The following is a 57,277-nucleotide window of genomic DNA, read 5'->3' on the forward strand; positions in this document are numbered from 1 at the left end:
GCTACGGGCGCAGCGACGTGGAGGTGCGGCCAGAAACGATCAGCAGGATAGGCTCGCGGACCTGGCCGGGCAATGTGCGTGAATTGCGCAACGCCGCCGATCGGCTGGTTCTTGGTCTCGATCTCCAGCCGGAGGACACAGCGGAGCAAAATCAGAAACTCGCAGACAGGGTTGCCGCCTACGAGCGTGGCCTCATTGCCAGTGCGCTTGCCACCCACGGCGGCAGTCTCCGTCCGGTCTATGAGATGCTCGGCGTTTCGCGAAAGACGCTCTACGAGAAGATGCAGAAATACGGGCTTGAAAAAGGCAGGAGCGACGATGAGGACGAAGCGTGAATGGGTGGAAATCCACCCACGATCCCGTTCGTTTGTCCCCTTTCCCACCCGTCTCGTGTGGTATCATGCAGGAAAATGCAAGGAGCTATGCCTCTGCCGGTTGTCCGGCGCACTAGGCGTTCCACAGTGACAGTTCGTGACCGGAGCGGGGGGAGCCGTTCCGGCGGGTTACTGGGAGGATGAAATGAAAATATTGAATGCCTTGCTGGGCGTGACGGCCATCGCTGCCGCTTCGCTCGTTTCCGCATCCGCAATCGCTCAAACCTACCCGGAACGGACGATCACGATGGTCGTCCCGTTTGCCGCTGGCGGCCCGACGGATACTGTGGCCCGTCTGGTTGCCGAGTCGATGTCGAAGGACCTCGGCCAGCAGATCGTCGTTGAAAATGTCGGCGGCGCTGGCGGTACCCTTGGTGCAGGCCGCGTCGCTCAGGCTGATGCAGATGGCTACACGCTGCTCTTGCACCACATCGGCATGGCGACCAGCGCCACGCTCTATCGCAAGCTTGCCTATGACACCCTGAATTCCTTTGAGTATGTGGGCCTTGTGACCGACGTGCCGATGACGATCGTTGCGCGCAAGGATTTTGAGCCGGCCGACCTCAAGGGCCTTGTCGAATACGTCAAGGCCAACAAGGATAGCGTCACCGTTGCGAATGCCGGCATCGGCGCGGCTTCGCACCTGTGTGGCATGATGCTGATGAGCGCAATCCAAACGCCATTGACCACCGTTCCATACAAGGGCACCGGCCCCGCCATGACTGACCTGCTCGGCGGCCAGGTCGACATCATGTGCGACCAGACCACCAACACGACCAAGCAGATCCAGGGCGGCACGATCAAGGCTTACGCTGTCACTTCGCCTGCACGCCTGAAGGTGCTTCCCGATGTACCGACGGCAGTCGAAGCGGGTCTTGCCGACTTCCAGGTCGGCATCTGGCATGGGATCTATGCGCCCAAGGGTACACCGATTGCGGTAACCGAGCGGCTGTCGAAATCGCTGCAGGTTGCCCTCAAGGACCCGAACGTTGTGGCCCGCTTCGCCGAACTCGGCACCGACCCATCGCCGGAGGCGGATGCAACGCCGGCCGCCCTCAAGGCTAAACTCGAAGCAGAGATTACCCGCTGGAAGCCGGTGATCGAGGCGGCGGGTCAATACGCCGACTAGCTATGTCGATTGCCGCCCGGAATGGGTTTCGGGCGGCGCGATCGCTGCGGCAGTCGGCCGTGCTTTTCGCGTCGGGACAGCCGGCGAGCCGCGCCACGACCATCGCCAAGGGGGACATATGAAATCGCTGACGTTCGACAGCACCAACGCGCTTTGCGGCACGCTTTTCATCGGGTTGGGCTGCTTCTTCATCTATCAATGTCTTAATCTTGAACTCGGCACCGCCCTGCGAATGGGGCCGGGCTACTTTCCGCTGCTGCTTGCTGTCGTCCTGACGCTTCTTGGCCTGATCGTGCTGATCCAGGCAACACGGGTGCACGGCGAACCATTGGGCCCGATGGCGCTGCGCGGAATGGCTTTCATCCTGCCGGCACCGATCGTCTTTGGATTGACGGTGCGCGGGATGGGCTTCGTACCGTCGCTGTTTCTGGTGTCGCTGGTGGCGGCCTTCGCATCTTCGCGGATGAAGGTGCCGCTGGCGTTGGTGCTTGCGGTCGCGATAACCCTCTTCTCGGTCATTGTCTTCAGCTATGCGCTTGGCTTGCCGTTCGAGCGGTTCGGCCCTTGGGTTCGGTTCTAGGAGGCGGCGATGGATCTTGTCAGCAATCTCGCCTTGGGTTTCAGCACCGCGGCCTCACCAGAAAACCTTCTTTTCTGCCTCATCGGTGTGCTGCTGGGTACGTTGATCGGTGTCTTGCCAGGGATCGGGGCGACTGCGACGATCGCCATGCTGTTGCCGATCACCTTCCAGCTGGAGCCTGTCTCCTCGCTGATCATGCTGGCGGGCATCTACTACGGGGCACAGTATGGCGGCTCGACCACGGCGATCCTCATCAACATGCCCGGCGAGTCCTCCTCGGCGGTGACGGCGATTGACGGCTATCAGATGGCCCGTCGCGGCCGGGCAGGAGCGGCACTGTCGATTGCGGCGCTCGGCTCTTTCTTTGCCGGCACCGTCTCGACCTTCCTCGTCGCGATCTTCGCAATCCCCCTCACCGCACTTGCCCTGAAATTCGGTGCCGCCGAATACTTCTCACTGATGATCGTCGGCCTGGTGTCCTCGGTTGCCCTCGCCCACGGCTCGATTGTCAAAGCTCTCGCCATGGTCGCGCTAGGCCTGCTGCTTGGACTGGTCGGTACGGATATCTATACGGGAACGCCCCGCTTTACCCTCGGCATTCGCGAATATGCCGACGGACTGAATTTCGTTGCCGTTGCCGTTGGCGTGTTCGGTGTTGCGGAAATCCTGCGCAACCTGGAGGGAGAGAAGACCCGCACGGTGCTGATGGCCAAGGTTAGCGGCCTCTGGCCGACGCGCGAGGACTTCAGGCGGATGATCGCCCCGGTTCTGCGTGGCACGGCGATTGGCTCAGCACTCGGGATCCTGCCGGGTGGCGGCGCCATCCTTGCCGCCTTTGCCTCCTACACAGTGGAGAAGCGCATCTCCGACCGCCCGCAGGAGTTCGGTCACGGCGCCATCGCCGGTGTGGCCGGGCCGGAATCGGCCAACAACGCCGGTGCTCAGACCTCATTCATTCCGTTGCTGACGCTGGGCATTCCGGCAAATCCGGTGATGGCGCTGATGGTCGGCGCCATGATCATCCAGGGGATCGTGCCGGGTCCGAATGTGGCCACCGAGCAGCCGGCGCTGTTTTGGGGGATCATCGCATCCATGTGGATCGGCAACCTGATGCTGGTTGTGCTCAACCTGCCCCTGATCGGCCTTTGGGTTAAATTGCTGACAATTCCCTATTACGTACTTTTCCCGATTATCATGGCCTTCTGCTCGATCGGGGTCTACAGCGTTAACAGCAATGTCTACGACCTCTACGCGGTCGCCTTTTTCGGGTTAGCCGGCTACCTGTTGGTCAAATTGCGCTGCGAGCCGGCACCGTTGCTCCTGGGGTTCGTGCTGGGACCATTGCTGGAGGAAAATCTCCGGCGTGCGATGATCCTGTCGCGCGGCGATCCGATGACGTTTGTCACACGTCCAATCAGCGCCATTTTGCTTCTGATCGCCCTTGCCGTCCTGCTGGTGGTGTTCCTGCCTTCGGTGAAGGCGAAGCGTGAGGAGGTTTTCCAGGAAGAAGACTGAACCAACGAAATAGCATCGCGCCGACAAACAGACCGCAACGAGGAGGAATAAGGATGACGAAACTGAACCTGACCCGACGCAGCACGCTTGCTGCGGGCCTTGCTGTGGCCGCGGCGTTGGTCGCCGCATCACCATCGCGAGCGGCAGATTTTCCTGATCGGCAGGTGACGATGGTCGTCCCGTTTGCAGCCGGCGGATCGACTGACGTCGTTGCCCGCATCCTCGCGCAGAAGATGTCCGAGGATCTGGGCCAGCAGGTGATCGTGCAGAACGTCGCAGGCGCAGGCGGAAATCTCGGCGCAGGCAATGTTGCGCGCGCCGATGCTGACGGCTACACGATTCTGATGGGGACCGTCGCGACCCACGCGCTCAATCCGTTGATCCTGAAGTCAACCCCATACGATCCTGAAAGGGATTTTGCGCCGATCTCGCTGTTGGTCGTCGTTCCGAACGTTCTCGTCGTCAATCCCGAATTGCCGGCCAAAACGATCGCCGAACTGGTGGCGCTCCTCAAGGCCAATCCAGGCACATATAGTTATGCCTCCTCCGGCAATGGTACGCCGCTGCATCTATCCGGTGAGCTTTTCAAGGCAATGGCGGGAGTGGAAATGGAGCACATCCCGTACAAGGGGTCAGGCCCGGCGCTGAACGATGTCCTCGGCAATCAGGTTCCGATCATGTTTGACAACCTGCCGTCCTCGTCTGGCCACATCAAGAGCGGCACGCTGCGTGCACTTGCGGTCACCACCAAGGAACGCGCGCCATCCTTCCCCGATGTGCCGACCGTTGCCGAGACTGTTCCCGGCTACGAAACCTATACCTGGAACGCATTGTTCGCTCCCGCCGGCACCCCCGCGGATGTCGTAGCCCGTCTGAACTCGGCAGCCAACAAGGCGCTCGCCGATCCTGAAGTGGGCAAGCGAATGACCGAGTTCAGTGCCGTTATCGTGGGTTCCACACCGGAAGAGCTCGCTGCCCACGTCAAGGCGGAGATTGCCAAGTGGACACCTGTCGTGCGTGACGCCAAGATCGAGCTCGAATAGCCATCGCGAATCTTTTACGCCGTCTGCACAACGCGAACTGAATGTCGTGCGTTGGAAATCCGTCGCTTGTTGCTCGAAGGGTCGGAACTCCGAAAAGATCGTCGGTTGGCTGGTACTCTGCTCAGCGAATACCATTCTTCAGGCGTGCGTCAGCTTTGCGACCCAAAAGCAAACGCCACACCTGAGGGTTGGGACGGCGCCTTTGCCGACCGCCTGGAACATTTTATGGGGCTCAATACCGGCTAAACGTCGGCGGTTCGCGCAGGCAAGCACAATCGGTCAAAGTGCCTGAAGGCGCCGCTAGGAATTCCTTTCTGTTGCCGGAGTGGCGCGCTTGTTAACCTGAAAAATGAACTTGGAACACTCATGACAACCGTTACCAGTATATCGTCTACGATGACGGCCTCGTTCCTTGGTTCGCTGGTTGAAGTCGTAGAGGCTTTCACGATTATCCTGGCGGTTGGCGTGACGCAGGGTTGGCGGCCGGCTTTCCTCGGCACCGGCTTGGCGCTGGCGGTCCTGGCGATCCTTGTGCTCACGCTTGGACCACTTCTTGGGATGATTCCGATCGGGCTCATGCAGTTTGTGATCGGGACGTTGCTCATTCTGTTCGGAATGCGATGGCTACGGAAGGCGATCCTCAGGGCATCGGGCTTTATTGCTTTGCATGATGAGGAGAAAGCCTTCGCCCAAGAGACGAACAAACTTCGCATGCAGACCTCCGATCGCCGCGCAAATCTACTGGCTGCCATCACCGCCTTTAAGGCGGTTCTCCTCGAGGGGGTCGAGGTCGTGTTTATTGTCATTGCGACTGGCGCGGGCCGAGGAATGATCGGCTATGCAAGTGTTGGCGCCGTGGCGGCTTGTCTATTGGTTCTTGTCGTCGGTTTCGCTGTGCACAAACCCCTGTCGACTGTCCCGGAAAACAGCCTCAAGTTTGCTGTGGGAGTGCTCCTGAGTGCATTCGGAATTTTTTGGGCGGGCGAGGGGATCGGCGCGGAATGGCCGGGAGACGATCTGGCGCTGCTGCCAATCCTTTTGGTGCTCATCCTGGCCTCTTTCGCGTTGGTAAGAACGCTCCAACGCTATCATGCCTCTCACGTCAGGCAGGTCGTCAGATGAAAATCCTGAGGATGGCCATAAAAGAAATCGTCGGCATGTTCATCGATGACGGTGCCCTGGCGCTTCTGACGATCGCGCTGATCGCGTGCATCGGGTTAATGGTGAAGATCGAGGTGATCGGAGGACTGACAGGCGCCTGCCTGCTTTTCCTGGGATGCGTGTTTATTCTTGCTGAAAGTGTTGCTCGGGCGGCTCGACGCAAGGTGAAGGGGATGGTCCACACCCAAAGCCTCGATAGAAACCATGCGCCTGAGAGTGCGCGTCTACCTTGATTTTTAAGGAGACCCCGCTACGCGCCGCCTCTCCACTGTCAATCGTTGGTATCGGGATGCGTTGCTGCCTTCAGATCGGCAAGGCCACGATTGGCGTCCTTGTTGCCCGTCGCAGCCGCAGCCGTGAATATCCGCTCAGCGTCGCCGTACATACTCATACTCAAATAGGCATATCCGCGCAGCACCATCAGGTCGATCGGCTCCTGCCGGAGTTGTGCACGCTGATCGAGGTATATCAGGGTCTCGCGATAGCGCTTGGCGCCGAAGGCGGCGACGGCTCTGTCGGCCAAGATCGCGACCTGCAGTTCGGCCGCACGCTGTTGTGTCTGCGGCGCCTTCGTGGCCGCGACGGCGGCGTTGTTGGACAGACCGGCGCGTAAATACGCGAGGCTTTGGCCATAGGCTGCGTCTTCGCGTGTCTTGCGGTTCGGACTGGCCAGCGCCGCCTCGAACGCCTTTGCTGCCTCCATGGGGCGATTGATGTCCATCAGGCACCAGCCACGCGACAGCGCCGTTTCCGGATCGAGCAACTGCGCATTCACCGTGGTCGTGCATCCGCGCAGTTGCCGCGCGCCGCGGCGAACCGTTACCGTTTGCAGCGCGGGTTGGCGCGCGACCGGTGGGCTCGTGCCCTCAATTCGCTCGGTCGGGACCCTAACGATCTCCGGTGGCGAAACGGTTTCACCCTGCGGCACTGTCTCGCTGGGCGCTGGAAGCGGAGCTTGCGTGGCTGGCCGCTTGTTTGTTTCGCCCAGCTGCGCGATGCGCTCGGACTTGCCCGCCCACAGGCGCTGGATCTCAGCCACGCCCGCCCGATCCCGTAGCTGTTGGCGCGTGATGGCCAATCCGTAAGCAGACGGTTCGTCGTCCGGTTTCCAACGCAAGGCCGTCTCGAACCAGCGCGCCGCCGTCTGCGGTTGGTTGAGCGTACGGGCAAACCAGCCGAATTGCTGCGCCGTCGGGACGTATTTCTGCGCAATGACCTCTGCGGCGATACGCGAGAGCACCGCTTCGCTGAGGTTAGCCGGCGGCTGCAGGGCCATCAGGTTGGCTGTCGCTGCGAGATAGGTCGCGGTCGCGTCCTTGGAGGAGGCGCGCCACTTGTAGACCACTTCCTCCGCCTCCTGGGGCCTTTTCTCGGCGATTAACGCCAGCGCCAGGCCTTGGGAGGCAAGAGCCGTGTCGTCCTTCTCATGTGCTGCCCGGAACCATTTTTCCGCGTCCGCATAATTCTCCCGGCGAAGCTGGTACCAACCAAGCAGAAGGCTGTCGGCTGCAAGCCCTTCAGTTTCGGCGAGTCGTTGGACAATCTGGAGATAAGCCGGGGCCACGGCGAGATCGGGGTCGTCGTTACCAGCGGCGACAAAGCGGCGCGCCAAGTCGTTTCGAATGCTGTCGAATTCGCGGCCGCCGTTGCCGTCAGGACGTTCGAGCGCCAGGAGATCCTGCATTGTCGCGTAGGACAACAAAGCGGACGCTTTCTGGATGGTCGCCAGACGTTCCTGCGGATTGGTGCAGTTCTTCAGAATATAGACGTAGTCATCCCGGGCGCGGGGTGCGCGATCCGTCCTTGCAAACGCTTCTGCTACTCTCCAGAGCACGTCGATGTCGCTGCATGTCAGAAGGCTCGGCGTATTGGCGCCGATCTGAATGACGGTTGCGTATTGCTTCAGGTCGGAGGCATTGACGAGGCGCGCGCGGGCCTCGGCGACATCCAAGCGGTCAAGCAAATCCGGCGGCGGCTGCCATGCCGAGTCGGAGGCTTGCCGATCGGCAATGGCCTTGCGGAGTTCCGCATAGCGCCCCTCCGAGTACAGTTGCCACATTTGCTCCAACTGCGGGTCGCCTCCCTGGGGAACGGCCAGAGGATCGGCTGGCGGCACCCAGTTCGGGTAAAGCGCCTGCAGCCGCGCGATCTCCGCCTGCAGTCGCGCCTTGTCGCCGCGGCTGGCAAAATAGCGCAATGCGCTCTCGTCGACTTTTGGCTGCGCGGGCTTTGCTGGCGGGGCGGCGGTTGGCTGCTGCTGCGGTGCCTGGGCAACAACCAATAGGCCTCCGGTCACGCCGCTCTCTTGAGATGCCGGCGGCGGAACCGTGGTTGCTGCCTGCAACCGATCAGTAATGGCCTGGACGTCAATTTGCGGTTTTGAGCTGATCTCCGGCCCCTTGACGCGACCCATAAGCATGAATTGCGGTGCAGGCGCCTGCTCCGGTGCGAAGCCCAGCATCTCCTGTAGCGCTGCGCGATCCTTCAGGGCGGCCACCAGACCGGCCACCGCCACCGCAACAACAATTGCAACGGATGAGGATTTCACAGACACTCCGGATGCTTCTCCCCGATAAATGCCAACCCAAGTAGATGAAGGGTCGATGGATAGTAGAGCGATGGCTCAAATCGCTGCGACGACTCAGGCAGCTTCGTACCGTTTGTCACACAGGCCACGACATCGTTAACAATTCGATAACCGGGGTCCGGCAGCAGCGTTTTCGGCTTGCCGGACGCGAGGTCGATCGTCGCCGGCACGCCGTCCTCGGCGGTCATTCCCTCGCGTAATCTTGCCAGCAGAGCCTTGTCCGAAACTCCCGCGCGAACGAGGTAGAGCGGGATTCGCAGGCTATTGTATCCAAATTCAGCGTCGAAGCCGGCGGCGGGCTCCGGCATACGATTGAGGCTCACCCAGTCAGCGGGCAGCTTACGTGGGCCGAACTGCATAGCACGCAGCAGCGCCAGACCGTCGTCGGATAGTTTCTGCCAGGCGCTTGACGGCGCGAGCAGCGCCATCACCGGGATTGCTTCATAGACCCAGTAGGAGGGATTGATTATCGGGCCATCCTTGCGATCGGGAGAATCGAAACCGCTGGCGCCCGGCAGCAGCAGAGTGCGTCCACCCGAATTGATCACCAGGTGCGACAGTAGCGCCTGCGCCATCTTCGCTGCCGCCTCGATATATTCGCCCTTCTTCCAAGCTGACCCCGCAAGGGCCAAGGCATAGGCAATCAGGAGATCGCCATCCGACGCATTGTTGGTATCGGTGATGTGAGGCGTGACCGTGGGATCCCATTTCCAGGCGGCAAGGCCATCGTCGCGCAACAAGAGTTCGGTGCGGGTGAAATACCATATTTGCTCGAAGTCGGCGGGGCTGTTGGCAAGGTAAGCCAGGAGCAGACCATAGCCTTGACCTTCGCTGTGGCTGATATTGCCGTTTGCGTCATCGACAATGCGGCCGCTCGCATCGAGAAACTTCGCCTTGTACGCGCCCCATGCTTCCGGGGTGATCCCCGGACCTTGCGCCTGCGCGGACTGGCAGAAAGCGGCAACCGCAAAGCTTGCGGCACAGATCAGTTTTAGAAGTCTCTTCATTCGCGCCTACCCAGCCTGGAAAGCATGCCAGCCGTTGTCACTCCGATCAGCAGCGAAAGGACGACCAGGAGGAACGCGTAAGACAGGATGTTGGTCGACAACCAGTTTGCGGCAATCAGGCGGTAGTTTGAAATTGACCACGGCTGAGAGGTCACGAAGTCGAAGCGGCCAACCGGGACGCTGACGATCTTACCGGTCTTGCTGGAATAGGTGGTGATATGACCGGCGACCTGCGGCCAGTTGACTTGTGCGGTGAGTGCCTCGGCGCCTTCGCGCAGATCGGTGGCGGAGGGAGCCGTGACAACGGTCCAGGTCGATCCCCCTGCTGCGCTCTTGCCCTGAGCGATCAGGAAGCTCTCGGCGTTAGAAGGCGTGAAGACTTCTTCCGACCCTGGCACGAACTGCAGTGAGCTCAGCGAAATGTCGAAGTTGCGGCGTAGCCACTCCTGAAACGATGTGATTTGGCCGCGCCACACGCCGCCACTGACTTTCGAGCGCCAATCGTCGAAGCTCACCGAAGGTTCTGTCTGATTTGACTGCGTCGCTGCTGGAGGTTGCCAGGATGCCTGGCTGGTCGTCGCAATGTTCAGTTGCGTCAGCACGGCTGCCGGCATCTGCGAAATGGAGCCGATGAAAATTGCGTCCCGTTCGCCGATGGCACCCGGCGTCGCGGCCGGCTCCATGTCGAGCGGGCGGCCAGCAGCGACGGCCATTCGGCCGAGCAGCGTCGCGGTCGCAGACAAGGTGTCGCTATCAATCATGTCGATGAAAAGCGGCGTTGGCTGTGTCGCTCGATTATAAGGATATGCGGTACCGGACAGACCGGCAAGGTTCGGCCGCTGCCCGATCCGGGCAAAGTCCGGTATGTGAATCTCGCTGGTGTCGAAGAGTGCAAAACGCGGTGCTGCTCCAGCAGTCGTGCCAGGCACGCACACCTCGTCCTCCTTCGTCATCAGGATGGCTTCAAGCGACAACGTATTCAAGCCCGGCTTGAAATGCCGCATTGTCACGCGAATTGGCAGGTGCCGGAAGATGCCTCCACCTGTCGACGAGATCGGCACAGTCGAAGCAATGTTGCCATTGACATAGATGTCGATATGGCTGCCGGGCAGGATGTTTTGTGTGTAGGCTGCGTCCAGCAGGACGGTGGCATCGCCATAAGCGTTCGCATAGAAATCGGACGGCACGCCGATATTGAAATTGGTCCGGAAGCGGCGTCCGGAAAACTCCGCCGTCTTCACGCCGAGCTGCGAAAAGGTGAGGTTCGTGTCGGAGAGAACCAGCGGCGCATCCGGAGCACTCCAGCGCTGCGTTGCCAGCGTGTCGCGAACAGCCGTCGCGGGGCGGTCGGTAGGCGAAACGATCGTGTCGATCGCGGACGAAATTGCGGGCCAGGATGGGCCGCTGATCAAGAGAATCGGGGCCCCCGACTTCGGGTCCGTCACGAAAGAGGCCGACGGCGCCGTCTGGGCGGCCGGCGGCGGAGTGATGACTGGCTGGAGTTCGGCCGGCGTTCCCACGACAACGGTCATGCGCCCGGCTCCAGGCTGAGGAAGCGAGCTCGGGCTGAAGGAAAATGTCTGGTTCGGCATGCCGCTCAGAACCGCAAGTCCCTGCGCTAGGCGTAGCAGCGGCTTTGTTGTGCCTGGCTGCTGGAGCGCCGGCACGACGAGATTGAACTGCGTCCTGCCGGTTTCATCGACACCGATGGCGCGAATGGCATCCGTGCTGGAAAACTTGGCTGCCTCTTGCCCGCTGAAGCTTAGATAGGTCTTTGCGGGGTCGATGTCCGACCAAAGCTCATAGGTGGATTGAACAGTACAGTCAGTGCGGTGGCGCTGGGTTGCTTCAAATGTGAGGAGATTCGCGCCCGGTTGCAGCAGCCCTACGGGCACGTCGAAGGAAACGTTCGATGGTGCGTCCGAGGAGCCAATCTGCTGTTGTCCGACGATCCGATTGTTCAGAAGAACCGTCAGTTCAGACGCCTCCGGAGCAACGACGACAGCATTCTGATAGGAGAAATTGAACTTCGCCGGTGCTGCGGCCTGCTCCGGTGTGATGTAGACCGACCACGATTTGCGATCATACTCGCCATCCAACCCAAACTTGGTGAATGGAATAACAAATCTCCGGAGCGCATCGGCGGTTCGCTGGCGAACGGGTGGCGGCGCTTCTGCGGGCGCCGGGCCGACGGGTGCAGCAGATTGGGGGCGAGGTGGTTCCGCCTGCGCGGGCGACGCTGCCGGTGACGGCGCCGGAGATGGTGAGGCAGGTGCCATCGAGAACGGAGGAGTCGCGGGCGTCGCCGAGGGTGCCGGGCTCGTCGGTGCAACGGAGGTCTGTGGGACCGTCGCCGGTGCAGGCGCCGCCGGCAATGTCAATCTCGGCACCATTGGCGTGCTGCCTTGCTCGCGCTCGCCCGACATGTCGAAGGGCGCCGTCTGCGCATAGGCAATTGTTGAGGCGGCGAGAACGAACGCAGAGATCGATGCGATCTTCTTCATCAGCTGCCTGCCTTCGCGGCCTGATGTTGCCGCTCGCGCTCGGGCCTCATACTGCGGAAAAGATACACGAGGCCTCGGCTCGTCTGGTAGAGTGAAAGGCCGAGAAACCAGATCGTTCCGCGAATAAGACCAGGATTGTGGCGGCGTGCCTGCTGGAACTGCGTCCACTGGTCGGAGTTCGCAAATATCAGGTCGGCGATCAGCCGATGGTCGAGGGCATTCTTCGGAACATATTGGCAGCCAACGGCCAGAATCTCGCCGGAAGGCTGGATGTTTCGGACGATGAGCGGCAGCGTTTCGATGCTTGCGCCGCTGTGTGGCTGGAAACGAATTTCCCCCTCGGAGCCAATCACCATCGGGTCCAGCTGCTTGTTGAACACATGCAGCCGGGCGCCGTGTACCGACACATCCTCGATCGATGCAGTGTACCACTTACCGCCGACCCCGAATTCGCAGCGACGGTTCACCCGTACGCGGCGGGACGCGGCCCGCTCGCCACGTTCGGAAACGACTCCGAGGGCGCACCCGGCCATAATCAGGTTGATCACGTTCCAGCCGCCGACCACGAGGGTGACGTCTGCTTTGTACGGTTCGGCATAGATCCGATAGAATGTTACCGCCAGAGCGACCAGCTGTACGGCAAAGATGACGAAGAACGGTCGGCTGATCTCCGAGAGGCGGCTGACGGCAATGGACTCGTCCTTCGCCGTTACTTTGAAGGTTGGCTTTCGCGGATTGAGCATGACCGAAACCACCGCCGGGAGCAGGTGAACCGTCTGAACGTATTCGTAGAGTTCCGAGATCCACGGCCAGCGGAACGACCCATAGAGGTAGTTCTGCATCATCAGGTTCACCAGCATGTATGCCAACGTGTAGGCCAAGAACTCGCCGCCCGATGCCGTAAAGATCTCCAGATCAAAGAAGAGATAGAAAAGCGGTGCGAACAGGAAGATCGTGCGGGGAAACGGGAAGAGCCAGAAGAGCGTCGACGACATGTAGCAAAGGCGTTGGGGGACCGTCAGGCCGCGCTTCAGCAAGGGGAAGCGGAAGCGCAGAATTTGCATCATCCCCTGTGCCCAGCGGCTGCGTTGGCCAATGAAGCTTGCAAAGGTCGCCGGCTGCAGCCCGGCGATCAGCGGCTTGTCCACATAGATGCTGTTCCATCCGCTGCCATGAAGGGCAAGTGCGGTCTCGCAGTCCTCGGTGATGCTGATGCCGCTGAATCCCCCTTGGGATTCCAGTGCCCTCCGGCTGAGAACGGCGGCAGAGCCACAGAAGAACGCCGCATTCCATTTGTCGAGGCCACGCTGGATGATGCCGTAGAACATCTCGTTTTCGCTCGGCATTCTTTCGAAGGTTCGAAGATTGCGTTCTAGGGGATCCGGGTTGATGAAGAAATGCGGTGTCTGAACGAGGAACAGCTTCGGATCGTCATCGAAATAGCCAACAGTTTCGAGCAGAAAGTCGCGTGCTGGCGCGTGGTCGGCATCGAAGACGGCGATCAACTCGCCGCTCGAATGCTTCATTCCGTTGTTGAGGTTGCCGGCCTTGGCGTGTTCGTTTCGATCGCGCGTGAGGTAGCGAACGTCGAGATCCTCACAAAGCTTCCTGAGTTCGTTGTGACGCGCCACAGCCGCCTGGGCCTCGAGCAACTTGTTGGAGTTGCGCTTCTGTAAGGTTCCGCCGTCGTCCAGCAGCCAGACATGCAGTCTTTCGGCTGGATAATCCATGGCCTTCGCCGCGGCCAGCGTGTTGGCGAGGAGATGCGAATCCTCGTTGTAGGAAGGGACGAACACGTCGACATGCGGAAAACGCTCTTCCTTGCTCGCGCGCGATGGGCGCGGAGGCAAGGGCGTGGCTACGATGAACAGGCTGAGCGCCAGCATTGCCACACTGTACATTTCCGCAAGATAGAGCAGCAGACCGGGGATGAAGTTCTCCGGCTGGTTGATCGGCGGCAGTGTGTTGGTCGTGCGCCAATAGACATAGCGAAGAACAATTGAGGTGCCGAAGGCGAGGGCGATCAGCCTCCATGTGCCTTCAGCCTTCAACCCCTTGATGATCGCCATCACGGCGACAACGACAATGCTCGCGATCAGCTGGGTCTGCAGGTTCACTGGCAATGTGATCAACGCGATCACGCACAGAGAAACGATGGCCCACGTAATGATGCTTCGGGCTTTATGCATCAATATCCCTTTGACAATGCAGGCTGGGCGCTTGGGAACACCACAGCCCCTTCACGTCTATCTCTGGCACGCGGCCGTCATGGCCGAATCCCCTATACACTCTGGCAATGGCACAGTGACGCCGCTTGCCGTCACGGTTCTCTGTTGTGTCTGTTCGTTCGAAGGCGCTGCTGACATGTCTGGTTGCGGCTGACCGCTGGAGCCGTCCGGCAGTGGTACGCGAGGACCTGTCGGGGGCGGCAATTGCAGAGGGGCCTCTTCGGCTTTCGGCTGAACGCTGCGTACGCGAACGACACGAGATTGGATTTCCGGACGGGCAGGTTCATAGCCGAAGGCCATCGGTGTGTTCCTGTAGCCGCCCTCATCGGGATAGATCGGATTGCCGGGGCGCCCGAGTGTTGGATCAGCGCCATGCGGAAATCCAAACGGATTCCAGATTTCTCCATTGAGCGTCCCAACGATTGTGTAGCCGTACATGATGCCCAGCAACTGCCTTTCGGTTGCTCGTGCATCGCAAAGGCGCAATCGCACCTGGATCATTCCGAAGTTGCGCGCTTGTGTGTGGGCCGACCGGCTGGAGCGGATCTGCTGCCAGCCGTAAATGCACGTGTCGCCCGAACCGCTCTCGCCCGACGCGTAGCTGAACGGTCCATAGCTGTTTTGCAGATAGGTCGCCGATCGGGCCATCTGCACACCGGGCACGGCGGCAAATGCTTCGCGGATTATCCCGTTCTCACTGATCATCTGGTAGGAAGCGCTTCCGATGCCGGGATTGGCGCCCGACGCACCAAGGAACTGCACTTTAAGAAAATTCTGCCCGGACACGGAAGATGATGTGTAGAGCGAAATCATCTGCTCCGTGCCGTTGCCGCGCTTGTGTTCGACGACGCTGACAATCGAAGGGCCGCCTGGCGGAGGCAAGGCCAGTGCCCTTTCGGCGGGGACCGTTTCGGAAATGTTTGGTGAGCTAACATTTCCCGACGACTGACATCCGACCACGAGCCCGGCAAGCAATGCCAAGCCTAATGCCTTCAGCAGACTGAACGTTTTGGGTCGCCGCAATCGTCTTTCCTCACCTCCATACGCAAATTTCGCGCTGGACTTGCGAATCAACGACCCTTGGGGCCGCTACCTATGGTAAACGACGATTATGGTTAACCCAACGTTAATGTGCGGCGATAGTTGTCGGTAAGGTTGACTTCAACTCGACGGTGCAGTCAGTCCGGCGACAGGAAGGATACGAACTGTCACCGTTCTCGCGGGCGGACAACGGCCTTAGCGCCGCAACCTCAACTGAATGATAAAAGCGCGACCTCAAATTCAATTATAAGCTGTTGGCGACTTCTCTCAAGGTTGCAATAATATATACCCCTATTGTCGTAGTAAATGAATAACTATTAAGCATTTTACAACAAGAAGGCGCATGCTATTCTTAGAAATCTCTAGGTTTTTAGGGGTGATGTCGGGAATATTCTCGACATAACATACTTCGTTGCGTGCCGTTTTGTCTTAAGAGAGCCAAATGAGCGCGTTGCTTGTTTTTGGCGTGGGCCGCACGACTTGAAGACATAAAAACACAATCTGGAGGAGACATTCGATGTTTCGTACAGAGACGTGGCATCTCTTCGGCTTTTCCTAGAAGCCGCCGAGACATGGAGAGCAGGCAGTGGCTGGGAACCACCTTCGACCGCACGGTCGGACCGGGATGAAGGTAGCCTGAAACATTCATGAGAGGTGAAAACGCGGCAACAATGCCGCTGCATAGCTCAGGTGGACTGCGTTCTGAAAAATGACGCGGCCGGACGTGAAAGCTTTGGAAATTCGCCAAGCATTGGAGTGGGTCCGATGATCAATAGCTTTGGTGAAGATATCTGCTTGCCGTTGGTGCAGTTGATCTACGAAACCGTTGTGAGCCCGCCGGAGTGGGAAAAGGTCATAGCGGAGCTGATCGACATCACCAAGGCCGCGGCGGGAGCTGTCGTAGGCTTCAAGGGGGCGGAAGATCGGCGCGCGAGCGTGTTCGCAAAAGGCGTTCCGAAAAGCGCACTCTCCAATCCTCCGATGATTGCCGCATTGCATGCGGCAACGCTTGCCTTGGGGCAAGGAGCATTCCTGACGATCGATTTAAAGGCGAGGCTCAGTCCTCAATGGGAAGTACCCGTGCGAGACTGCTTTGGTACGGAAGGTTGCCTTCTGACGCTCGTTCTTGTCAAGGAAGGCGGACGCCGGATTACGCTGATGCTCCATTTCGATCGCCCAGGTCGAACCGAAACGGATAGAGCGGCCGAAATGCTGCAGAAATTGCTGCCGCATTTTCAGACGGCCTTTGCCATCCAAAAGGCGACCCTCCTGGAGCGGGAGAGGTCCGCGCATATGGAGAGCGCCTTCTTCAGTTCTTCCGCACCTTCGGCGATTATCACGGAAGACTATCAGGTGCGTCTCGCCAACGGTAGTTTCGAGAAATTTGTCGAGGCATCGCACCTGCTTGTCGAATACAGCGATTCGGCGATCGATTTCGTCGATACGGCCCTTCAGGATGAAGTTGCGCGTCTGATCGGCCTGGCGACATTGCACGGGCGTGTTCGGCACGTTGCCTGGGTCGAGGACAAGGTGAAGAATGTCAAATGGTTGGTAAGCGTCGATGCCCTGTCGGGGCGTGTAGGCCTCGGATCGCAATTCAAGAACGTCTTTGCCACCAACGAGCGTGTTTACATGCTGACGATACGCGAACTTGGTGGAAACAGTCTGTTGGCACCCGACACGATCAAGTCCATCTTTGGCCTGACCCCGACAGAGGCCGATCTCGCATATTGCCTTCTGAGGGGAGAAACGGCGTCGGAGATCGCGCGCCAACGTGGCGTCTCAAAGAATACGGTCCACAACCAGCTTGCCTCCGCGATGGCCCGCGTCGGGGTAAACCGGCAGACGCAATTTCTGCACTGCCTGTCGATGCTGTCCGCGATGTGCTGATCTCTGGCTCAGAAGCGCCAGGTCACGTTGACGGAGACGTTATAGTCGATCGCATGACTCATGCCGATCGTCGGCGATACACCGCCGCCGGCATCCGCGACATAGTCGATCGTCGGCACCTTGTTGACGAAGTTCACGCCGGTGTCCAAGCCGATCACGACGTTTTCCTTGGGTGCGTAGCGCAGCCCGGCGCCGAGGCCAGCAAGAAGACTGGCGTCGTCGCGTGTCTCGGAAATGAAGTCGAAGGGACCCGTCGTCATCGTTGGCAGAATTGCCGAATAGTGGCTTCGATAACGCGAATGCAGGTAGGCGCCGCCCAGCCTGGCGTCGAACGAAACACTGAGATCCGGCTGCAGGGCTTGGGTTACAGCCAGCTCGGCGATGGCACCGACATAGCGCGCGTCGAGTTCGTCGGTTTGCGTGAAGCCGACCTCAGGCACCACGATGCCCGGTTGATTGGCGGTTATACGGAGCGTTCTGCGAAAATCCACGTCGCGATCGATGGAGCGGTACATGGGGCCGAATTTAGGAGTAACCGTCCAGCCGCCCTGAAGATCGATCGGAGCGCCGAGAAGCAGTTCCTGATCGATCACGAAGGCATCCTCGCTGCGCTTGTCGATGAACGCGCTGCTGCTGAGGTCACCGGTCGCGGCCAGGGTAAAGCCGGTGTTGTCACCATAGGCTGCGTAGGCCGCGGCGCTCTGGGTCGAACCGTTAGTCAGGGTAGCTGCGAAAGACCCGCCGGTCACCCCCGTTTGGGATGCAAAGTGGGTCACACGCCCGCCCGCGGGCGACGAATCCGAGAGAAAGGTGTGACCCGTCGCGCTTGCACTGTCGGTAAACGTGACATCAGCGGTGGCGGTCGCGGGCAGCGTTCCTATAGGCGACGCGGTCAGTAGGCTCGGATCGATGCGACCGTTCGCCGAATTTCCTAAGCTGAAGTTCAGGGAATTTTGGCCGGCAAGGCTTGTTCGGTCGGTCGAGCTGGACGACAGGTCGGCGATACCGCCATTCCATTCCAGAAACAGGGGCTGCGAACCGATTTGCCCGAGCGGCAAATCGAGGCTGATGCCAAAGCCAATGCCATCGTCAATGACTCTGCTGTCGCCGGTTCCAAGAAAGTCGGGTCCCCGGGGAGCCCAGCTTGGCAAGCTGAACCAGTTGATACCGGTGCCGATCTGCACGCCTGTCGCGGGCTCGACACTCTGCGCCGTCGGCGCTGTTTTGATGTCATCGGCGACTGCAATCGATTCGCTGCTTGCAATGCTTGCCAGTGTCGCAACAAGGATAGCAGCCAGTTTGTGAGACTGAACGGCCCAACAAATCCGCATTCCCTATCACCTCGATATGGCCGCCGAAGCACGCCGGCACGACACACTGAGGTCTATTTCTATTATAATTTAGTATACAATCAATTAGCCTGGTTTCCTCCATTCGGAAGATCACCCGAACGGTGCATAAATGTCACGGCACCGACACGACGCAGAGTTTCTCGCCGCTCGGACCGTAAACCGTCAGCCGGGCGCTCCAGCCATTCGGCGACACGGAGACGGTTGAGCGCGAAAGCGCAAGCCGTCCCGGGTCATCCTTCTGGAAATCGCCGCCTTGAACGTTGCTTGAGGTGTTGCCATTGGCATTCGAGAAAATCTCGAACTGATAGCTTCCTTGGCCGCGACCGTCGCTTTCGATCGTCGGGACTAGGGTCATAGCGCCCCCTTTATCATGGTGCTCGATGATGCAATGGACGGGAGGGAGGGCAGCCATCATTGTAGGACTCCAAGGCAAAAGAGGCCAGCGGCGGCGCCGCTGACCTTCAAAGATACTCGACTAATGCTGGATGGTCACAGAGTTGTTGCCAACGCCGGACTGATAGGTCTGCGAGTTGTTGCCGCGGCCAAACTGCAGCGTACCAGAAACGTTTCCCAGGCCCTGTTGTACGGTAAGCGAGTCATTGCGGCGGCCGAACTGGGCTGTTCCGGATTCATTGAATGCGCCATGTTGAATGGTCGTCGAGTTGTTTCGAACGCCCACTTGGCCAGTACCGCTGAAGTTGCGGAAGCCACTCTGGAACGTACCGGCGCTGTTGCCCCAGCCGGTTTGGTCTGTGATGGATTCATTATCCGCTGCGAAGACAGCCGTAACTGATGAAAGCGCGAACACGGTTGCGATTACTAGGCCCTTGATTTTCATCGTATCTCTCCTCTTCCTCCCGTCGGGATTGACGGTTGAGAGACACTACCGCATCGCCAGTCGCGCGAGTGCTTCAAAGCTTACCTACCGGGAGAGGGAAGTCTCTAATTCAAGCAAGGCAATATGGTCCCTATTTGGCGAAACAGCGCAACCAATGATCTGTTGTGCCATCCCGATAGTGATCATCACCAGACGATTGGGACAGGAAGCAGCACGGAGATTTGAACCACAAATTGCAAACTCTGAGAACAGCGATCGGTTGGAACGTGTCCAATTCTTAGCTCCAACGTCGGAAGAGGGCGCTTGCGTTGACGCCACCAAAACCGAAGCCGTTAGTGATCGCATATTCCGTGACAAGTTCACGTCCCGACTTGCCGACAATGTCGAGCCCTTCGGCAGCGGGATCGGTTTCATCGAGATTGCGGGTGGGCGGCGCGATCTGGTCGCGCAATGCAAGGATCGTGAAGATCGCCTCAAGCCCACCCGCGGCGCCAAGCAGATGGCCGGTGGCGGACTTCGTCGCACTTATGGCAATCTCGCCGTTACGGCCGAAGACGGTGCCGATGGCCGCCATTTCGCCGCGGTCGCCGACGGGGGTGGATGTCGCATGAGCGTTGAGGTGCTTGATCTCCGACGGTGCTATCCGCGCCTGCCGGATTGCTGCCTCCATCGCCCGGCGCGCACCATCGCCGTCCTCCGGTCCCGCGGTCATATGGTAAGCGTCGGCCGCAGTGCCATATCCGACAAGCTCGGCCAGCGGCGTGGCGCCCCGGGCGAGAGCATGCTCCAGCGACTCGATAACCAGGATGCCCGCGCCTTCGCCCATGACAAAGCCATCGCGGCCGGTATCAAACGGACGCGAGGCAAGCTCCGGCCGATCGTTGAAGCCCGTCGAGAGTGCCCGCGCCGCAGCGAAGCCGCCGAGGCTGACTCTGTCGATGCAAGCCTCCGCGCCGCCGCAGATCGCAATATCCGCTTCGCCTGAGCGGATCAGCCGTGCGGCATCTCCGATCGCCTGCACACTGGCGGCACAGGCTGTGACGGGAGCGCCGAGCGGACCCTTGAAGCCATAGCGGATACTCACCTGGCCTGCTGCTAGGTTGACGAGGAACGACGGCACGATGAAGGGCGAGAGTCGACGAACGCCGCGCGTCTCAACTGTACGGACCGCATCCGTGATAGCGGGAAAGCCCCCGACGCCGGAGGCAATGATCGTCGCTGTGCGCTCCCGCGCGACCGTATCGTCAGGGGTCCATCCGGCCTGCCGGACTGCTTCGTCGGCAGCGCCCATCGCAAAGTGGATGAAGCGGTCCATTTTCTTCTGGTCCTTGGGCTGAATATAGCGGTCCGGATCGAATCCGCCTTCAGCGTCCTCTGCGGCCGATGGCACGACACCGCCGACCTTGGCGGAGAGGTCGCCGACGATGTCGTCGCTGAGAACCCTAAGCCCGGAGCCGCCGGCAAGCAGCCGTTGCCATGCCGTTTCAACGCCCGTGCCAAGCGGCGACACGAGTCCCATGCCAGTCACGACGATCCGATCCATCTGTCTTTTCCTTGTTAGGCATCGATGCCGAGATACCATGCCCTCGCGCGTGCAATGCGGTCGCGATCGCTTTCCGCAGCCGCCGGGCCGGGAAGCAGGCAGGTATTTCGAGGGGTAAGTTCTTCGCCGGTTTCGACGTCGACGAGTTTGGTATGCCGCTCCTTGCCGGAGGCAGAGTCGCCGAGCAAGAAGGCTAGATCTTCCTCCGGCACATGGCGGCGGCCCCACGAAAACAACGCCATCAGAACCGGAAAGAAATCTTGGCCCTTTTCCGTCAACACATATTCGTGCCGGGCGGGGCGATCGCTGTAGCGCCGTTTCTGGAGGAGGCCGGCCTCGACAAGATGTGCAAGCCGACGGGTGAGGATGTTCGGGGCAACGCCGAGGCTCTTCTGGAATTCGTCGAAGCGTGTGAGGCCCTGAAACGCATCGCGCAAGATCATAATACTCCACCAGTCGCCGACGCTGTCGAGCGCACGGGCCACCGGGCATTTGAAATTGGCAAAGCTTGTTCGTTGCATAATGCAAGCCACTATAAGAATGACTTCCATTATGCAAGTAACTTCTGGCGGAGCCGTCAGCGGTGTCGATCCCTCGGCGAAGCGCGGCAGGGCGGGCTTGCAATCAAAGGATTGAGAAAGCTACCCGGCAAGCCGGTGATTGGGGGACCCGTCGGCACCATCGATCAAGGTGATGTTCCTGCCCTTCGATTTGGCGCGAAGGAGCGCCGCGTCTGCCCTTTGCAGCAGCGTGGCGGCTGGTTTGTCATCATCCGCCAAGGCAATCCCGATCGATACAGTTACGGTCCCCAGCGGCCGCCCCTGATAGGTTATGGGTGCGGCCTCGACCGCGTTGCGAAGTTTTTCCCCAATATCGAATGCCGATTCCCGCGTCCCTTCGGGGAGAAGGACCGTGAACTCCTCGCCGCCGAACCTGTAAACGGAACCCGACTTGCCGGCCGTCTCGGCCATCAGGGTCGCAACTTGCCGCATGACGTGGTCGCCGGCATCATGGCCAAACTCGTCATTGAAGTGCTTGAAGTGATCGATGTCGACCATCAGGCAGGCCGTCGGGCGGTCAACGGTGTCTCGGCGCAGCCGGTTCATCTCGTCGTCCAGCGAGCGTCGATTGAGAAGCCCTGTCAGGGGATCGCGCACGGCAAGCTGCGTCAGCCGCTCCCTGAGCTGAAGATTGGCGATCGCCAGCCCGATATTCTCGGCGATGATCTCAATGTAGAGCCTTGCGGTCTCCATCGCCTTGCCGCCATCGGTGCCCTCGAAATACAACAGACCGACTGTGTCGCCATGGGCGGAGAGCGGTATGCAGATGCAGGCGTGTTCCCCTTCCTCAAGATGTTGGCAGGGCACATCGTCCCGCGAATGGTCGCTCACATGCGGCCTGCCGCGTCTCAATCCCCAGCATTCCGCCGGCGCCAGGACGTCATGCGACCGGTTCGGTTGAAGCCAGCGGCTGGCGGAGGTAAGGGCCGACCGGCCACCGTTCATGAGGTACAGGTGTCCGGCGAGATGTGGAAAGATCTGCGGCGCGAAAAGTGAAACGACATCGGCGAGTTCCTCCTGTTGCTGGCAGGCCTGAAGCCGATGCATCATCTGAAGAATGTGATCCTTCGTTTTCTGATCGCGCCGTCGCTCGGCATCCAGGCGCTCTCGCTCCAGGCCGTTGTCGCGGAAGATCTGGATCGCTTCGTTCATTTCGCCGATCTCGTCGTGCCGCCTGTCAGGCAGCACCTCGACGTCATAGTCCTGCTTTGCCAGTCGATTGACGATCCCAGTCATTCTGAGCAGCGGCGTTGCCACCCGACGCTTCAACACAAAATAAAGGACGCCGATGAAGACGGCCGCCGTCAGCCCCAACATCGACTTCGCTATATTGTCCCAGAGGTCGGTTCTTGCTTTTGCAGCAGCGAGTTCGTCGTCGGCACGGGTCGCCACGAGATCGGTAAAATGCTGAACGCTGGCGAGCAGATCAGTCTGCAAGCGCTCATGCTCGGGTCCAAAAAGGGTTTGCCTTGCACCGTCGCGATCGCCGTTCCCATAATCAGCAACGGCGCGTTCCTCGATTTGGTCCAATGCCTCCGCGTCACTTTCCAACCGGCGCAATGCGGCAAGTTCCGGCGATGACAGATCGGTCAACTTCAAGCCCTTGATGGCTTCCTCGCGAGCGCGTTCCTCTCCATCGGCGCTGCGGAAGGCCTGAAGGTGACGGTCCTCGCCGCGCATCACGTAGAGGCGGGCATCCTCCGTTGTCTGTTCGGCTGCTATTGCGAGCTGATCAGCAAGCTCGTCGAGTTGCTGGCGCATCTCCACCGCCGACCGTTCGCGCACGGCGCTGTAGGCAGACAGAATGAAGGCTCCGCCCGAGAGAACGGTGAGTACAACCGTCACGGCATAGGCCCAATTTGTAATCGTGCTGATCCGCATTCTGTCTCGTACCTTCGCCCCCTGGGTGGTCCTTCTGCGATGCTAAGATAGATGAATAAATGAGCACTTAATTGTATTTGCCGACCGAATTCTGGTAGCGCCAATCGATCTGCAACGGCAGTCTACCATGTTACGCGCGGAGCCGCCCTTTGTATGCTCGCGCGACGTGCTGCGCTTTCACCCGCCGAGTCGCCACCACTATTGACCACTACGCGAGAAAAAGTATTCCTTTTGTCGACAAAAGGATTCTTCAATGGCTGACACAGATTCGAACTCCACCCCAGAGCGCAAGCGCGGCTCCGGCGTCAAGATGGTCTACGACCTCTTGCGCGACGAGATCCTTGATCTTGTATTGCCGCCCGGCAGCCCCATCGATGAAGTGCAGTTGGCCGAGCGATTCAAGATGTCGCGTACGCCGATCCGCGAGGCATTGGTTCGGCTGGCGGGCGAGGGGCTGATTGAGACGCTGCCAAACCGTTCGACTATGGTATCGAATATCGACTTCCTGAATCTCAACACCTTCTTCGACGCGTTGGTCCTGATGTACCGCGTGACGACACGGCTTGCGGCGCGAAACCACCGCCCGGAGGATTTGGCGATTATCCGCGGCTTCCATGCAGACTATGCGGCGGCCGTTGAGGGACGCAATGCACTGACCATGATCTCCACCAATGCGGCTTTCCACGCAGCAATCGCCGAGGCGGGCCGCAATCCCTATTTCACCAGCCTGTTCCGTCGTTTGCTGGATGAGGGGAGACGCATTCTGCGACTTTACTACCGGTCTTACGACGAGCAGTTTCCGCAACGCTTCGTCGATGAGCATGCGGAAATCATCGCTGCTATCGAGGCACGCGACATCGAGGCGGCCGACCGCTTGGGCAAGGCGCACGCGGAGCAGATCGTTGCCCAGGTGCAGAAGCTTTTCAGCCGTGATGTCGGGATCGACATAGCGCTTTAAAGACTGCGGCGGCCTTTGCGTTTTTCTTGTCGACAAATAAAATACAAGATGATATATCACCTGACAAAGAGGGAGGCTCTGCACGTTTGTGTCGGCCGACTGATCAAACGGCCGAAAGGAGACCGATATGAAGGCTAAGATTTTCTCGGGCGTGATCCCCGCCCTGATGACCCCCTGCAAGCAGGATCGTACCCCCGATTTCGACGCCCTTGTCCGCAAGGGACAGGAACTGATCGTCCAGGGCATGTCGGCAGTCGTTTACTGCGGTTCGATGGGTGACTGGCCGCTCCTGACCGATGCGCAGCGCATGGAAGGCGTCGAGCGCCTGGTAAAGGCTGGCATCCCGGTCATCGTTGGGACCGGTGCCGTCAACAGCGCCTCGGCCGTTGCACATGCAGCGCACGCCCAGAAGGTAGGCGCCCAGGGCCTGATGGTCATCCCGCGTGTCCTGTCGCGTGGCTCGGTGATCGGCGCCCAGAAGGCGCACTTCAAGGCAATCCTTTCGGCTGCCCCCGATCTTCCTGCTGTCATCTACAACAGCCCCTATTATGGTTTTGCCACCCGCGCTGATCTGTTCTTTGCGCTCCGGGCCGAGCATCCTAACCTAGTCGGTTTCAAGGAATTCGGCGGCGCTGCCGATATGCGTTATGCGGCCGAGAACATCACCAGCCGCGATGATGGTGTTTCGCTGATGATCGGCGTCGACACGGCCGTCTTCCACGGCTTCGTGAACTGCGGTGCGACCGGCGCCATCACCGGCATCGGCAATGTGCTGCCCAAGGAAGTGCTGCACCTCTGCAACCTCTCGCAGGCAGCGGCTGAAGGCGATGCGGATGCCCGCCAGCGGGCGCTGGAGCTCGAGCAGGCACTGGCAGTGCTCTCCTCGTTCGACGAAGGCCCGGACCTCGTCCTGTTCTTCAAGCACATGATGGTGTTGAAGGGTGACAAGGAATACACGCTGCACTTCAACGAAACCGACGTCCTGACGGACAGTCAGCGCGGTTACGTCGAATCTCAGTTCAAGCTCTTCAACAACTGGTACGCAGAGTGGAGCAAGCTCCCCGGCGCAGTGGCGAAGTACAAGGCTTGATTTTCTAAAGCTCTCAGATCGAAAGGCCCTCCAACGGAGGGCCTTTTTGCGTTTCCGGCGGTCTCAGGTGGTGGCTCAGGCCACCGCCTCCAGGCCGAGTGCGAGCAACCGCTCGAGCTGCTTGATTTCGGCCTCGGTCAGCGTGACGCCATTGGCTTCCGATTTTGCACGCGCCACATACCGGCGCTGTGAGGGCAGGCGGGCGCCTTGGCCGACGATTGCCTCAAACAGCATCTCTGCACGCGCAAACTGATTGCCCGGCCGGCCGGCGGCGAAGGCCTCCGGCGAGAATGCAATGATCAACTCGCCGTGGAAGGGCGCAAGTGTTGTCGTGCCGAGATAGTCGAGCACCTCTGGGCTTGTCAGGTCGCCGATCATGATGCCGGCGAGCAGCTCGATCATCGTGCCGATGGCCGAGCCCTTGTGTCCGCCGAATGGCAGCATGGCGCCAGCAAGCGCAGCTTCCGGATCGGTCGTCGGGTTGCCGTCGGCATCGATCGCCCAGCCGTCCGGCAACGATTTTCCCGCCCGCCGATGCAGCTCGATTTCCCCGCGCGCGGCAACCGAGGTGGCGAAATCGAAGACATAGGGTGGCTGGCCGGCGCGCGGCCAGGCGAATGCAAAGGGGTTGGTGCCGAGCAGGGGTTTGTTGCCTCCTGTCGGTGCAACTGTCGCATAGCTCGGGCACATGACGAGACCCGCAAGTCCTTGTTCGGTAAGCGCTTCTGCTTCTGGCCACAGGGCGGAGAAGTGGGTGCAGTCGTTGATAACGAGTGCTGCCAGTCCGCATGCTCGAGCGCGCTCCGCGAGTGCCGGAAGGCCGAGTTCGAAGGCCGGATTGGCGAAGCCGCCCTTGGCGTTGACCTTTACAATCGCCAAACCCTCCTGCAGCAGCAATTCCGGAACCGCATCCGGCTTCACCTTGCCCGCTTTGACGGTACGCAACGCACCTTCGATCCGATAGATACCGTGCGACTTGCAGGCATCCCGCTCACCGGCGACAATTACGCGAGCGAGCGCACCGGCTTGGATCTCGTTGAGGCCTGCCTTGCGGAAAATTGCATCGACCCTCTCCTGCAGGGCCGCGACGGTCAGGGTGGTGTTCTCGCTCATCTTGTGTCTCTCATGGCTGGCCCGGCCGCCGAAGGCGATCGAGTGTTGAAGTTATAAATACATAGAGTATACAAAGATCCGGCATGCGCAATTCGCCTGCAGATGGATTTTCGCAAGGCGCCCCCGGCTTTCAAGGAAGGAATAGCAAATGGTCTTCACTCCCAATGGAAAACACCTCGTCGCGGGCGAATGGCTCGACGGAGCGGGTACTTTTGCATCCGCACCGGCGCATGGTCCAGTGCATCAGTTCGCCGTTGGCACGGTCGACCTGGTGAGCCGCGCCTGCGAGGCGGCCGAAGATGCCTTCTGGAGCTACGGCTACTCCACACGCGCAGAGCGGGCCGCGTTCCTTCGTGCGATCGCTGACGAGATCGAGGCGCGGGCCGAGGCAATCACGGAGATTGGTAGCCAGGAAACGGGTCTGCCGGAAGCGCGCCTGCAGGGCGAACGCGGCCGCACGACCGGCCAGTTGCGGCTCTTTGCCGATCACATCGAAAAGGGCGAATATCTTGACCGCCGCCGTGACGCGGCGCTGCCTGACCGTCAACCCGCGCCGCGGCCGGAGATCCGCCTCATTCAGCGCCCGATCGGCCCGGTGGCCGTCTTCGGTGCGTCGAACTTCCCGCTGGCCTTCTCGACTGCTGGCGGTGATACGGCCGCCGCACTAGCCGCGGGTTGCCCTGTCGTGGTCAAGGGTCACTCGGCGCATCCCGGCACCGGCGAAATCGTCGCCCAGGCGATCGAAGCTGCCATCCGCAAGACCGGTATTCATCCCGGCGTCTTCTCGCTGATCCAGGGCGGCAATCGCCAGGTCGGCGAAGCCCTGGTGCAGCATCCGCGTATCAAGGCTGTTGGCTTCACCGGCTCGCTCGCCGGCGGTCGCGCGCTCTTCAACCTATGTGCCGCACGGCCTGAGCCGATCCCGTTCTTCGGTGAACTCGGTTCTGTCAATCCGATGTTCCTTTTGCCCGAAGCGCTGAAGGCACGCGGCGAAACGCTCGGCCAGGGCTGGGCGGGATCGCTGACCATGGGTGCCGGGCAGTTCTGCACCAATCCCGGCATCGCCGTGGTGGCGGAAGGCGCCGAAGCCGATCGCTTCGTGGCCGCAACGGTTGAAGCACTGGGCAAGGTGGCGCCGCAGACCATGCTCACGGACGGCATCGCGAAGGCCTATCAGGATGGACAGGCGCGCTTTGCAACCCGCAATACGGTCAACCCGCTGTTCACCGGCGAGTCCTCCGGCCGGACGGCTGCACCCAACCTTTTTGAGACGACCGGTGCGCAGTTCCTGGCCGACCACGCCCTCGGTGAAGAGGTCTTCGGGCCGCTTGGCCTTGTGGTTCGCGTTAAGACGATTGATGAGATGGAGCAACTGGCGCGCGGCTTCGAAGGTCAGTTGACGGCGACGATCCACATGGATGCCGGCGACATCGCCGACGCCCGCCGTCTGCGCCCAGTGCTCGAGCGTAAGGCGGGGCGCGTCCTTGTCAACGGTTTCCCGACGGGCGTCGAGGTCGTCGATTCCATGGTCCATGGCGGCCCCTATCCGGCTTCGACGAACTTCGGAGCAACCAGCGTCGGCACGATGTCGATCCGCCGCTTCCTGCGGCCGGTCTCGTACCAGAATATGTCGGAAGATCTTCTGCCTGAGGATTTCCTCGGCTGATTTTCATCGAGAGGTAGAAAAGCAAAGGGCGGCCACTACTTGGCCGCCCTTTTTGTCGACATGATCGCTATTCGTCTTATACTTTTTGCATACTTGATGTATTTTAAGATTGATTTGCGCGCGCTGAAGAGGAATAGTGCGCCTCGCTGTCCATCGACAAATCCAACTCTGGGAGAGAGAAAAATGAAAACCTCGGTCCTCGCTTTCGGCCTTCTGGCCGCCGCCACCCTCCTGACCAGCCCGGCCAAAGCCGACAAGCTGGACGACATCATCGGTTCGGGCACGCTGCGCTGCGCCGTTGTGCTGGACTTCCCACCGATGGGTTCGCGCGACGAGAACAACAATCCGATCGGCTTCGACGTGGACTACTGCAACGATCTGGCCAAGGCGCTCGGCGTAACTGCCGAAATCGTCGAGACCCCGTTCCCTGAGCGTATTCCGGCGCTGATGTCCGGCCGCGTCGATGTCGGCGTCGCCTCCACCTCCGACACGCTGGAGCGTGCCAAGACCGTCGGCATGACCGTTCCCTACTTTGCCTTCGAGATGGCGGTTACCGCCAACGAGAAGTCGGGCGTGAAGTCCTTCGAAGACATGAAGGGCAAGGTTGTCGGCGCAACCGCTGGCACCTACGAAGCGATCGCGCTCGAACAGCAGGTGAAGGCTTGGGGTGTCGGCGAGTTCCGTCCTTACCAGACGCAGGCCGACGTGTTCCTCGCACTGAGCCAGGGCCAGCTTGACGCCACCGTCTCGACCTCGACCGTTGCTCAGGCCAACGTCAAGACCGGCAAGTTCCCGGGCATCGCAGTGGTCGGCAAGGCGCCGTTCGATATCGACTACGTCGCGCTCTTCACCAACCGTGAGGAGTACGGCCTGGTCAACTACCTGAACCTGTTCATCAACCAGCAGGTTCGCACCGGCCGCTACGCCGAGCTCTACAAGAAGTGGGTCGGCGGCGACGTCCCGTCGCTCGCGGTCAACGGCGTTTACCGCTAATCTGGACCGTTTCTCCCGCGGCGCGAGGTCATCCCTCGCGCCGTAGCTTTACGACAAGGTGAGACGGTCATGTTTAACTACACCTTCCACTGGAACCAAGCGCTCAAGGCATTGCCACAAATGCTCGACGGCGCGCTGGTCACGCTGCAGATCGCGCTCCTGTCCATGATTATCGGACTGGCGTGCGCGCTTGCACTGACCTTGTTCCGACTCTCCGGCAACCGCATTCTCGCTGGCTTTGCCACTGCCTGGGTCGAGATCGCGCGAAACACACCTGCGCTCTTCCAGATCTACATGGCCCATTTTGGCCTTGGCAATTTTGGCATTCACCTCACGCCGTTTACCGCGCTCCTGGTTGGCATTGCCTTTAACAACGCCGGTTACTTGGCAGAGAATTTCCGTGGCGCACTGAAGGCGATCCCGGACACACAGACACGCGCCGGGCGCTCGCTTGGCATGACGTCCATGCAGGCGTTTCGACTGATTGTCCTTCCGCAAATGCTGCGCGTGGCGTTCCTGCCGGCGACCAACCAGATGGTCTGGGCAGTTCTGATGACCTCGCTCGGCGTGACCGTCGGCATGAACACCGATCTCGCCGGCGTGACGCAGGAGCTGAATGCGCGCTCTTTCCGCACCTTTGAATTCTTCGCCTTGGCCGCGGTGATCTACTACGTCATCGCCAAAGTTCTGACCCTTGCCGCCCGGGCACTTGCCTGGCGCATGTTCCGCTACTGAGAGAGGTGAGAGATGTTTGGTACTGCCCTCACCTGGGGTGATCTGGCCTTCCTGGCGCAAGGCGCGGGGATGACGCTCGCGGTCACCGTTGTTTCGGTCGCGGCCGGAACCGTCCTCGGGATCCTCTTCGGGATGATCCGCGTCGAACTCGGACCCTACTGGTCCGCACCGCTGACCTTCGCTCTCGACGTCTTCCGCTCGGTGCCTTTGTTGATCCAGCTTGTGCTCGGCAATGCCTTGCAGTCGATCATGCGGCTTGGCTGGCCTCCGTTCACGACCTCCTGCGTTGTGCTGTCGCTCTATACGGCTGCCTACTGCACGGAAATCGTCCGCGGTGGAATTTCTTCGGTGCCGCCGACCACACGGCGTGCTGCCCGGTCGCTCGGCATGACCTGGTCGCAGGATATGCGCTACATTGTCATGCCGCTTGCGACACGCGTTTCGCTGCCGTCCTGGATCGGCCTGACGCTTGGCGTCATGAAGGATTCCGCGCTGGTACTTTGGCTCGGCCTGATCGAGCTGCTGCGCGCCTCGCAGATCCTCGTGACCCGGCTGCAGGAACCGTTGTTCATCCTGATGATCTGCGGCGCCGTCTACTTTATTATCAGCTTCCCCATCGCCCGGATTGGCGGGTATCTCGAAAAACGGTGGTCCCCCAATGATTGAGATTGAAAACGTCCGCAAATCCTTCGGCTCATTGGAGGTCCTGAAGGGCATCAACCTCACTGTCCCCAAGGGCGAGGTACTGACCATCATCGGTGGTTCCGGCTCGGGAAAGTCGACATTGCTCACCTGTATCAATGGTCTCGAAGCCATCGATAGCGGCCGTATCGTTGTTGACGGCACGGATGTCCATGCCAAGGCGACCGACCTGAACAGGCTCCGCCGCAAGCTCGGTATCGTCTTCCAGCAGTGGAACGCGTTCCCGCATCTGACGGTGCTGGAAAACGTCATGCTCGCGCCCAGAAAGGTGCTCGGCCTTCCCAAGGCAGAAGCCGAAGCGATGGCTGTAAAGCAGCTTACCCACGTCGGCCTGGGGGAGAAGCTGAAGGTCTATCCGAACCGCATGTCCGGTGGCCAGCAGCAGCGCATGGCGATTGCGCGCGCGCTCGCCATGTCGCCGGAATACATGCTGTTCGACGAGGTCACCTCGGCGCTCGACCCGCAGCTCGTCGGCGAAGTCCTCGACACGCTGCGCATGCTCGCCTCCGAAGGGATGACGATGATCTGCGTCACGCACGAAATGAAGTTTGCGCGTGAGGTTTCCGATCGCGTCGCTTTCTTCCACAAGGGTGTGATGGCTGAGATTGCTCCGCCGGAAGAGCTGTTCGGTGCGCCGAAGGATCCGGAGCTGCAGGCATTCCTCGCTGCCACTCACTGAGGCGATGATGAACGATCAAACCCAACCTGATGTGATCGTGATCGGCGCTGGAGTCGTTGGGCTTTCCGCGGCGATCGCAGCGCAGGCACGGGGCCTTTCCGTGGTCGTACTCGATCGCGAAGGTCCCGCTGCCGGAGCATCGGCAGGCAATGCCGGAGCCTTCGCCTTTACCGACATCCTGCCGCTCGCCTCACCCGGCATCCTGAAGAAGGCGCCGAAGTGGCTGCTCGACCCGCTCGGGCCGCTTTCGGTGCCGCCGGCCTATGCCTTGCAGATCGCACCATGGATGCTTCGGTTCTGGCGGGCCTGTGCGCCCAGTTGTGTTGCCCATTCGACCGCAGCGCAAACCGCGCTGATGGATCTTTCGAAAGCCGAGCTCGAACCGTTCCTGCAGCAGACCGGCACCGCCGCCATGCTGCGCAAGGACGGTAATCTTCAGGTCTATGAAGGCGGGGCCGAGTTCAAGGCCTCGCTTCCCGGCTGGAAGGCGCGCGAAGCGCACGGTGTCGAGTTCCACCACCTCGATGCGGCTGGGATCGCGGAGATCCAGCCCGGCCTCGCGACGCGTTTCACCCATGGGACCTTCACGCCCGGCTGGTACTCGATCGCCGATCCCAAACTCTATACCCTGGCTTTGGCAGATCACTTCCGTGCCATGGGCGGCACGATCGAGCGCGTCGAAGTTACAGCCTTGCGTCCCGCCGAGGGTGGTGTCGATGTTCTGAGCGTCGGCGGCAGTTTGCGACGGGCCGCACAGATCGTGTTGTCGGCAGGCGCCTTTTCCCATCAAGTGGCGCGCACGATCGGCGAGAAGATTCCGCTCGAAACCGAGCGTGGCTACAATACCACGCTTCCTCCCGAGGCTTTCGACCTGCGCACGCAGATTACCTTCGGCGGTCACGGTTTTGTCGTTACCCGGCTATCGACGGGGATTCGCGTTGGTGGCTCCGTCGAACTCGGAGGGCTGAAGCTGCCGCCGAATTTCCAACGCTCGGAAGCGATGCTGGAGAAAGCTCGCAGCTTCCTGCCCGGGTTGAAGCCGCACGGCGGTGTGCAATGGATGGGGTTCCGTCCGTCTTTGCCCGACAGCCTGCCCGCCATCGGCCACGCCCGCGATACGCAGCGGGTGATCCATGCTTTCGGCCACGGCCATCTCGGCCTCACGCAGTCGGCAGGCACCGCACGCATCGTCGCGGATCTGTTGACTGGCAAGAAGCCCGCGATCGACATCGCGCCCTTCTCGCCCCAAAGATTCTGACGGGGATCAAGGCGAGCGAACCGTGACGTTTGCTCGTAACATCCCCGTTGGTGAATGCCATCTCTCTCCTTGAGGCTTCGCCGACATGAAACACTCTGTACCCGATCGCAGCATTCTCGCTGGCTCTGCCCACGGTCCGGTTATCGCCACCGATGAGGCTCTGAGCTTCTGGGGTGGAGTCGACCCAGCGACCGGCTGTGTGATCGACGTACACCACCCGCTTCACGGGGCGTGCCTGACAGGCAGCATCTTGATGATGCCGTCGAGCCGTGGGTCCTGCACGGGCTCCGGCGTTCTCCTCGATCTTGTGCTGACAGGGCGCGCACCGGCCGCTCTGGTTTTTTCCGAGGCCGAGGATGTGCTGACGCTCGGTGCGCTGATCGCGTCTGAAATGTTCGGAAAGCCGCTGCCTGTCCTGCGGCTTGGGCCCGACGCCTTCTCCGCACTCTCCCGTGCGAAAACCGCCGAGATCAGCGATAAGGCCGTCGTGGCAGACGGGTTGGAGATTCCGATTGCATCTCCGGCAACCGCTGCACTCGATCTTAGCGAAGCCGACCGCGCCATGCTGAACGGACAGCAGGGCGTCGCCGTGCAGCAGGCCATGCGCATCATCAGCGCCATGGCAGCGCAGCAGGGCGCGCACGGACTTGTCGATGTCACGCAAGGCCACATCGACGGCTGCATTTATGCGAGCCCGGCCAATCTCACCTTCGCGGAAAAGATGGCCGACATGGGGGCGCAGGTTTGCGTGCCGACCACGATGAACGCCATTTCCGTCGATCGCGCCAATTGGCAGACGCAGGGCGTGCCGCAAGCCTTCGGCGACCCGGCGGCCCGGCTTGCCGATGCCTATGTCCGCATGGGCTGTCGACCGACCTTCACCTGCTCTCCTTACCTGCTTGACAGCGCGCCGCAGCCGGGCGAATCCATCGCCTGGGCGGAATCCAATGCGGTGATCTTCGCCAACACAGTGCTCGGAGCCAGAACGGCAAAGCACCCGGATTTCCTGGATCTCTGCATCGCGCTGACCGGTCGAGCGCCACTTTCCGGGGTCTATCTCGACGAGCACCGGAAGGCACGGCGGATCATCGATGTGGAGTTGCCGGCAGAGGTCGACGACGCCTTCTGGCCACTGATCGGCTATCTCGCCGGTCGCGCGGCGCCGGACCGCATTCCGCTTCTGCGCGGCCTTGGTCCCGCACAGCCGACGCTGGATGATCTCAAGGCCCTGTGCGCCGCCTTCGGCACCACCTCTGCTGCACCCATGCTGCATATCGAAGGCGTCACGCCCGAAGCTGCCGGCGCTGCCCGCGATAATGCCGACCATGCATCGATCTCCCGTGCCGACATGGCTGCGGCCTGGACCGCCCTGAACGGTGGGCCGGAGGAGGTGGAACTCATCGCTATCGGCAGTCCGCATGCCTCCTTGACCGAATGCCGCGCCTTGGCTGAAGTTCTGGCTGGTCGTCGCCGACATGCCAGCGTCGCGGTGATCGTCACTGCCGGTCGCCAGGTGATCAGTGATGCCCGCAACGAGGGTCTGCTCGGCAGGTTGGAGGATGCGGGCGTGCAGGTTCTCCCGGATCTTTGCTGGTGTTCGATTTCCGAGCCGCTGTTTCCGACGCGGACCCGTGCCCTGCTGACGAATTCCGGCAAGTACGCCCACTACGGCCCAGGGCTCTCCGGCCGCGCCGTTCGTTTCGGCAGCCTTGCTGATTGTGTCGAAGCGGCTCTAACGGGTCGCGTCCCCCCGCGGCTCCCCAATTGGCTTTCCTGAGGAGGTATCATGCGCAGTACCAAGACCATCCATGTCGTGTCCGCCCATGCCGAGGGCGAGGTGGGCGATGTCATCGTTGGCGGCGTCACGCCGCCGCCCGGCGAAACCATATGGGAACAAAGCCGCTGGATCGCCCGTGACGGGACGTTGCGCAACTTCGTGCTGAACGAACCGCGCGGCGGTGTCTTCCGCCACGTCAATCTGCTGGTGCCTCCGAAGCATCCCGATGCCGATGCCGCCTTCATCATCATGGAGCCCGAGGACACGCCTCCGATGTCCGGCTCGAACTCAATCTGCGTCTCCACGGTGTTGCTGGACAGCGGCATTCTGCCGATGCAGGAGCCCGTTACCGAGATCACCCTGGAAGCCCCCGGTGGCCTCGTTCGCGTGCGCGCCGAATGCCGGAACGGCAAGGCCGAGCGCATCTTCGTGCAGAACCTGCCGAGCTTTGCGGAACGACTCGATGCGAAGCTGGAGGTCGAGGGCCTGGGCACACTGACCGTCGATACTGCCTATGGCGGCGACAGCTTCGTCATCGTCGACGCCGCGGCGATGGGCTTCAGCCTGTCGCCCGACGAGGCGCATGACATTGCGAGGCTCGGCGTGCGTATCACCAACGCGGCCAACGCTGGGCTCGGATTCCACCACCCGGAAAATCCGGATTGGAAGCACTTCTCCTTCTGCCTCTTCGCAGGTCCGGTGGAGCGGACCGCCGAAGGTCTACGTGCGGGTGCAGCCGTCGCCATTCAGCCCGGAAAGGTCGACCGTTCGCCGACCGGAACCGCGCTTTCGGCGCGCATGGCGGTGTTGCATGCGCGTGGTCAGATGACGCCTGAAGATCGCCTGACGGCTGTCTCGCTGATCGGGTCGACCTTCTCCGGCCGCATTCTAGGCACCACGAAAGTCGGCGATCGCGCGGCAATCCTGCCGGAAATTTCCGGCCGCGCCTGGATCACCGGCACCCATCAGCACATGCTCGATCCGTCCGACCCCTGGCCGGAAGGGTATCGATTGACTGACACGTGGGGCGCCCGTTAACGGCTAGGCATCTCGCAGGCATGAATCCGGCAAATTGTCTTGAGCGGGAGATCTCGCTCAAGGTGTCGACCGAGTCCCACTCTGCCGCTTTGATTGTCTAATAAACGTGATAGGCTCTCGGCACCAGTTGGGGGCAGATCATGCGACATTTCCTTTTCAGCCTAGTGCTCGCAACTATGACCGTATTGTTCGGTCAGGTTGGTACGTTCGCCCAAACGAAAATCGAGATCGGCAAGATCATGCCGAAGCCGAATACAGGCGATCTCGACGCGATGACCAAGATCCGGCTTATCCGTATTCTGGTGCCGTATAGCAAGACCATCTATTTCATCGACAAGGGCCGCCAGTACGGAACGGCCGTGGAGTTCGGGACGGCCCTCGAGGCGGAGCTGAACAAGGGTAAGAAGAAGGAAATCGAGCGCATCCGCATCGCCTTCATCCCAACCGGTCGCGATCGACTGATTTCAGCCCTCAAGGAGGGCTCGGGCGACATCGTCATGGCCAATCTGACGGTGACGCCGGCGCGCCTCCAGGAGGTCGATTTCAGCGCGCCGCTCTACAGCGATGCCAGCGAGGTTTTGGTTTCCGGACCTTCTGCGGAACCGATTGCAAGCATCGATGACCTCGCCGGCAAGGAAATCCGCGTCCGCCAGACCAGCAGCTACTACGAGCATCTTCTGGCGCTCAATGAGCAATTCAAGAAAGATGGAAAGCCAGAGATTCAGGTCAAGCCGATCGACGAGAACCTCGAAGATGAAGATCTGATGGAAATGGTCAACGCCGGCCTGCTCGCCTGGACCGTTGTCGATGGATATAAGGCCGACATCTGGGCGAAGGTGTTCACGGACATGAAGGTGCATGCTGACGTCGCCGTGTCGGCGCATGGACAGATCGCCTGGGCAATCCGCAAGGGTAGCCCGCAGTTGAAAGCCGTCCTCGACAAGTTCGCCGAACAGCACAAGGTCGGCACAACGTTCGGCAACATGCTGCGCAATCGCTATTTCAAGAGCGATACGATGTTGCGGCGAGCCTATTCGCCGGCTGATGTCGAGCGCTTTAAGGACCTGGTCGAGATATTCCGCAAACACGCAGGGACGTATTCGTTCGATTATCTGATGCTCATGGCCCAGGGCTATCAGGAGTCGCAGCTCGATCAAGCGCGCCACAGCCCGAGGGGCGCCGTCGGCGTGATGCAACTGTTGCCAGCCACGGCGGCTGGCAAGGAGATCGGTATCACCGGCATCGCAAAGAGCGAGGATCGTAACGTCGAGGCCGGCGCGAAATATCTACGCTATCTGGTCAAGGTCTATATCAATGATCCCGGCATCTCAGCCCGTGATCAGCAGCTGATGGCATTCGCCGCCTACAATGCTGGTCCGGGGAATCTCCGGAAATTTCGTGCCAAGGCGAAGGATATGGGGCTCAACCCTGACATCTGGTTCGGAAACGTCGAAAACGCCGCTGCGGCCATTGTCGGGCGCGAAACGGTCCAGTACGTCAGCAATATATTCAAGTACTATGTCGCCTACAGCCTGCTGACGGAACGGGTCGAAGCGCAACGCGCTTCCATGACGGTAACGACACCAGTGAAAAACTAGCAGACTGAGCACCTCTTACGCCGGATAAAGAACAAAGGGGCCCGCGCGATGGCGGGCCGCTTGGCGTTTGTGTTAATGCCCTGTCAGCGGTCCATGTGATAACAGGCTGCTGTCTGCTCTGGCCGAACCAGCTCCGTCGGCGGCATTTCCTTGCGGCAGATATCCGTGGCCTTCCAGCAGCGCGGAGAAAACACGCAGCCTGGCGGGGGATTGAGCGGCGAGGGCGGGTCGCCTTGAAGCCGGATGCGTTGTCGGTTGCGTGCCAGCTTCGGATCAGGCACTGGTGCTGCCGAGAAGAGCGCCTGTGTGTAAGGATGCGCCGGCCGGTCAAAAACGGTGGCGCAATCGCCAGCTTCGACTACCTTTCCGAGATAGAGCACAAGCACATCGTCCGAGATCAGCCGCACAACCGAAAGGTCGTGGCTGATGAAGATCAGGGTCAGCCCGAACTCTTTGCGGAGTTTGCGCAGCAGGGTGATCACCTGCCCCTGGATCGACACGTCGAGTGCCGAGACCGGCTCATCGCAGATGATGAGCTTCGGCCGCGTCACGACAGCGCGGGCGATGCCGATACGCTGCGCCTGCCCGCCCGAGAATTCGTGCGGATAGCGGTTGATCATCTCCGGCACCAGGCCGACGGCACCCATGATTTCCCGGACGCGCGCCACGCGTTCCGCTTTGGTAAGCTTCGGCTCGAAGACGGTCAGCGGTTCGGCAATGATATCACCGACGGTCATGCGCGGGTCGAGGGAGGCGATCGGATCCTGGAAGATGATCTGCATGTCGCGGCGCGCTGCCCGCATCTCTTCGTCCGAAAGATCGAGGAGATTGCGTCCCTGCCACAGGATGCGGCCTTTCTGCGACTTCAAAAGACGCAGGATCGAGCGCCCAAGCGTGGACTTGCCGCAGCCCGACTCGCCGACGATCCCGAGCGTCCGACCTTCGCTCAGGTCAAAGCTGACATTGTTCACCGCAGTCAGCTTCATCGGTGGTCTGAAGAAGCTCTTCGACGGAATTTCAAACTGGGTGGTGAGGTTCTCGACCCTCAGAAGCGAACGGTCAGCCATGGCTCAGAACCTCCTCACGGCGCGGGAAAGGATGGAAGCAGGCCGCGGAATGGCCCTTCGCCAACATCTCAAGTTTCGGCGACGCGTCGATACAGTCGTTCTGGACCATGGGACAGCGCGGCGAGAAGCTGCAGCCCTTCGGCAGATGCTGCAGGTTGGGCGGGCGGCCGGGAATGACGGCGAGCTGATCGACGTCTTGGTCTGGCCGCGGGATGGAAGCGTGCAGCGCAGCCGTATAGGGATGCGCCGGTACCTCGAAGAGCTCGTCGACCGGTGCTTCCTCGACGATCCGCCCGGCATACATGACCGCAACGCGATCCGCGAGGCCGGCGACAACGCCCAGATCATGAGTGATCATGACAAGCGCCGTGTTCATTTCCGCGGTCAGGTCGTTGAAGAGATCAAGGATTTGGGCCTGGATCGTAACGTCGAGCGCGGTCGTCGGCTCGTCGGCAATGAGCAGCTTCGGTTTCGTCAGCAGTGCCATCGCAATGACGATGCGCTGGCGCATGCCGCCCGACAGTTCGTGTGGATAAAGGTTGAAGCGTCGCGTTGGATCAGGGATGCCGACCCGCTTCAGCATATCGAGCGCCTCGTTGGAGGCAGCGCGCGCCGTGAAGCCCCGGTGAACCTCAAGCTGCTCCGTCAATTGCCGGGAGATCCGCAGCGACGGATTGAGCGCGGTCATGGGGTCCTGGAACACCATGGCCATGTCCTTGCCGCGGACATGGTCGAGTTCCCGCGGCTTTAGCGCCAAGACGTCCTTGCCTTCCAGCAGTGCCTGGCCACTGGTGCGGCCGTTCTTGGCAAGCAGCCCCATCACGCCGAGGAAGGTCTGGCTCTTGCCCGACCCCGACTCGCCGACGATTGCGACACGCTCGCCGCGACGGATCGACAGGTTCATGTTGGATACGGCCTTTACCTCGCCATCCGGCGTCGCAAAGGTGATCGAATAGTCTCGCAGTTCGAGAAGCGTATCGTTTTTTATTTCTTGTTGCATTTATCGATCCTTCGGGTCGAACGCGTCGCGCAGACCGTCGCCGATGAAAAGCAGGCTCATCAGCAGGGCGACGAGGAAACAGGCCGGGAAGACCAACAGCCACGGCATGCTTTCCATGGCGTCGGTGCCCTCGGCAATCAGCGTGCCGAGCGATGTCAACGGTTCCTGAACACCGAAACCAAGATAGGACAGGAAGCTCTCCGTCGCGATGATTTCTGGGACCGTCAGCGCAGCAAAGATCACCACCGGCCCGACAAGGTTCGGGATGATGTGCTTGAGGATAATCTTGAAAGGCTTCTGGCCGGATGCCCGGGCCGCCTCGATGAACTCGCGGTGCTTGATTGACAGCGTCTGTCCGCGCACGATTCGGGCCATCGTCAGCCATTCCAGCGCACCGATTGCTGCAAACAGCAGGTAAACGTTGCGGCCAAACACGACCATCAGCAGGATGACGAAAAGGATGTAAGGCAGCGCATACATGATATCGACAAAGCGCATCATGATCGCGTCGAGCCTGCCGCCGATATAGCCGGAAATCGCGCCGTACAGCACCCCGATCACCACCGAAACGATGGTGGCGGTCGCCGCAACGGCAAGCGAAACACGGGTGCCGTAGAGCACGCGGGCCAGCAGGTCGCGGCCGTTCGGATCGGTTCCGAAATAGTGGCCGCTTTCCATATCAGGCGGCATCCGGAACGCCGCCCAATCCGGCTCCTCATAGTCGAACGGAATGAGGTATGGCCCAAGAAATGCTGCGAGGATGAGAAGCAGCAGCACAACGATGGCAACGACGGCCGCCTTGTTGCGGGAAAGACGACGCAGGGCATCGCCGGTGAGAGAGCGGCTCTTGTGCGAGAGCCCTTCGGCCTCGAGAAGTTCGGCCGCAAGCAGCTCTCTTTTTGCGGGATTGAGGATCATCGGTTTCTCACTTTCGGATCGAGCCACGCATAGGCGATGTCGACGAGAAGGTTCAGGATGACGATCAGCACCATGTAGAAGATGACCGTGCCGAGAACCATGCCGTAGTCGCGATTCAGCGCGGCGTTGACGAAATAGCGGCCGATGCCGGGCAATCCGAAGATGCTTTCAACGACGAGCGAGCCGGTGAGAAGGTAGCTGGCCGCCGGGCCGAGATAGGAAACAACCGGCATCATGGCGGGCTTGAGAGCGTGGCGCATGACGGTCAGCCGCGGGCCGATGCCCTTGGCTTTTGCCGTGCGGATGTAGTTCTGGTTCATCACTTCGATCATCGAGCCGCGGGTCATGCGCGAGATACGGCCCGCATGCGGCAATGCCAACACAACGATTGGGATGACGAGATATTTGAACGAGCCGTCGCCCCACCCGCCTACAGGCAACCAGCCGAGGTGGATGCCGAGAATCAGCTGCAGGATGGGCGCGATCAGAAAGTTCGGAAGAACCAGGCCGACGAGAATAAGCAGGCCGAGGACGTAGTCAGGCGCCTTATTCTGATAAAGCGCCCCAAGACAGCCGACTGTTACGCCGATGAGGATGGCAAGGATGAAGGCGAGGCCGCCGATCGTGAACGTGTAAGGCAGGCCGATCATGATCTGCTGGGCAACACTGAAGTCTTCGTTGGCAAAGGATGGGCCAAGATCGCCCTTCAGGACGTCGAAGACGTAGATCAGGTATTGTTCGATCAGCGGCTTATCGAGATTGTAGTGGGCCGCGAGGTTCTTCAGGATCACCGGCGGCAATGGCCGCTCGCCATCGAAGGGGCCGCCGGGAGCAAGGCGCAAGACAAAAAAGCTGAGTGTCACGGCGATCCACATCACGGGGATCGTCGACAGCAGGCGACGGAGTGCGTATTTGATCATGGTCGTGGATCGGCCCTTCCCACATCGAGCGGGAAGGGCCGGTGTTCCTTATTCTTTAACCGACAGCCAGCGCGTGCGATGGATGTCCTGAATGTTGTCGACGAAGCCCTGGACCTTCGGCGAAACGACGTTCTTGGAGACGTAATAGTAGAGCGGAATGGCGGCACTGTCATCGAGTGCCAGCTGTTCGGCCTGCTTGAAGATCTCCGCACGCTTCTTCAGGTCGGTCTGTGCGTTCGCTTCCTTGACCAGCTTGTCGTAGTCGGCGTTGCTCCAGCGGCCATAGTTCATCGAAACGCCGGAAACGAGCAGACCGAGGAAGTTGTCCGGATCGTTGTAGTCGGCGATCCAGCCAGCACGGCCGATTTCCACCTGGCCATGCTGCATTTCGTCGTAATGCACCTTGGTTTCGGTGTTGTAGAGCTCGATCTGGACGCCGAGCGGCTTCCACATCGAGGCGATCGCGACAGCCACGCGCTTGTGGTTGTCGTTGGTGTTGTAGCGGAGCTGTGCCTTCAGCGGGTGGTCAGGTCCGAAGCCTGCTTCCTTGAGCAGCTTCTTCGCCTCTTCCACCTTGTCCTTGTAAGGCATGTCCTTCCAGCTGACATAGGCCGGATCGCCGTAGTTCGACGTGCCCGGCGGGACCCAGGAATAGGCCGGCAGTTCGCCGGTGCCGAGGATCTTCGGGCCGATGACTTCGCGGTTGACGGCCATGGACAGGGCCTGGCGGACGCGCTTGTCGTTGAATGGCGGCTTGGTGGCATTGAGCACGTAGTAGTAGCTCGCCAGGAACGGCGTGACGTGCGCCTGACCCGGCAGGTTCTTCTTCATCCACTCGTACTGGTCGGTCGGGAAGTCGGTCATGATGTCGAATTCGCCGGCGCGATAGCGCTTCAGAGCCGCTTCCTGGTCTTCCAGCGTGAAGAACTTCACGCCGTCGATCTTCAGGTCCTTCTCGCCGTAATACTGGTCGTTCTTGACAGTCGTGACCGACGCACCCGGAATCCATTCGGTCGGCTTGTACGGGCCATTTGTGACGATGTTGCCGATCTTCACCCAGTCGGTGCCCTTTGCTTCGACCACGTGCTTTGGCAGCGGGTAGGCGGTGTAGTGCATCAGCGAGTTGATGAAGTAGGGCGTCGGGTTCTCGAGCGTGATCTCGAGCGTCTTGTCATCGATCGCCTTGACGCCGAGCTGGCTGAAATCGGTGATCTCGCCCTTGTTGATCTTTTCCGCGTTCTTGATGGTGAACTGCAGATAGGCGTATTCGGCGGCGTTCTTTGGGTCAACGAGGCGCTGGAAGGCGAAGACGAAGTCGCCCGCCGTTACCGGCTGTCCATCCGACCACTTGATGCCGTCGCGAAGCTTGAAGGTATAGACCTTGCCATCGGGGGAAACCGTCCAGCTTTCCGCCTGTCCCGGAACCGGATCATCCTTCGGATCTTCGGTGACGAGACCTTCGAAGATGTCGCCGGCAATGCGGTTTTCATAGTCGCTCGACAGCTTCTGTGGGTCGAGGGACTGCGGGTCGCCACCATTGTGGATGTTGAGTGTGGCCGCATGGGCCGAAACGGCCAGCAGCGAGCCAAACACTGCTGAAGCCAGGAATTTCTTCGTCAGAAAGTTCATATGGGGGCCACCTTTCTAGGCTTTGCGCCTTTTATTAGTCGTTTGTTCCCGTGACCAGTTTACGTTCAGGTCAGCGCGCAACCTATCGTAAAGGTCTGCCGTTGCAAGCCCCCAAATGAAATGGCGAGCGACGCCTTCTGTAGCCGTAATTTTTACGGCGCAGTCCCTCAGCCGGCTACAGAAAGAGGGATTTTGAGCCGTTCCGGCCGCGTTAATCAACAACGGCCATACTTCGGAAAATCAATCACTGGTTGAATAAGCTGACGCTAGCCGGCTCAACATTTTCTGCTGTTGCAGAGAATTGCACTGATAATTCAATGGCAAATGCGTCCCTTTGACATCTGTTTGCGACATGTAGTCGCCATTGTTTTTGAAATGTGGCGTTGTCTGAGGAGGTTCGGCGAAAGGCGCCACGCCAGAACATGCAAAAGGACTTCCGGAGGCGAAAAAGACAAACGGCGGAAACATGCCGCAGGCACGGCTGACTGCCCACTAGAGTTGCCCAGGCGATATCCACACCCGAAGAGGTTCGGCAATCTTTCGGACCTCAAAGTCCTAAGCGCAGGCGTGCGACAACAAGGGACAAGCGGTACCGTTCAGGCGCCGCTTTGCGCCGAAGGTCAAAGGATCCGCAGCGTCGGAATCGCGACGACGAAGCGTCCGCCCCGTTCCCGGATGTAGCCGTTCGACCTAACGATCTCCTCCGTCAGATTCCAGGGGAGGATGACGAGATAGTCCGGCTTTGCGGCTTCTAGGTGGCTCGGCGGATGGACAGGGATATGGCTCCCAGGCAGCAACTTGCCTTGCTTGATGTCGCTGCGGTCGACCACGAAGGCGATGTCGTCGGCGGTGACGCCGCAGACGTTGAGAAAGGTGTTGCCCTTGGCTGCGGCGCCATAGGCGGCGACCGTCTTCCCCTCGGCCTTGGCGCGAGCAAGGAAGGCCTTGAACTCCTGGCACACGCCTTCGATCCGCGATCCGAACCGCTCATACGTCGCCATCTGCTTGAGACCGAACGCCTCTTCCTTTTTCCGGAGGGCGACAAGTCTGTCCGTCACAGCACGTGTGCCCTCTGCCTTCTGTGCGAACACGCGCAATGAACCGCCGTGCGTTGGAATTTCTTCGACATCGAAGACCTTCAGTCCGCAAGCACCGAAAATGCGTTCGACGGCGAGCAGCGACATATAAGAGTAGTGCTCGTGGTAGATCGTATCGAACTGGATTCCATCGATCATCGTCAGAAGATGCGGGAATTCGAAGGTCGAGACGCCGTCGGGTTTCAACAGGATGGCGAAGCCGCCGACGAAGTCAGCGATATCAGGTACGTGCGCCAGGACATTGTTGGCGGCCGTGACGTTGGCGCGCACGCCGCTCGCGACCAGCGCCGTGGCAGTCTCCTTGCCGAAGAAAGCGACCTTGGTCGGCACGCCCCGGCTCTCGGCAATCTTTGCGGCATTTGCGGCCGGCTCCACGCCGAGCACGGTGATGCCCTTGGCGGCGAAGTATTGCAGGAGATAGCCGTCATTCGAGGCGACTTCGACCACCGTCGAATCCGCTGAGAGCCCGAAGCGCTCGGCCATCATCTCGGCATAACGCTTGGCATGCTCAAGCCAGCTCGTCGAGAACGAGGAGAGGTAAGCGTAGTCGGCATTGAAAATTTCGTCAGCCGGCACGTTCTCGGTTGTCTGAACCAGAAAGCACTCCGAGCAAACCATGACCTTCAGCGGAAAGGAGCGCTCCTTCGCAATCGCGGCCGCGTCGGGCAGAAAAGAGTTGGACCACGGTGTCGATCCAAGATCCGCGACAACGGTCGTCAGCGGCGCTGAGCAGAAACGGCATTGGTGAGACATGTGGTTAGGCGCCTTTCGTGAAAGCATCAATCTGGCCAGTGACGAGCGAGAGCGCATCTTCGCCCCGGCGCCACTGATCGTACCAGCGCGCGGCCCAGTCTATGGCTTCCGCTTGGCTCAGCCTTGCCCGCCAGGAAAGAGAACGGCTAGCCTCAGCGGGATCAAGGCCCAGCGCGTGCATCTCGCGCGGCTTGTCTGCCGCTGACGTATCCTGCCAGGTTTGCCCGAGCCCCATGGCTGTCTGGACGGATGACGCCACGACACCAACGGGGATTTGCGCTTCATCAGGCGAAGGCCCGAAATTCAGCGATTCCGCCGACGCGGCCCCGCTGTATAGCGCTTCGCAGAACAGGAAATAGCCGTTCAAGCAGTCGAGGACGTGTTGCCATGGGCGCGTCGCCAGCGGGCTGCGAATATCAAGAATCTTGCCGGCGATGGCGGCGCGGACGATGTCCGGAACCAGGCGGTCTTCCGAGAAGTCGCCGCCGCCGAGCACGTTTCCGCCGCGCGCGGTGCCGACATGCACGCCTTTTGAGCGGAAGAAGGAGTCCCTGTAGGTCGCGGCTGCAATCTCGGCCGCAGCCTTCGAGCCGGAGTAGGGGTCGTGCCCACCAAGCCGATCGGTTTCGACGAAATGCCGTCCGCTTTCGTCGTTGCTGTAGACCTTGTCGGTCGTAACAACCAGGACGGCCTTGAGCGCCTCAAGCGAACGCGCCGCCTCCAACAGGCGTACCGTCCCCATGACATTGACGTCGAAAGTGTCGACCGGCTCAAGATAACTGCGCCGAACCAGCGGCTGTGCCGCCATATGCAGGATGATATCGGGATTGCAATCGTTCAGTGCTTTGGTAAGCGTCGTTCCGTCGCGGATGTCGGCGATTGTCTCGGCGGTGAGACCAGCGCTGCCGGCAAGCCCATGCAGTGATGGCGTCGTTGCTGGTGAAAGCGCATAGCCGACCACCTCGGCGCCGAGCCGGGAAAGCCATAGCCGCGCCCACGTTCCCTTGAAGCCGGTGTGACCCGTGAGGAAGACACGCTTTCCCGACCAGAAGCGCTGATCCGGAAGCCTGCTCATGACCAGACTTTCCATGGGGCATGGCCGCTCTGCCACAGCTCTTCGAGCTGGTTCTTGTCGCGCAGCGTATCCATGGGCCGCCAGAACCCGTCATGCGGGAAGGCCATTAGTTGGCCGTCGGTGGCGAGGCTTTCGAGCGGCGCTGCCTCGAACGGCGTTAGGTCTCCCTCGATACGATCGAGCACGGACCGGTTGAGCACGAAGAAGCCGCCATTGATGCGCCCGTTATCGCCCGCAGGCTTTTCGGTGAAGCTCGTGACTTTTCCATCGTCGGTCAGCAGGGCGCCATACCTTCCCGGCGGCACGACGCTCGTCACCGTCGCCTCGCGTCCGTGCCTTAGATGAAATTCCGTCAGAGCCTTGATGTCGACGTCAGCCACGCCATCGCCGTAGGTGAGGCAGAATGTGTCATCGAGATAGTTCGCGACACGCTTCAGGCGCCCGCCGGTCATCGATCCCTCGCCTGTTTCGACAAGTGTCACGCGCCAGGGCTCGGCCTTGGTGGCGTGGTAGGTCGTCTCGCCGCGCTCCATGTCGAAGGTCACGTCTGCCGAATGCAGGATGTAGTTCGCGAAGTATTCCTTGATCATGTAGCCGCGGTAGCCAAGGCAGATCACGAAATCATTGAAGCCGTAGTGGCTATAGATCTTCATGATATGCCAGAGGATCGGACGACCTCCGATCTCGATCATCGGCTTGGGCCGCAGATGGCTCTCTTCGGAAATGCGGGTGCCGTAACCACCAGCGAGAATGACGATTTTCATGTAGGGTTCCTGGCCTGAGAACGCCGCCTCTGGGAGTTCTATCTGTGTCGCTTCAGAAAGCCGTCGGGGGCCACGGTGATCATAAGCTTCTGATCGATCGCCCGGTCGATCTCGAATTCAGGATGCGTTTCGAGATACTTCCACACAGCCGTTTTCGGATTGTCGCCCGGTCCCCAGGATCGGTCTGGATACGCGTCTTCAGGCATATCTTCGATTAGCGTGTCGAAGACGACGCAATAGCTGCCGACCGAGGTCAGGGGCGCATAGGCCTCGAGCTCCGCCAGCACGTGGTCATGGGTGTGGTTGCTGTCCAGGCACACAAGAACGCGCTTGAAGGGCTTGGCGATCCGATGGACCTCGTCGATGACGGTCTGGTCTATGCTCGACCCTTGAATCATCTGAATGCGCGACGCCATCGGATGCGCTTCGATTGCCGTCCGGTTGTGCGTGCGGATATCAATATCGATGCCGAGAACACGTCGGTTCGAAGCGCGTGGGTCAAAGCTGACGCCGGCTTCCATCGCATCGGTCATATCAAGGAGCGCAAGCATGGATGCGCTGAGGATCAGCGATCCGCCATGTGCGATCCCGGTTTCGATAATCAGGTCTGGACGCGTCTCCCAGATGATCTCCTGCATGGCGACCATGTCCTGGGGGTACTGGATAATTGGGCGACCCATCCAGAAGTAGTTATAGGAATATTTCGGCTCGACGGACTTGCGCAGGAAATCGGAAGCGCTTCGTTTGAAGTCCTCGTTGCCTTGGATCGCGACAATGCGGTCGGCGACTTCGCTCTTGAAATCAGCCACGGTCGACCTCGACATAGTTGTAGGCGTTGTTGGACATTTTCTTGATCTCTTCAGAGTAATTGCGATTCATCACGTAGATATCGGAGCCTGGCGGCAGTCCGGGCAGCACCGCGTTCGGGGATTGAACTTTCAAGCCGGTCAAAGGCAGGAACTTGCCTTGCTTTGAAGGGTTGATGTCAATCACGGCGGTGACGGGACGGCCTTTTCGCTCCCGCAAAAGCGAAAATATCACGCCCTTCGAAGCACCACCCCAGACCACCGCTGTTTGGGTTTCGCCGGGGCTGATGCTCTCCAGCTTCTCGACGAAGTCCGCGGGCATTTTTACGCGGTCGTTCTGGTCGATCATCGGTTGGCGCAAAGTTGCCAGGTCCGCGACGACGTAGAGATACTGGCCGCCGAAGATTCTTCCGCTTGCTACAACGGTCCCGAACATTCGGTGGAAATCCGAAAGTCTGAAATAGTTGACGTGTTCGTAGAAGACGTCAAACCATGCCCGCTGCTCGCAGATCCAATCAAAGCAGGGAACCTCGATGTAAATGTATCCGCGCCCGCCGTTGGCTTCCTTCAGTTGGCCGAGGAAAGCGACCGGGTCCGGAATGTGTTCCAGGACATGCCGGAGGATGAGGCCGTCGCTCTCAATACCGCTGCCGGGCTGGAAATACTCCTGGCGAATTCGGCTGTTGGTGCCTTCATACGCAGGATCGAAGCCGGTTATCTCGACCCCGCGCTCTTCCAGCATCTCAAGGAAAAGCCCCTTGCCGCAGCCGACCTCAACGAGGTTCTTCTCGCCCATGTTCGCGGTAATGATTGACGCGACTTCCTCCAGATGGCGACGAAACATTGGGCTCAGGCCCTGCTCGTTCTGGTAAGATGTGTCATAGACCATCAGGTCGGGTTGGAACGCTGCGTTGCGGACGAGACCCGTGCGCACATCTTCCACCAGGCAGATGTCACCTTTCGGCGAGCCGAGGGCATCCTCCAAGGTGTCGTACATTCTGTTCTGAAAGATCGGCAGACCCCGCTGCTCGTAAAGCACGCGGACATCCGTTGGTGCTGCATTCAAGGCTATGGCACTCCCAAGACGACGGGCGGATCGACAAGATTGTCGGGCCGCGCCCCAAAATTTAGTAGGTCTCGCCGACCATACTGATCGGCGATTCGTTCCGCGAGTTCCCGCACCGTCACAGGAACGCCGGAGCAGACGTTGATAGCGCCCGTGGCTTTTCCGAAGATGACGTCGCATATGCGTGCGGCAGCATCATGGACATCCATGAAGTCGCGGACCTGCCTTCCCTCTGTGAGGTCTGCCCGCTGCCCCGCCTCGAGCGATTTTTTGAGATATGGCACGAAGCGACGCTCATCTTCGCCGTCTCCATACAAATAGAACAGGCGACACCACGCAAACTCGACGCCTTGGGCCGGCAGCCACTGCGAGAGCGCCATGAACGCCGCCGCTTTGGCAGCCGCATAGGGCGTAAGCGGCTTCAATGGTGTGTCAATCGAAAGCTTGCCGAAGCTAACGTCATATTCAAAGCACGTGCCAATGCCGACAAATCGGCGCACGCCTACCCCGGCTGCGGCCCTTGCCATCGTCAGCGTGCCGGAAAGGCAGTCCAGATTTTCCGGCGCCGTGAGATATTTTCCAGGCTCCGCGTACCACGCCAGGTGAATGATCGTATCGATCCCGGCAAGGGTATCTTTCCACCAGCCTTCGCTCTCGGAAAAAGGAGACGGGCTTTCCACGATCTCAATCGCTTCGACGTCCCGCAGCTTTTCGACGGCTTTCGGTCGAAGGACCACACGCAAGTCGGTCCCCTGCGCGACAAGTGTGCGCAGGACGTGTTGGCCCACGAACCCGGAGGCTCCGGTGATAAGTACTTTGCCCAAATCAGTGCTCTCGAACAGTGGCTGCTAATGAGCCCTTTTTGGGTGTGAGGTCAAGTTTGCGCGGGTTGAAACAAGGCGATAAAGCATTCTGTCGGCTATCCTCAAACGTTCCGGTCGAGTTCCATGTCCCGTTTCAATCGCATCCCGACTGCCCTCAGCAATCTCCTCGTCGTCGAGCGTCAGCGGCTTGGCGATGAGCGCGGCTTTTTCTCGCGCTTCTTCTGTACCGAGGAGCTTTCGGATTTCGGCATCGGTCGCATCGCGCAGATCAATCACACGATGACGCAGGCGAAAGGGGCCATTCGCGGAATGCATTTCCAGCGTGCCCCGCACGACGAAGCGAAGTTCGTCTCCTGCCTCGCCGGGGCCGTCTTCGATGTCGCAGTCGATCTTAGGCCGCAGTCGCCAACCTATCTCATGTGGCATGGCGAGGTTCTCTCCGCCGAGAACGCGCGGTCAATGATGATCCCGCCGGGTTTTGCCCATGGTTTCCAGACGCTGACGGAAAACTGCGAACTGATTTACCTGCACGACAAGCCATACGCGCCGGGAGCCGAGGGCGGCGTCAACGCGCTCGATCCGAAGATCGCCATCGGCTGGCCGCTGCCGGTCGAGCAGATGTCCGAGAGGGATCGCAATTTCCCGATGCTCTAGGGGAGCATCTGCCGGTGCGTTTGTCGTTCGCGGTGGGCGGGTTTGACGCCGGACTGACTGCCGCTAGATTGAGCACGGCGAAAAAGGAGGACGTGATGAGTGAAGTCGATCTGCCTTGGGAGGGCGGCTGCCGATGTGGGCGCGTGCGATTGAAGATCAGCGCCAAGCCGCTTTTGACCATGGCCTGCCATTGCACGGGCTGCCAGAAGATGTCGTCGAGTGCCTATTCGCTGAGTGCCGCGATCCCGGCGGAAGGCTTCGCGATTACGGAAGGGGAGCCAGTGGTCGGCGGTTTGCACGGCGCCGAGGCGCACCATTATTTCTGCGGCCACTGCATGACCTGGATGTTCACGCGATCGGAAGGAATGGACTGGTTCGTCAACCTCCGCCCGACGATGTTGGACGATCCGCGCTGGTTCAAACCGTTTATTGAGACCTGGACGCGTGAAAAGCTGCCCTTTGCCGAAACCGGCGCAGCCCGCAGCTATGAGGCGCTACCGGAGATGGACGCCTATGAGGGATTGGTGAAGGAATACATGGCCTGCAGCTGAGGCATGTCGCAGCCCGGCCATGCGCGCCGGCCGGGCTGGATGTTGGTTCCTTACTCGTCGCCCATCTTGAGCGCGGCGATGAAGGCTTCCTGCGGAATCTCCACCTTGCCGAACTGGCGCATGCGCTTCTTGCCTTCCTTCTGCTTATCCAGAAGTTTGCGCTTGCGGGTGGCGTCACCGCCGTAGCACTTCGCCGTCACGTCCTTGCGCAACGCCGAGATCGTCTCGCGGGCAATGACGTTGCCGCCGATCGCGGCCTGGATCGGGATCTTGAACATGTGCTTCGGGATCAGCTCCTTCAGCCGCTCGCACATGTCGCGACCGCGCTTTTCGGCAGACGCGCGGTGGACGAGCATGGACAGCGCATCGACCGGCTCGCCGTTGACGAGGATCGACAGCTTCACGAGGTTGCCTTCGCGATAACCTTCGAGGTGATAATCGAACGACGCATAGCCCTTCGAGATCGACTTCAGGCGGTCGTAGAAGTCGAAGACGACTTCATTGAGCGGCAACTCATAGGTAACCATGGCGCGCGTGCCGACATAGGTGAGTTCGGTCTGGATGCCGCGACGGTCCTGGCAGAGCTTGAGAATGCCGCCGAGATAATCGTCCGGCGTCATGATCGTCGCCTTGATCCACGGCTCGCGGATCTCGTCGATCTTGACGACATCCGGCATGTCGGCCGGGTTGTGCAGTTCGCGCTCGCTGCCGTCGGTCATCGTCAGCTGGTAGACCACCGAAGGCGCAGTGGCGATCAGGTCGAGGTCGAATTCGCGCTCAAGGCGCTCCTGAATGATTTCAAGGTGCAGCAGGCCAAGGAAGCCGCAACGGAAGCCGAAGCCGAGAGCCGCGGACGATTCCATCTCGAAGGAGAAGGAGGCGTCGTTGAGGCGAAGCTTGCCCATCGCGGCGCGCAGATCTTCGAAGTCGGCGGCATCAACAGGGAAGAGACCGCAGAAGACGACCGGCTGTGCTGGCTTGAAGCCCGGCAAGGCCTGCGCGGTCGGGCGCTTGTCCTCGGTGATGGTGTCACCGACGCGCGTGTCGGCCACTTCCTTGATCGATGCGGTGATGAAGCCGATCTCGCCGGGGCCGAGGCTGTCGACATTGACCATCTTCGGTGTCAGCACGCCAACACGTTCCACCTGGTACTTGGCGTCCGTGCCCATCATGCGGATCGTCTGGCCCTTTGTCAGAACACCGTCGATAATGCGGACGAGAACCATGACGCCGAGATAGGTGTCATACCAGCTGTCGACGAGCAGTGCCTTCAGCGGAGCCTTCTCGCCGCCCGGGCTCTTCGGCGCCGGCAGCTTCGCAACGATGGCTTCGAGAACGTCGGGGATACCGAGACCAGTCTTGGCCGAAATCAGCACGGCCTCGGAGGCGTCGATGCCGATGACTTCCTCGATCTGTTCCTTGATGCGGTCCGGTTCGGCCGCCGGCAGGTCGATCTTGTTGAGGACGGTGACGAGCTCGTGATTGTTGTCGATCGCCTGATAGACGTTGGCAAGCGTCTGGGCTTCCACGCCCTGCGACGCATCGACGACCAGCAGCGAACCTTCGCAGGCCGACAGCGAGCGCGAGACTTCGTAGGCGAAGTCGACGTGGCCGGGCGTGTCGATCAGGTTCAGGATATAGGTCTCTCCATCCTTGGCCTTGTAGTGCAGGCGCACCGTCTGGGCCTTGATGGTGATGCCGCGCTCGCGCTCGATATCCATGTTGTCGAGCACCTGCTCGGACATCTCGCGCTCGGCGAGGCCGCCCGTCGATTGGATCAGGCGGTCGGCAAGTGTCGATTTGCCGTGGTCGATGTGGGCCACGATCGAGAAGTTGCGGATATGGGAAAGCGGAGTGGTCGGATTGGTGCTCATGCGCGCCATATAGCAGCGCCGCCCCTTGCCGCAAAGCGGAAAAGCAGGGGTTCGTTTACGATAACTCGCTGTTTCTCAGGCGGAAACTTGGCGCTTGATTCCATGATCAGACTATGTATTTCTATTATAGTAGAAATACTGGATCGAATAATGGAACAGGAACTGGAAAAGGCGATCGCCATTCGCATCCGCAAGCTGCGGGTGCAGAAGAATATGACGCTCGACGACCTCGCCAACGCCTCGGGTGTCAGCCGTGCGATGATCTCGCGGATCGAACGTGGTGAAGCTAGCCCGACAGCCTCGCTGCTCGCGAGAGTTTGCGCAGCGCTCGGTTTGTCGCTTTCGGCGTTCTTTGCCGAGGAGGGTGAGGCCTCGCCGCTGTCGCGCCGGCAGGAGCAGCAGGTCTGGAGGGATCCGGAGACGGGCTACCTCAGGCGCTCCGTCTCGCCGCCCGGCGCCGCGTCCGATGTCGACATCGTGGACGTCGAGTTTCCGCCAGGCGGTCGCGTCAGTTTTCCTCCGCACGCCGCAAGCAGCGGTATGGCCCAGCACATTTGGTTGTTCGATGGCGAGATGGAAATGACGACGGGTGACACGGTCTACCGGCTGCTGCCGGGCGACTGTCTTTTCATGCCGGTCGGTGAAGGCCATGTTTTCCATAACCCCGGCAACATTCCTGCCCGCTATTGCGTCGTGCTCGACCGGCGCGGGCGCTAATTCATTTCAGGAGAAAAAGTGATGACAGCAATGATCCGCCTTCTTGACGCGGCACAGGCCCGCATGGCGATACCAGACCTTTGCGAGGTGCTGACCGACTGCGTCAACGGCGGCGCCTCCGTCGGCTTCATGCAGCCCTACACCCATGCCGATGCGGAGCCCTATTGGCAGGGCGTTGCAGATGCCGTTGCTTCAGGCGCGACGCTGCTCTTCGTCGCCGAGATTGAAGGCCGGAGCGTCGGCACGGTGCAGGTCGGTGCGGCGCAGATGCCGAACCAGCCGCATCGCGGCGATCTGAAGAAACTGCTGGTGCATCGCTCCGCGCGCGGCAAGGGGTTGGCGCGCGTGCTGATGGTTGCGGCTGAACGCGAAGCGGCCGCGCGCGGCAAGACGCTTCTGGTGCTTGACACCGCAACCGGAAGCGACGCCGAGGCGATCTATCCACGGCTTGGCTGGGAGCGGGTGGGGGTCATCCCGGACTATGCGCTGTGGCCGGAAGGTGGCCTCTGCGCCACGACGTTTTTCTACAAGCGTGTTGCCTGAACTGGCTTAGGCGGGCTTCCGCTTCGGATCGTCGAGCGCCGGGTTGTAGAACAGCGATAGCGTCAGGCTACGGGCGATCCGCTCCGCGGTTGCCATGAACCAGGCTTTGGCCTCGGGGTTCGGGGCGATATCGCTAAGCGTCTCGGAAAACAGCGCCAGCCATTGGGGGAAAAGATCGGCAGACAGGTTCGCGACACCGGTATGCGCCTGCACTGGCTTGCCGCCATAGGCGCCGCTGCGCAAAGCGACCGACGACCAGAAACTCTTCATTTTCTGCATATGCTCCGGCCAGCGACCGGAGAGCCTGGCATCGAATACTGGCCCAAGCGTCGGATGCTGGAGCACCCGGCCGTAGAACGTCTCGACCAAGTGATCGATGAACGCATCATCGATCCCCATCGCCTTCATTTCGGCTTCTGCGCGCTCGCGGATGGCGGCCACATGCGCAGCACGGCCCTGTATTTCGGTATCCATCATGAACTCCGGCACGTCGCAACCCGCGACTCCGGACATATAGACGGTCGACGCCCCAAGATGAAGGCACTGCGACGCAATGCAGCATTGCGCGTCAATAGACGTTTCTGTTTTCGCTTCTGGGATCATCGACGATCTTCTCGCGATAGATGTCGCCCGCTCGCGCCTTCAGCCGCCAAGGCCGGGCCTTCCGCAGCGGGATGTCGTAGACAGGGTCGTCGCGATCGAGAACCGCCGTCACCAGGCACGGTTCGGGCGTTGCGGGACACTGCGCCACCCATTTTCCGTCCGGGCCGATGATGCCGGCCGGCCCTTTGGGTGCCTTCTGGACCGGCGTCGCAGCGCCGATCCAGATGCAGTTCAGCCCCGCATGAGCGCGAAGCGCGATCTGGAAGTACTCGGCAAGGCCATACGAGGAAAAAAGCACGGCATCGACGCCGAGCGTCTCATATTCTTGAAACACCTCCTGAAATTGAGATTCGATGCAGATAGCGCAGCCAAATCGATATTCGCCTACGGCGAAAGTGATGGGTGCGGTGCCTGGAGAATACCAACCGCCGAGTTCGCTGTTCGACAGGTACCTCTTGTCGTAGCGGGTGAGAAGCGCTCCTTCTTCGGAGAAGACGTAGAGGCTGTTGTGCGGCGGGCGGCCTTCCGCCAGCCGATGCGCTCCGCCGACGACCGCACAGATGCGAAGGTTGCCGCAGAGATCGGCGATCGCCCTCAGCTCCGCCTCCTGCCTGCTCCAATCGAAGCTCCTCCAGTCGTCGGGATGCATGATCTGGAACTTCGAGTAGCCCGAAAGTGAGCCCTCACAGAAGTTGATGACACGCACGCCGCCGGCGGCCGCGGCTGCTATCATGCTCCGGATTGCGCTGCCGTTCGCCGCAATGTCGGGAGAAACCAGGGTCTGTGCTGCGGCAATCTTCAACGGTCCGCCTCTCATGATTCGGCCCGCATCTTCCGCTGATTTGACGCAGCGTGGAAGCCGGCTATGGCGTGACGCCACGCAGCACGCCGATCAGTGCCTTTCCATCGGTGAAATAGGGATCGCCGCCGCCGTTGCGACCGGCCTTGGTGGCACCGATCCCGGCAATCTCGTAGGTCGACGACACTTGCCCGGCCGTCTGAAGATCTCCAATAACAAGATTCCGCTCGGCATCGACATCAGGAGCGATGTGATGGGTGATCTGGCCGGTGTCATGGCTGAAACCAACACCGCGATCAAAGCTCGCCGAGCCGAGCCACACCGGGCGCCCATCTTCACCGCTCTTCTTGGTTTCCCAGAAACGGACGTGATGGCGTTCGTCGGCGCTCTTGCCGACGGCCTTTTCAAACGCCAGATCCTGTTGGCGTCCCTCGAACAGCAACGGGCTCACGGGAGCGTCGAGGTCGGGCCGATCGAGCACGACACTCAATCCAATTTCTGCCGATGTTCGTAGCGTGATCTTGTCAGCCGGATCCCATCCAGCCGACGCGAATGCCCGGAGCACGTCCTCCTTTGCGCCGACAAGCCCGACATTGATGGGATCGCCGGGAATGTCCTGTTTGGTGGTGGTCACCATTGGGCCAAATTCCGCGACGCGGCTGGCGTCGCGATGAATCCATATTTCAGGCATGAAGAAATAGGCGACGACCAGATACGCAACCAACAGGATCGCCACACCGCCGCCCACTATCCGCGTTTTCGTCAACTGTCTCATCGAAGTCCCCCCGGCCTCGGCGTTATCATACGACCCTCTGACGATGACGCCAACGTGCACTCTTCCGTCGCGTTGTATCTGTAGCGGCGTCGAACCCTTGCCATCCGCTCTCGTTGCGCTTAGCTCTCGGACACCACGAATCCGGATATCGAATGCCGCACAAGGTCTCCCTGTCCCGTCTGAAGTTGACCGACTTTCGCAATTACGCGTCTGTCTCGCTGTCGTTCGACGGTCGGCATGTGGTGCTGACTGGAGACAACGGCGCCGGCAAGACCAACCTGATGGAAGCCGTCTCGCTTCTGTCGCCGGGTCGCGGCCTGCGCCGCGCCACTTATGGCGACATCACCCGTGTTGGCGCGACCGCCGGCTTCTCGATCTTCGCGGAGCTCGCTGGCATGGACGGTGAGGTGGAGATCGGCACCGGCGTCGATACCACCGACGACAGCGCCTCCCGCCGGCTGCGGATTAACGGCACGCCGGCAAAATCAGCCGACGAACTGACCGATCACCTCCGCCTTCTATGGCTGACGCCCTCGATGGACGGGCTGTTCACTGGTGGCTCGTCCGAGCGCCGTCGTTTCCTTGATCGGCTCGTCCTGTCGCTCGATCCGGCCCACGGCCGCCGTGCCAGCGATTTCGAGCGCGCCATGCGCAGCCGCAACAAGCTGCTCGACGAACGCCGCTTCGATCCTGCCTGGCTTTCCGGCCTCGAGCAGCAGATGGCGAGCCTCGGCATTGCGATGGCGATGGCACGGCAGGAGATGTTGGGCCTTCTTGCACGCCTCATCGACGAAACGCACGAAACCTCGCCCTTTCCCGCCGCGACGCTGGAGCTTGCCGGCTTCATGGATGGCCAGTTCTCGCGCCCCGCCGTCGATCTTGAGGATGAGTATGCCGCCATGCTCGCGGAGAGCCGCTACCGCGACGCCGCGGCTGGTCGCACGCTCGACGGCCCCCATCGCGTCGATCTGCTTGTCCGCCACCAGCAGAAGCAGATGGAAGCATCGCGGTGTTCCACAGGCGAGCAGAAGGCCCTGCTGGTCGGGCTGATCCTCGCCCATGCCCGGCTGGTCGCCAATCTCACCGGCCACGCGCCGGTCCTGCTGCTTGATGAAATCGCCGCACATCTCGATGAAGGCCGGCGGGCCGCCCTCTTCGACCTCATTGACGCCCTCGGCGGTCAGGCTTTCATGACGGGAACCGACCGTGCCATGTTCTCGGCCCTTGGCGAGCGCGCGCAATTTTTCACCGTTGCTGACGGAAAGGTTTTCGAATGACCTGTGCCGCTTCCCCCTCAACCGAAGGCCGTGCTAGCATCGCGCCCATGGAGCCCCTAAGCCCGGAAGAAATCGCGCGATATCAGCGTCATATCCTGCTTCCCGAGATCGGCGGTGCAGGCCAGCAGAAACTGAAGGCCGCCCGCGTGCTCGTTATCGGTGCGGGCGGGCTCGGGGCGCCGGTCCTGCAATATCTCGCAGCCGCCGGCGTCGGCACGCTCGGCATTGCCGATGACGATCGGGTTTCGCTTTCCAACCTGCAGCGGCAGGTGATCCATGATTCGGGAACGGTGGGCGAGCTGAAGACAGACAGCGCCGCCTTCGCGATTGCCCGCTTGAACCCGCACGTCAACGTGATCCGTTTTGAGGAACGCTTTTCGCCGGATTCTGCGCGCCGCCATCTATCCGGCTTTGATCTCCTGATCGATGGCTCCGATAATTTCGATACGCGCTATACGGCAGCTGACGCTGCCGAGGCGGCGCAAATCCCGTTGGTGACCGGCGCTGTTGGTCGCTTCGATGGCTCCGTCACGGTTCTGAAGCCTTATGCGGTGGCCGAAGACGGGACGCCGAATCCGACCTATCGCGATCTCTTCCCCGAGAAGCCGCCCGCGGGACTGATCCCGGCCTGCGCCGAGACCGGAATTATCGGCGCGTTGACCGGAGTGATCGGCACGTTGATGGCGATGGAAGCGATCAAGCTCGTAACCGGCACCGGTGAGCCG

At 60.5% G+C, this 57,277-nt stretch carries 52 protein-coding genes (2 of these 52 only partly in view); 25 read left to right on the plus strand and 27 right to left on the minus strand.

Annotation, left to right across the window (positions count from 1 at the left end; all coding sequences use genetic code 11):
* From FHX16_RS00230 to FHX16_RS00260, 7 genes are all read left to right on the plus strand, one after another.
* On the plus strand, positions 1-335 hold the 3' end of the coding sequence (locus tag FHX16_RS00230) for a sigma-54 dependent transcriptional regulator (protein ID WP_183863113.1). It extends 1,009 nt beyond the left edge of the window; the window shows 335 of its 1,344 coding nt (coding positions 1,010-1,344); the start codon falls outside the window, past its left edge; it ends in the stop codon at positions 333-335.
* Positions 336-519: 184 nt separating this feature from the next.
* Complete coding sequence (locus FHX16_RS00235; protein WP_183863116.1) at positions 520-1,503, plus strand: tripartite tricarboxylate transporter substrate-binding protein; 984 nt, start codon at positions 520-522, stop codon at positions 1,501-1,503.
* A gap of 118 nt (positions 1,504-1,621) precedes the next feature.
* Positions 1,622-2,083 carry a tripartite tricarboxylate transporter TctB family protein gene (locus FHX16_RS00240; protein ID WP_183863118.1) on the plus strand — a complete coding sequence of 154 codons (462 nt, stop codon included), beginning with the start codon at positions 1,622-1,624 and terminating at the stop codon, positions 2,081-2,083.
* Between the two features lie 9 nt (positions 2,084-2,092).
* A complete protein-coding gene (locus tag FHX16_RS00245; protein ID WP_016552143.1) occupies positions 2,093-3,598 on the plus strand; it encodes a tripartite tricarboxylate transporter permease in 1,506 nt (501 codons plus the stop codon).
* A 53-nt stretch (positions 3,599-3,651) separates the two neighbouring features.
* Positions 3,652-4,641, plus strand: a complete 990-nt coding sequence (locus FHX16_RS00250; protein WP_183863120.1) for a tripartite tricarboxylate transporter substrate binding protein — start codon at positions 3,652-3,654, stop codon at positions 4,639-4,641.
* Positions 4,642-5,007: 366 nt separating this feature from the next.
* Positions 5,008-5,763 carry a COG4280 domain-containing protein gene (locus FHX16_RS00255; protein WP_183863122.1) on the plus strand — a complete coding sequence of 252 codons (756 nt, stop codon included), beginning with the start codon at positions 5,008-5,010 and terminating at the stop codon, positions 5,761-5,763.
* An 11-nt stretch (positions 5,764-5,774) separates the two neighbouring features.
* Positions 5,775-6,035 (plus strand): hypothetical protein, encoded by a 261-nt coding sequence (locus FHX16_RS00260; protein ID WP_310503123.1) that lies wholly within the window; start codon positions 5,775-5,777, stop codon positions 6,033-6,035.
* 38 nt (positions 6,036-6,073) lie between these two features.
* Here the strand turns inward: FHX16_RS00260 and FHX16_RS00265 are convergent, their stop codons facing one another.
* The 5 genes from FHX16_RS00265 to bcsN are packed head-to-tail and all read right to left on the minus strand — an operon-like array spanning position 6,074 to position 15,151.
* A complete protein-coding gene (locus FHX16_RS00265) occupies positions 6,074-8,350 on the minus strand; it encodes a cellulose synthase (protein ID WP_183863126.1) in 2,277 nt (758 codons plus the stop codon).
* On the minus strand, positions 8,347-9,396 hold the full coding sequence (locus FHX16_RS00270; protein ID WP_183863128.1) for a glycosyl hydrolase family 8: 1,050 nt from the start codon (positions 9,394-9,396) through the stop codon (positions 8,347-8,349). The genes FHX16_RS00265 and FHX16_RS00270 overlap by 4 nt, the downstream gene beginning before the upstream one ends.
* A complete protein-coding gene (locus FHX16_RS00275; protein WP_183863130.1) occupies positions 9,393-11,900 on the minus strand; it encodes a cellulose biosynthesis cyclic di-GMP-binding regulatory protein BcsB in 2,508 nt (835 codons plus the stop codon). The genes FHX16_RS00270 and FHX16_RS00275 overlap by 4 nt, the downstream gene beginning before the upstream one ends.
* Positions 11,900-14,089 carry a UDP-forming cellulose synthase catalytic subunit gene (gene bcsA, locus FHX16_RS00280; protein ID WP_183757715.1) on the minus strand — a complete coding sequence of 730 codons (2,190 nt, stop codon included), beginning with the start codon at positions 14,087-14,089 and terminating at the stop codon, positions 11,900-11,902. The genes FHX16_RS00275 and bcsA overlap by 1 nt, the downstream gene beginning before the upstream one ends.
* 57 nt (positions 14,090-14,146) lie before the next feature.
* Positions 14,147-15,151 (minus strand): cellulose biosynthesis protein BcsN, encoded by a 1,005-nt coding sequence (bcsN, locus tag FHX16_RS00285; RefSeq protein WP_183757717.1) that lies wholly within the window; start codon positions 15,149-15,151, stop codon positions 14,147-14,149.
* A gap of 783 nt (positions 15,152-15,934) precedes the next feature.
* Here bcsN and FHX16_RS00290 point away from each other — a divergent pair.
* Positions 15,935-17,059 carry a helix-turn-helix transcriptional regulator gene (locus FHX16_RS00290; RefSeq protein ID WP_183863132.1) on the plus strand — a complete coding sequence of 375 codons (1,125 nt, stop codon included), beginning with the start codon at positions 15,935-15,937 and terminating at the stop codon, positions 17,057-17,059.
* A gap of 8 nt (positions 17,060-17,067) precedes the next feature.
* Here the strand turns inward: FHX16_RS00290 and FHX16_RS00295 are convergent, their stop codons facing one another.
* The 6 genes from FHX16_RS00295 to FHX16_RS00320 form a co-directional block, all read right to left on the minus strand.
* Positions 17,068-18,390, minus strand: a complete 1,323-nt coding sequence (locus tag FHX16_RS00295; protein ID WP_183863134.1) for a hypothetical protein — start codon at positions 18,388-18,390, stop codon at positions 17,068-17,070.
* Between the two features lie 133 nt (positions 18,391-18,523).
* Positions 18,524-18,826, minus strand: a complete 303-nt coding sequence (gene csgH, locus FHX16_RS00300; RefSeq protein WP_183863136.1) for a curli-like amyloid fiber formation chaperone CsgH — start codon at positions 18,824-18,826, stop codon at positions 18,524-18,526.
* Between the two features lie 60 nt (positions 18,827-18,886).
* Complete coding sequence (locus FHX16_RS00305) at positions 18,887-19,249, minus strand: hypothetical protein (RefSeq protein WP_183863138.1); 363 nt, start codon at positions 19,247-19,249, stop codon at positions 18,887-18,889.
* 277 nt (positions 19,250-19,526) lie between these two features.
* Entirely contained in the window at positions 19,527-20,792 is a 1,266-nt protein-coding gene (gene fabF, locus FHX16_RS00310) for a beta-ketoacyl-ACP synthase II (protein ID WP_183863140.1), read from the minus strand.
* 14 nt (positions 20,793-20,806) lie between these two features.
* On the minus strand, positions 20,807-21,313 hold the full coding sequence (locus tag FHX16_RS00315) for a helix-turn-helix domain-containing protein (protein WP_183863142.1): 507 nt from the start codon (positions 21,311-21,313) through the stop codon (positions 20,807-20,809).
* A 120-nt stretch (positions 21,314-21,433) separates the two neighbouring features.
* Entirely contained in the window at positions 21,434-23,233 is a 1,800-nt protein-coding gene (locus FHX16_RS00320) for a diguanylate cyclase (protein ID WP_183863144.1), read from the minus strand.
* A 253-nt stretch (positions 23,234-23,486) separates the two neighbouring features.
* On the opposite strand from FHX16_RS00320, the gene FHX16_RS00325 reads away from it, so the two are divergent.
* Positions 23,487-24,191: a GntR family transcriptional regulator gene (locus FHX16_RS00325; RefSeq protein ID WP_183863146.1), complete on the plus strand. Its 705-nt coding sequence runs from the start codon at positions 23,487-23,489 to the stop codon at positions 24,189-24,191.
* Positions 24,192-24,318: 127 nt separating this feature from the next.
* The gene (locus FHX16_RS00330) at positions 24,319-25,281 is read left to right on the plus strand and encodes a dihydrodipicolinate synthase family protein (protein ID WP_183863148.1); all 963 of its coding nucleotides are present in this window, start codon (positions 24,319-24,321) and stop codon (positions 25,279-25,281) included.
* Between the two features lie 75 nt (positions 25,282-25,356).
* On the opposite strand, the gene FHX16_RS00335 is transcribed toward FHX16_RS00330, so the two are convergent.
* Positions 25,357-26,394 (minus strand): Ldh family oxidoreductase, encoded by a 1,038-nt coding sequence (locus FHX16_RS00335; RefSeq protein WP_183863150.1) that lies wholly within the window; start codon positions 26,392-26,394, stop codon positions 25,357-25,359.
* A gap of 148 nt (positions 26,395-26,542) precedes the next feature.
* Between FHX16_RS00335 and FHX16_RS00340 the strand changes: the two genes are divergently transcribed.
* From FHX16_RS00340 to FHX16_RS00380, 9 genes are all read left to right on the plus strand, one after another.
* Positions 26,543-28,060: an aldehyde dehydrogenase (NADP(+)) gene (locus tag FHX16_RS00340; protein ID WP_183863152.1), complete on the plus strand. Its 1,518-nt coding sequence runs from the start codon at positions 26,543-26,545 to the stop codon at positions 28,058-28,060.
* A 183-nt stretch (positions 28,061-28,243) separates the two neighbouring features.
* Positions 28,244-29,053, plus strand: coding sequence for a transporter substrate-binding domain-containing protein (locus FHX16_RS00345; protein ID WP_114710407.1), 810 nt, complete (start codon positions 28,244-28,246; stop codon positions 29,051-29,053).
* Between the two features lie 69 nt (positions 29,054-29,122).
* Positions 29,123-29,788, plus strand: a complete 666-nt coding sequence (locus FHX16_RS00350) for an amino acid ABC transporter permease (protein ID WP_183863154.1) — start codon at positions 29,123-29,125, stop codon at positions 29,786-29,788.
* 12 nt (positions 29,789-29,800) lie between these two features.
* Positions 29,801-30,454: an amino acid ABC transporter permease gene (locus FHX16_RS00355; protein ID WP_183863156.1), complete on the plus strand. Its 654-nt coding sequence runs from the start codon at positions 29,801-29,803 to the stop codon at positions 30,452-30,454.
* Positions 30,447-31,169: an amino acid ABC transporter ATP-binding protein gene (locus FHX16_RS00360; protein ID WP_183757742.1), complete on the plus strand. Its 723-nt coding sequence runs from the start codon at positions 30,447-30,449 to the stop codon at positions 31,167-31,169. Before FHX16_RS00355 ends, FHX16_RS00360 begins: the two co-directional genes overlap by 8 nt.
* Positions 31,170-31,176: 7 nt before the next feature.
* Entirely contained in the window at positions 31,177-32,427 is a 1,251-nt protein-coding gene (locus FHX16_RS00365) for an FAD-binding oxidoreductase (protein WP_259126327.1), read from the plus strand.
* Positions 32,428-32,512: 85 nt separating this feature from the next.
* Positions 32,513-34,204 carry an aconitase X gene (locus FHX16_RS00370; RefSeq protein WP_183863177.1) on the plus strand — a complete coding sequence of 564 codons (1,692 nt, stop codon included), beginning with the start codon at positions 32,513-32,515 and terminating at the stop codon, positions 34,202-34,204.
* Positions 34,205-34,213: 9 nt separating this feature from the next.
* Positions 34,214-35,242 carry a trans-3-hydroxy-L-proline dehydratase gene (locus FHX16_RS00375; protein WP_183863179.1) on the plus strand — a complete coding sequence of 343 codons (1,029 nt, stop codon included), beginning with the start codon at positions 34,214-34,216 and terminating at the stop codon, positions 35,240-35,242.
* A gap of 140 nt (positions 35,243-35,382) precedes the next feature.
* Complete coding sequence (locus FHX16_RS00380; RefSeq protein ID WP_259126328.1) at positions 35,383-36,840, plus strand: lytic transglycosylase F; 1,458 nt, start codon at positions 35,383-35,385, stop codon at positions 36,838-36,840.
* Between the two features lie 83 nt (positions 36,841-36,923).
* On the opposite strand, the gene FHX16_RS00385 is transcribed toward FHX16_RS00380, so the two are convergent.
* The 11 genes from FHX16_RS00385 to FHX16_RS00435 all read right to left on the minus strand — a co-directional run bounded on the left by FHX16_RS00385 (position 36,924) and on the right by FHX16_RS00435 (position 48,759).
* Positions 36,924-37,907 (minus strand): ABC transporter ATP-binding protein, encoded by a 984-nt coding sequence (locus FHX16_RS00385; RefSeq protein WP_183863183.1) that lies wholly within the window; start codon positions 37,905-37,907, stop codon positions 36,924-36,926.
* On the minus strand, positions 37,900-38,907 hold the full coding sequence (locus FHX16_RS00390; protein ID WP_183863185.1) for an ABC transporter ATP-binding protein: 1,008 nt from the start codon (positions 38,905-38,907) through the stop codon (positions 37,900-37,902). The genes FHX16_RS00385 and FHX16_RS00390 overlap by 8 nt, the downstream gene beginning before the upstream one ends.
* Positions 38,908-39,825: an ABC transporter permease gene (locus FHX16_RS00395; RefSeq protein WP_114710431.1), complete on the minus strand. Its 918-nt coding sequence runs from the start codon at positions 39,823-39,825 to the stop codon at positions 38,908-38,910.
* Complete coding sequence (locus FHX16_RS00400) at positions 39,822-40,745, minus strand: ABC transporter permease subunit (RefSeq protein ID WP_016552174.1); 924 nt, start codon at positions 40,743-40,745, stop codon at positions 39,822-39,824. Before FHX16_RS00400 ends, FHX16_RS00395 begins: the two co-directional genes overlap by 4 nt.
* Before the next feature lie 48 nt (positions 40,746-40,793).
* The gene (locus tag FHX16_RS00405) at positions 40,794-42,374 is read right to left on the minus strand and encodes a peptide ABC transporter substrate-binding protein (protein ID WP_183863187.1); all 1,581 of its coding nucleotides are present in this window, start codon (positions 42,372-42,374) and stop codon (positions 40,794-40,796) included.
* A 620-nt stretch (positions 42,375-42,994) separates the two neighbouring features.
* Positions 42,995-44,224, minus strand: coding sequence for a class I SAM-dependent methyltransferase (locus FHX16_RS00410; protein ID WP_259126329.1), 1,230 nt, complete (start codon positions 44,222-44,224; stop codon positions 42,995-42,997).
* A 4-nt stretch (positions 44,225-44,228) separates the two neighbouring features.
* A complete protein-coding gene (rfbG, locus tag FHX16_RS00415) occupies positions 44,229-45,299 on the minus strand; it encodes a CDP-glucose 4,6-dehydratase (RefSeq protein ID WP_183863191.1) in 1,071 nt (356 codons plus the stop codon).
* On the minus strand, positions 45,296-46,063 hold the full coding sequence (rfbF, locus tag FHX16_RS00420; protein WP_183757761.1) for a glucose-1-phosphate cytidylyltransferase: 768 nt from the start codon (positions 46,061-46,063) through the stop codon (positions 45,296-45,298). Before rfbF ends, rfbG begins: the two co-directional genes overlap by 4 nt.
* Positions 46,064-46,101: 38 nt before the next feature.
* Positions 46,102-46,887 (minus strand): cephalosporin hydroxylase family protein, encoded by a 786-nt coding sequence (locus FHX16_RS00425; protein WP_210296709.1) that lies wholly within the window; start codon positions 46,885-46,887, stop codon positions 46,102-46,104.
* Positions 46,865-47,935 carry a class I SAM-dependent methyltransferase gene (locus FHX16_RS00430; protein WP_259126330.1) on the minus strand — a complete coding sequence of 357 codons (1,071 nt, stop codon included), beginning with the start codon at positions 47,933-47,935 and terminating at the stop codon, positions 46,865-46,867. Before FHX16_RS00430 ends, FHX16_RS00425 begins: the two co-directional genes overlap by 23 nt.
* A 2-nt stretch (positions 47,936-47,937) precedes the next feature.
* Positions 47,938-48,759: an NAD(P)-dependent oxidoreductase gene (locus FHX16_RS00435; RefSeq protein ID WP_183863195.1), complete on the minus strand. Its 822-nt coding sequence runs from the start codon at positions 48,757-48,759 to the stop codon at positions 47,938-47,940.
* 123 nt (positions 48,760-48,882) lie between these two features.
* On the opposite strand from FHX16_RS00435, the gene rfbC reads away from it, so the two are divergent.
* Entirely contained in the window at positions 48,883-49,413 is a 531-nt protein-coding gene (gene rfbC / locus FHX16_RS00440; RefSeq protein WP_183757767.1) for a dTDP-4-dehydrorhamnose 3,5-epimerase, read from the plus strand.
* Positions 49,414-49,508: 95 nt separating this feature from the next.
* The gene (locus FHX16_RS00445) at positions 49,509-49,964 is read left to right on the plus strand and encodes a GFA family protein (protein WP_183863197.1); all 456 of its coding nucleotides are present in this window, start codon (positions 49,509-49,511) and stop codon (positions 49,962-49,964) included.
* Positions 49,965-50,014: 50 nt separating this feature from the next.
* Here the strand turns inward: FHX16_RS00445 and lepA are convergent, their stop codons facing one another.
* Entirely contained in the window at positions 50,015-51,847 is a 1,833-nt protein-coding gene (lepA, locus tag FHX16_RS00450) for a translation elongation factor 4 (RefSeq protein ID WP_183863198.1), read from the minus strand.
* 141 nt (positions 51,848-51,988) lie between these two features.
* On the opposite strand from lepA, the gene FHX16_RS00455 reads away from it, so the two are divergent.
* Positions 51,989-52,555 carry an XRE family transcriptional regulator gene (locus FHX16_RS00455; protein ID WP_183757772.1) on the plus strand — a complete coding sequence of 189 codons (567 nt, stop codon included), beginning with the start codon at positions 51,989-51,991 and terminating at the stop codon, positions 52,553-52,555.
* Between the two features lie 21 nt (positions 52,556-52,576).
* Positions 52,577-53,098 carry a GNAT family N-acetyltransferase gene (locus FHX16_RS00460; RefSeq protein ID WP_183863200.1) on the plus strand — a complete coding sequence of 174 codons (522 nt, stop codon included), beginning with the start codon at positions 52,577-52,579 and terminating at the stop codon, positions 53,096-53,098.
* Between the two features lie 6 nt (positions 53,099-53,104).
* Here the strand turns inward: FHX16_RS00460 and FHX16_RS00465 are convergent, their stop codons facing one another.
* From FHX16_RS00465 to FHX16_RS00475, 3 genes are all read right to left on the minus strand, one after another.
* Positions 53,105-53,572, minus strand: coding sequence for a group III truncated hemoglobin (locus FHX16_RS00465; RefSeq protein ID WP_183863542.1), 468 nt, complete (start codon positions 53,570-53,572; stop codon positions 53,105-53,107).
* 94 nt (positions 53,573-53,666) lie between these two features.
* Positions 53,667-54,518, minus strand: coding sequence for a carbon-nitrogen hydrolase family protein (locus FHX16_RS00470; RefSeq protein WP_259126334.1), 852 nt, complete (start codon positions 54,516-54,518; stop codon positions 53,667-53,669).
* Between the two features lie 46 nt (positions 54,519-54,564).
* Entirely contained in the window at positions 54,565-55,275 is a 711-nt protein-coding gene (locus tag FHX16_RS00475; protein ID WP_183753812.1) for an LssY C-terminal domain-containing protein, read from the minus strand.
* 152 nt (positions 55,276-55,427) lie between these two features.
* Here FHX16_RS00475 and recF point away from each other — a divergent pair, with 152 nt between their 5' ends.
* Positions 55,428-56,552 carry a DNA replication/repair protein RecF gene (gene recF / locus FHX16_RS00480; RefSeq protein WP_183863202.1) on the plus strand — a complete coding sequence of 375 codons (1,125 nt, stop codon included), beginning with the start codon at positions 55,428-55,430 and terminating at the stop codon, positions 56,550-56,552.
* A protein-coding gene (locus FHX16_RS00485) for a molybdopterin-synthase adenylyltransferase MoeB (protein ID WP_183753808.1) crosses the window boundary here: on the plus strand, positions 56,549-57,277 show its 5' portion. Its footprint extends 96 nt past the window's final position; 729 of the gene's 825 nt are visible here — the first part of the coding sequence; the start codon lies at positions 56,549-56,551; the stop codon falls past the right edge of the window. The genes recF and FHX16_RS00485 overlap by 4 nt, the downstream gene beginning before the upstream one ends.

Origin of the sequence: Rhizobium sp. BK661 (genome assembly GCF_024808825.1) — a bacterium.
GTDB lineage: Bacteria > Pseudomonadota > Alphaproteobacteria > Rhizobiales > Rhizobiaceae > Rhizobium.

Coding starts and splice junctions, on each gene's coding strand:
- FHX16_RS00235 (WP_183863116.1), top strand. CDS start 520: ATGAAAATATTGAATGCCTTGCTGGGCGTGACGGCCATCGCTGCCGCT.
- FHX16_RS00240 (WP_183863118.1), top strand. CDS start 1,622: ATGAAATCGCTGACGTTCGACAGCACCAACGCGCTTTGCGGCACGCTT.
- FHX16_RS00245 (WP_016552143.1), top strand. CDS start 2,093: ATGGATCTTGTCAGCAATCTCGCCTTGGGTTTCAGCACCGCGGCCTCA.
- FHX16_RS00250 (WP_183863120.1), top strand. CDS start 3,652: ATGACGAAACTGAACCTGACCCGACGCAGCACGCTTGCTGCGGGCCTT.
- FHX16_RS00255 (WP_183863122.1), top strand. CDS start 5,008: ATGACAACCGTTACCAGTATATCGTCTACGATGACGGCCTCGTTCCTT.
- FHX16_RS00260 (WP_310503123.1), top strand. CDS start 5,775: ATGGCCATAAAAGAAATCGTCGGCATGTTCATCGATGACGGTGCCCTG.
- FHX16_RS00270 (WP_183863128.1), bottom strand. CDS start 9,396: ATGAAGAGACTTCTAAAACTGATCTGTGCCGCAAGCTTTGCGGTTGCC.
- FHX16_RS00275 (WP_183863130.1), bottom strand. CDS start 11,900: ATGAAGAAGATCGCATCGATCTCTGCGTTCGTTCTCGCCGCCTCAACA.
- bcsA (WP_183757715.1), bottom strand. CDS start 14,089: ATGCATAAAGCCCGAAGCATCATTACGTGGGCCATCGTTTCTCTGTGC.
- FHX16_RS00290 (WP_183863132.1), top strand. CDS start 15,935: ATGATCAATAGCTTTGGTGAAGATATCTGCTTGCCGTTGGTGCAGTTG.
- FHX16_RS00295 (WP_183863134.1), bottom strand. CDS start 18,390: ATGCGGATTTGTTGGGCCGTTCAGTCTCACAAACTGGCTGCTATCCTT.
- csgH (WP_183863136.1), bottom strand. CDS start 18,826: ATGATGGCTGCCCTCCCTCCCGTCCATTGCATCATCGAGCACCATGAT.
- FHX16_RS00305 (WP_183863138.1), bottom strand. CDS start 19,249: ATGAAAATCAAGGGCCTAGTAATCGCAACCGTGTTCGCGCTTTCATCA.
- fabF (WP_183863140.1), bottom strand. CDS start 20,792: ATGGATCGGATCGTCGTGACTGGCATGGGACTCGTGTCGCCGCTTGGC.
- FHX16_RS00315 (WP_183863142.1), bottom strand. CDS start 21,313: ATGCAACGAACAAGCTTTGCCAATTTCAAATGCCCGGTGGCCCGTGCG.
- FHX16_RS00320 (WP_183863144.1), bottom strand. CDS start 23,233: ATGCGGATCAGCACGATTACAAATTGGGCCTATGCCGTGACGGTTGTA.
- FHX16_RS00325 (WP_183863146.1), top strand. CDS start 23,487: ATGGCTGACACAGATTCGAACTCCACCCCAGAGCGCAAGCGCGGCTCC.
- FHX16_RS00330 (WP_183863148.1), top strand. CDS start 24,319: ATGAAGGCTAAGATTTTCTCGGGCGTGATCCCCGCCCTGATGACCCCC.
- FHX16_RS00335 (WP_183863150.1), bottom strand. CDS start 26,394: ATGAGCGAGAACACCACCCTGACCGTCGCGGCCCTGCAGGAGAGGGTC.
- FHX16_RS00340 (WP_183863152.1), top strand. CDS start 26,543: ATGGTCTTCACTCCCAATGGAAAACACCTCGTCGCGGGCGAATGGCTC.
- FHX16_RS00345 (WP_114710407.1), top strand. CDS start 28,244: ATGAAAACCTCGGTCCTCGCTTTCGGCCTTCTGGCCGCCGCCACCCTC.
- FHX16_RS00350 (WP_183863154.1), top strand. CDS start 29,123: ATGTTTAACTACACCTTCCACTGGAACCAAGCGCTCAAGGCATTGCCA.
- FHX16_RS00355 (WP_183863156.1), top strand. CDS start 29,801: ATGTTTGGTACTGCCCTCACCTGGGGTGATCTGGCCTTCCTGGCGCAA.
- FHX16_RS00360 (WP_183757742.1), top strand. CDS start 30,447: ATGATTGAGATTGAAAACGTCCGCAAATCCTTCGGCTCATTGGAGGTC.
- FHX16_RS00365 (WP_259126327.1), top strand. CDS start 31,177: ATGAACGATCAAACCCAACCTGATGTGATCGTGATCGGCGCTGGAGTC.
- FHX16_RS00370 (WP_183863177.1), top strand. CDS start 32,513: ATGAAACACTCTGTACCCGATCGCAGCATTCTCGCTGGCTCTGCCCAC.
- FHX16_RS00375 (WP_183863179.1), top strand. CDS start 34,214: ATGCGCAGTACCAAGACCATCCATGTCGTGTCCGCCCATGCCGAGGGC.
- FHX16_RS00380 (WP_259126328.1), top strand. CDS start 35,383: ATGCGACATTTCCTTTTCAGCCTAGTGCTCGCAACTATGACCGTATTG.
- FHX16_RS00385 (WP_183863183.1), bottom strand. CDS start 37,907: ATGGCTGACCGTTCGCTTCTGAGGGTCGAGAACCTCACCACCCAGTTT.
- FHX16_RS00390 (WP_183863185.1), bottom strand. CDS start 38,907: ATGCAACAAGAAATAAAAAACGATACGCTTCTCGAACTGCGAGACTAT.
- FHX16_RS00395 (WP_114710431.1), bottom strand. CDS start 39,825: ATGATCCTCAATCCCGCAAAAAGAGAGCTGCTTGCGGCCGAACTTCTC.
- FHX16_RS00400 (WP_016552174.1), bottom strand. CDS start 40,745: ATGATCAAATACGCACTCCGTCGCCTGCTGTCGACGATCCCCGTGATG.
- FHX16_RS00405 (WP_183863187.1), bottom strand. CDS start 42,374: ATGAACTTTCTGACGAAGAAATTCCTGGCTTCAGCAGTGTTTGGCTCG.
- FHX16_RS00410 (WP_259126329.1), bottom strand. CDS start 44,224: ATGTCTCACCAATGCCGTTTCTGCTCAGCGCCGCTGACGACCGTTGTC.
- rfbG (WP_183863191.1), bottom strand. CDS start 45,299: ATGAGCAGGCTTCCGGATCAGCGCTTCTGGTCGGGAAAGCGTGTCTTC.
- rfbF (WP_183757761.1), bottom strand. CDS start 46,063: ATGAAAATCGTCATTCTCGCTGGTGGTTACGGCACCCGCATTTCCGAA.
- FHX16_RS00425 (WP_210296709.1), bottom strand. CDS start 46,887: ATGTCGAGGTCGACCGTGGCTGATTTCAAGAGCGAAGTCGCCGACCGC.
- rfbC (WP_183757767.1), top strand. CDS start 48,883: ATGTCCCGTTTCAATCGCATCCCGACTGCCCTCAGCAATCTCCTCGTC.
- FHX16_RS00445 (WP_183863197.1), top strand. CDS start 49,509: ATGAGTGAAGTCGATCTGCCTTGGGAGGGCGGCTGCCGATGTGGGCGC.
- lepA (WP_183863198.1), bottom strand. CDS start 51,847: ATGGCGCGCATGAGCACCAATCCGACCACTCCGCTTTCCCATATCCGC.
- FHX16_RS00455 (WP_183757772.1), top strand. CDS start 51,989: ATGGAACAGGAACTGGAAAAGGCGATCGCCATTCGCATCCGCAAGCTG.
- FHX16_RS00460 (WP_183863200.1), top strand. CDS start 52,577: ATGACAGCAATGATCCGCCTTCTTGACGCGGCACAGGCCCGCATGGCG.
- FHX16_RS00465 (WP_183863542.1), bottom strand. CDS start 53,572: ATGGATACCGAAATACAGGGCCGTGCTGCGCATGTGGCCGCCATCCGC.
- FHX16_RS00470 (WP_259126334.1), bottom strand. CDS start 54,518: ATGAGAGGCGGACCGTTGAAGATTGCCGCAGCACAGACCCTGGTTTCT.
- FHX16_RS00475 (WP_183753812.1), bottom strand. CDS start 55,275: ATGAGACAGTTGACGAAAACGCGGATAGTGGGCGGCGGTGTGGCGATC.
- recF (WP_183863202.1), top strand. CDS start 55,428: ATGCCGCACAAGGTCTCCCTGTCCCGTCTGAAGTTGACCGACTTTCGC.